The 57,671-nt window shown below is 71.3% G+C and carries 51 protein-coding genes and 1 tRNA gene (1 of these 52 running past the window's edge); 44 read left to right on the top strand and 8 right to left on the bottom strand.

All coding sequences use genetic code 11. From position 1 onward, the window contains the following. Positions 1-970, bottom strand: partial view of an anion permease gene (locus ABH931_RS06195; RefSeq protein WP_370110671.1) — the 5' portion only. The gene continues 194 nt to the left of window position 1, outside the view; the window shows 970 of its 1,164 coding nt (coding positions 1-970); the start codon lies at positions 968-970; its stop codon lies off the left edge, out of view. A 433-nt stretch (positions 971-1,403) separates the two neighbouring features. Between ABH931_RS06195 and ABH931_RS06190 the strand changes: the two genes are divergently transcribed. After that, entirely contained in the window at positions 1,404-2,813 is a 1,410-nt protein-coding gene (locus ABH931_RS06190; protein WP_370110669.1) for an NlpC/P60 family protein, read from the top strand. A 135-nt stretch (positions 2,814-2,948) separates the two neighbouring features. On the opposite strand, the gene ABH931_RS06185 is transcribed toward ABH931_RS06190, so the two are convergent. Beyond that, positions 2,949-5,237 carry an FdhF/YdeP family oxidoreductase gene (locus ABH931_RS06185; RefSeq protein WP_370110667.1) on the bottom strand — a complete coding sequence of 763 codons (2,289 nt, stop codon included), beginning with the start codon at positions 5,235-5,237 and terminating at the stop codon, positions 2,949-2,951. 225 nt (positions 5,238-5,462) lie between these two features. Here ABH931_RS06185 and ABH931_RS06180 point away from each other — a divergent pair, with 225 nt between their 5' ends. Continuing rightward, positions 5,463-6,329 (top strand): fumarylacetoacetate hydrolase family protein, encoded by an 867-nt coding sequence (locus tag ABH931_RS06180; RefSeq protein WP_370110665.1) that lies wholly within the window; start codon positions 5,463-5,465, stop codon positions 6,327-6,329. A gap of 259 nt (positions 6,330-6,588) precedes the next feature. Here ABH931_RS06180 and ABH931_RS06175 read toward each other — a convergent pair whose 3' ends face one another. Continuing rightward, complete coding sequence (locus tag ABH931_RS06175; RefSeq protein WP_370110664.1) at positions 6,589-7,350, bottom strand: TetR/AcrR family transcriptional regulator; 762 nt, start codon at positions 7,348-7,350, stop codon at positions 6,589-6,591. A 101-nt stretch (positions 7,351-7,451) separates the two neighbouring features. Beyond that, positions 7,452-8,348, bottom strand: a complete 897-nt coding sequence (locus tag ABH931_RS06170; protein WP_370110662.1) for a diiron oxygenase — start codon at positions 8,346-8,348, stop codon at positions 7,452-7,454. Positions 8,349-8,438: 90 nt separating this feature from the next. Between ABH931_RS06170 and ABH931_RS06165 the strand changes: the two genes are divergently transcribed. From ABH931_RS06165 to ABH931_RS06130, 8 genes are all read left to right on the top strand, one after another. Next, positions 8,439-9,119 (top strand): rhomboid-like protein, encoded by a 681-nt coding sequence (locus ABH931_RS06165; protein ID WP_370110661.1) that lies wholly within the window; start codon positions 8,439-8,441, stop codon positions 9,117-9,119. Positions 9,120-9,140: 21 nt separating this feature from the next. Next, positions 9,141-10,829 carry a DUF885 domain-containing protein gene (locus ABH931_RS06160; protein ID WP_370110660.1) on the top strand — a complete coding sequence of 563 codons (1,689 nt, stop codon included), beginning with the start codon at positions 9,141-9,143 and terminating at the stop codon, positions 10,827-10,829. A 442-nt stretch (positions 10,830-11,271) separates the two neighbouring features. Continuing rightward, entirely contained in the window at positions 11,272-13,434 is a 2,163-nt protein-coding gene (locus tag ABH931_RS06155; RefSeq protein ID WP_370110658.1) for a DUF4139 domain-containing protein, read from the top strand. After that, positions 13,431-15,083 carry a mucoidy inhibitor MuiA family protein gene (locus tag ABH931_RS06150; RefSeq protein WP_370110657.1) on the top strand — a complete coding sequence of 551 codons (1,653 nt, stop codon included), beginning with the start codon at positions 13,431-13,433 and terminating at the stop codon, positions 15,081-15,083. The genes ABH931_RS06155 and ABH931_RS06150 overlap by 4 nt, the downstream gene beginning before the upstream one ends. Before the next feature lie 120 nt (positions 15,084-15,203). Continuing rightward, positions 15,204-15,827, top strand: coding sequence for a prepilin peptidase (locus ABH931_RS06145; protein WP_370110655.1), 624 nt, complete (start codon positions 15,204-15,206; stop codon positions 15,825-15,827). 151 nt (positions 15,828-15,978) lie between these two features. Then, complete coding sequence (locus ABH931_RS06140; RefSeq protein ID WP_370110654.1) at positions 15,979-17,484, top strand: aromatic amino acid ammonia-lyase; 1,506 nt, start codon at positions 15,979-15,981, stop codon at positions 17,482-17,484. A 29-nt stretch (positions 17,485-17,513) separates the two neighbouring features. Then, positions 17,514-20,468 carry a hypothetical protein gene (locus tag ABH931_RS06135; protein WP_370110652.1) on the top strand — a complete coding sequence of 985 codons (2,955 nt, stop codon included), beginning with the start codon at positions 17,514-17,516 and terminating at the stop codon, positions 20,466-20,468. Further along, complete coding sequence (locus tag ABH931_RS06130) at positions 20,465-20,863, top strand: hypothetical protein (protein ID WP_370110651.1); 399 nt, start codon at positions 20,465-20,467, stop codon at positions 20,861-20,863. Before ABH931_RS06135 ends, ABH931_RS06130 begins: the two co-directional genes overlap by 4 nt. Before the next feature lie 758 nt (positions 20,864-21,621). Here ABH931_RS06130 and ABH931_RS06125 read toward each other — a convergent pair. Continuing rightward, positions 21,622-22,092, bottom strand: a complete 471-nt coding sequence (locus tag ABH931_RS06125) for a PH domain-containing protein (RefSeq protein WP_370110649.1) — start codon at positions 22,090-22,092, stop codon at positions 21,622-21,624. After that, a complete protein-coding gene (locus ABH931_RS06120; protein WP_370110647.1) occupies positions 22,089-22,580 on the bottom strand; it encodes a hypothetical protein in 492 nt (163 codons plus the stop codon). The genes ABH931_RS06125 and ABH931_RS06120 overlap by 4 nt, the downstream gene beginning before the upstream one ends. A gap of 284 nt (positions 22,581-22,864) precedes the next feature. On the opposite strand from ABH931_RS06120, the gene ABH931_RS06115 reads away from it, so the two are divergent. Together ABH931_RS06115 and ABH931_RS06110 are read left to right on the top strand one after the other, a co-directional pair. After that, positions 22,865-23,071 (top strand): hypothetical protein, encoded by a 207-nt coding sequence (locus ABH931_RS06115; protein ID WP_370110645.1) that lies wholly within the window; start codon positions 22,865-22,867, stop codon positions 23,069-23,071. A 284-nt stretch (positions 23,072-23,355) separates the two neighbouring features. Then, the gene (locus ABH931_RS06110) at positions 23,356-23,775 is read left to right on the top strand and encodes an SMI1/KNR4 family protein (protein WP_370110644.1); all 420 of its coding nucleotides are present in this window, start codon (positions 23,356-23,358) and stop codon (positions 23,773-23,775) included. Between the two features lie 503 nt (positions 23,776-24,278). On the opposite strand, the gene ABH931_RS06105 is transcribed toward ABH931_RS06110, so the two are convergent. Further along, complete coding sequence (locus ABH931_RS06105; protein ID WP_370110642.1) at positions 24,279-25,046, bottom strand: GntR family transcriptional regulator; 768 nt, start codon at positions 25,044-25,046, stop codon at positions 24,279-24,281. A gap of 254 nt (positions 25,047-25,300) precedes the next feature. On the opposite strand from ABH931_RS06105, the gene ABH931_RS06100 reads away from it, so the two are divergent. From ABH931_RS06100 to ABH931_RS06085, 4 genes are read left to right on the top strand one after another with little or no spacing between them, the layout of a single operon-like run. Then, the gene (locus tag ABH931_RS06100) at positions 25,301-25,873 is read left to right on the top strand and encodes a hypothetical protein (RefSeq protein WP_370110640.1); all 573 of its coding nucleotides are present in this window, start codon (positions 25,301-25,303) and stop codon (positions 25,871-25,873) included. Beyond that, a complete protein-coding gene (locus ABH931_RS06095; protein ID WP_370110638.1) occupies positions 25,870-27,297 on the top strand; it encodes a replication initiator in 1,428 nt (475 codons plus the stop codon). Before ABH931_RS06100 ends, ABH931_RS06095 begins: the two co-directional genes overlap by 4 nt. Continuing rightward, the gene (locus ABH931_RS06090) at positions 27,282-27,503 is read left to right on the top strand and encodes an excisionase family DNA-binding protein (protein ID WP_370110636.1); all 222 of its coding nucleotides are present in this window, start codon (positions 27,282-27,284) and stop codon (positions 27,501-27,503) included. Before ABH931_RS06095 ends, ABH931_RS06090 begins: the two co-directional genes overlap by 16 nt. Beyond that, a complete protein-coding gene (locus tag ABH931_RS06085) occupies positions 27,503-28,687 on the top strand; it encodes a tyrosine-type recombinase/integrase (RefSeq protein ID WP_370110634.1) in 1,185 nt (394 codons plus the stop codon). Before ABH931_RS06090 ends, ABH931_RS06085 begins: the two co-directional genes overlap by 1 nt. A gap of 76 nt (positions 28,688-28,763) precedes the next feature. Here ABH931_RS06085 and ABH931_RS06080 read toward each other — a convergent pair. Beyond that, positions 28,764-28,838 (bottom strand) — tRNA-Arg (locus ABH931_RS06080). Positions 28,839-28,979: 141 nt separating this feature from the next. Between ABH931_RS06080 and ABH931_RS06075 the strand changes: the two genes are divergently transcribed. From ABH931_RS06075 to ABH931_RS05940, 28 genes are all read left to right on the top strand, one after another. Continuing rightward, entirely contained in the window at positions 28,980-29,420 is a 441-nt protein-coding gene (locus ABH931_RS06075; protein ID WP_370110632.1) for a PleD family two-component system response regulator, read from the top strand. An 89-nt stretch (positions 29,421-29,509) separates the two neighbouring features. Beyond that, positions 29,510-31,171, top strand: a complete 1,662-nt coding sequence (argS, locus tag ABH931_RS06070; RefSeq protein ID WP_370110630.1) for an arginine--tRNA ligase — start codon at positions 29,510-29,512, stop codon at positions 31,169-31,171. Positions 31,172-31,252: 81 nt separating this feature from the next. Further along, complete coding sequence (gene lysA / locus ABH931_RS06065; RefSeq protein ID WP_370110629.1) at positions 31,253-32,650, top strand: diaminopimelate decarboxylase; 1,398 nt, start codon at positions 31,253-31,255, stop codon at positions 32,648-32,650. Between the two features lie 230 nt (positions 32,651-32,880). Next, positions 32,881-34,176, top strand: a complete 1,296-nt coding sequence (locus ABH931_RS06060) for a homoserine dehydrogenase (RefSeq protein WP_370110627.1) — start codon at positions 32,881-32,883, stop codon at positions 34,174-34,176. 6 nt (positions 34,177-34,182) lie between these two features. Beyond that, positions 34,183-35,259 (top strand): threonine synthase, encoded by a 1,077-nt coding sequence (gene thrC, locus ABH931_RS06055; RefSeq protein ID WP_370110625.1) that lies wholly within the window; start codon positions 34,183-34,185, stop codon positions 35,257-35,259. 242 nt (positions 35,260-35,501) lie between these two features. After that, positions 35,502-36,452 (top strand): homoserine kinase, encoded by a 951-nt coding sequence (thrB, locus tag ABH931_RS06050; RefSeq protein ID WP_370110623.1) that lies wholly within the window; start codon positions 35,502-35,504, stop codon positions 36,450-36,452. A gap of 449 nt (positions 36,453-36,901) precedes the next feature. Further along, positions 36,902-39,031 (top strand): transcription termination factor Rho, encoded by a 2,130-nt coding sequence (rho, locus tag ABH931_RS06045; RefSeq protein ID WP_370110621.1) that lies wholly within the window; start codon positions 36,902-36,904, stop codon positions 39,029-39,031. Positions 39,032-39,134: 103 nt separating this feature from the next. Next, entirely contained in the window at positions 39,135-40,175 is a 1,041-nt protein-coding gene (locus ABH931_RS06040; RefSeq protein WP_370110619.1) for an LCP family protein, read from the top strand. 430 nt (positions 40,176-40,605) lie between these two features. Further along, complete coding sequence (rpmE, locus tag ABH931_RS06035) at positions 40,606-40,830, top strand: 50S ribosomal protein L31 (RefSeq protein WP_111504702.1); 225 nt, start codon at positions 40,606-40,608, stop codon at positions 40,828-40,830. Between the two features lie 133 nt (positions 40,831-40,963). Next, entirely contained in the window at positions 40,964-42,037 is a 1,074-nt protein-coding gene (prfA, locus tag ABH931_RS06030) for a peptide chain release factor 1 (protein ID WP_370110617.1), read from the top strand. Positions 42,038-42,080: 43 nt separating this feature from the next. Beyond that, complete coding sequence (gene prmC / locus ABH931_RS06025) at positions 42,081-42,947, top strand: peptide chain release factor N(5)-glutamine methyltransferase (protein ID WP_370110615.1); 867 nt, start codon at positions 42,081-42,083, stop codon at positions 42,945-42,947. A 14-nt stretch (positions 42,948-42,961) separates the two neighbouring features. Next, the gene (locus tag ABH931_RS06020; protein ID WP_370110614.1) at positions 42,962-43,609 is read left to right on the top strand and encodes an L-threonylcarbamoyladenylate synthase; all 648 of its coding nucleotides are present in this window, start codon (positions 42,962-42,964) and stop codon (positions 43,607-43,609) included. Positions 43,610-43,635: 26 nt separating this feature from the next. Continuing rightward, positions 43,636-44,292: a protein-tyrosine-phosphatase gene (locus ABH931_RS06015; protein WP_370110961.1), complete on the top strand. Its 657-nt coding sequence runs from the start codon at positions 43,636-43,638 to the stop codon at positions 44,290-44,292. 279 nt (positions 44,293-44,571) lie between these two features. Next, entirely contained in the window at positions 44,572-45,858 is a 1,287-nt protein-coding gene (gene glyA, locus ABH931_RS06010) for a serine hydroxymethyltransferase (protein ID WP_370110612.1), read from the top strand. 119 nt (positions 45,859-45,977) lie between these two features. Next, positions 45,978-47,351 (top strand): MraY family glycosyltransferase, encoded by a 1,374-nt coding sequence (locus ABH931_RS06005; RefSeq protein WP_370110610.1) that lies wholly within the window; start codon positions 45,978-45,980, stop codon positions 47,349-47,351. Between the two features lie 134 nt (positions 47,352-47,485). Then, on the top strand, positions 47,486-47,926 hold the full coding sequence (locus ABH931_RS06000; protein WP_370110609.1) for a hypothetical protein: 441 nt from the start codon (positions 47,486-47,488) through the stop codon (positions 47,924-47,926). A 184-nt stretch (positions 47,927-48,110) separates the two neighbouring features. Continuing rightward, entirely contained in the window at positions 48,111-48,926 is an 816-nt protein-coding gene (gene atpB, locus ABH931_RS05995) for a F0F1 ATP synthase subunit A (protein ID WP_370110608.1), read from the top strand. A gap of 99 nt (positions 48,927-49,025) precedes the next feature. Continuing rightward, positions 49,026-49,274: an ATP synthase F0 subunit C gene (atpE, locus tag ABH931_RS05990; RefSeq protein WP_370110606.1), complete on the top strand. Its 249-nt coding sequence runs from the start codon at positions 49,026-49,028 to the stop codon at positions 49,272-49,274. Between the two features lie 38 nt (positions 49,275-49,312). Beyond that, positions 49,313-49,867, top strand: a complete 555-nt coding sequence (locus ABH931_RS05985; protein ID WP_370110605.1) for a F0F1 ATP synthase subunit B — start codon at positions 49,313-49,315, stop codon at positions 49,865-49,867. Further along, positions 49,864-50,679, top strand: a complete 816-nt coding sequence (locus tag ABH931_RS05980; protein WP_370110604.1) for a F0F1 ATP synthase subunit delta — start codon at positions 49,864-49,866, stop codon at positions 50,677-50,679. The genes ABH931_RS05985 and ABH931_RS05980 overlap by 4 nt, the downstream gene beginning before the upstream one ends. 137 nt (positions 50,680-50,816) lie before the next feature. After that, a complete protein-coding gene (gene atpA / locus ABH931_RS05975; RefSeq protein WP_370110603.1) occupies positions 50,817-52,391 on the top strand; it encodes a F0F1 ATP synthase subunit alpha in 1,575 nt (524 codons plus the stop codon). A gap of 25 nt (positions 52,392-52,416) precedes the next feature. Beyond that, positions 52,417-53,328: a F0F1 ATP synthase subunit gamma gene (locus tag ABH931_RS05970; RefSeq protein WP_370110602.1), complete on the top strand. Its 912-nt coding sequence runs from the start codon at positions 52,417-52,419 to the stop codon at positions 53,326-53,328. Between the two features lies 1 nt (position 53,329). Continuing rightward, complete coding sequence (atpD, locus tag ABH931_RS05965) at positions 53,330-54,775, top strand: F0F1 ATP synthase subunit beta (protein ID WP_370110601.1); 1,446 nt, start codon at positions 53,330-53,332, stop codon at positions 54,773-54,775. A 122-nt stretch (positions 54,776-54,897) separates the two neighbouring features. Next, on the top strand, positions 54,898-55,269 hold the full coding sequence (locus ABH931_RS05960; protein ID WP_370110600.1) for a F0F1 ATP synthase subunit epsilon: 372 nt from the start codon (positions 54,898-54,900) through the stop codon (positions 55,267-55,269). 145 nt (positions 55,270-55,414) lie between these two features. Continuing rightward, positions 55,415-55,894 carry a DUF2550 domain-containing protein gene (locus tag ABH931_RS05955; protein WP_370110598.1) on the top strand — a complete coding sequence of 160 codons (480 nt, stop codon included), beginning with the start codon at positions 55,415-55,417 and terminating at the stop codon, positions 55,892-55,894. Continuing rightward, positions 55,891-56,352: a MarR family winged helix-turn-helix transcriptional regulator gene (locus ABH931_RS05950; RefSeq protein ID WP_370110596.1), complete on the top strand. Its 462-nt coding sequence runs from the start codon at positions 55,891-55,893 to the stop codon at positions 56,350-56,352. Before ABH931_RS05955 ends, ABH931_RS05950 begins: the two co-directional genes overlap by 4 nt. A gap of 9 nt (positions 56,353-56,361) precedes the next feature. After that, positions 56,362-56,934 carry a cob(I)yrinic acid a,c-diamide adenosyltransferase gene (locus ABH931_RS05945; RefSeq protein ID WP_370110594.1) on the top strand — a complete coding sequence of 191 codons (573 nt, stop codon included), beginning with the start codon at positions 56,362-56,364 and terminating at the stop codon, positions 56,932-56,934. A gap of 42 nt (positions 56,935-56,976) precedes the next feature. Further along, a complete protein-coding gene (locus ABH931_RS05940) occupies positions 56,977-57,624 on the top strand; it encodes an IS5 family transposase (RefSeq protein ID WP_370110592.1) in 648 nt (215 codons plus the stop codon). The last annotated feature ends 47 nt before the right edge of the window (positions 57,625-57,671 follow it).

The raw sequence follows: 57,671 nt of genomic DNA, 5'->3' as shown, positions 1-57,671 counted from the left end.
GGCCGCCCACCAGGCCCGCGGCCGGCAGCGTCAGCAGCCAGGCGTAACCCAGCCGGCGCGCGGTGGACCAGTGCACGACACCGTCGGCGCGGCCCTTGCCGGCGCCCAGGATGCCGCCGGTGCAGACGTGCGTGGTGGAGAGACCGAAGCCCATGTGCGAGGAGGTCAGGATGACCGTCGCCGCCGCGCTCTGCGCGGTGAAGCCCTGGGCCGGCTCGATGTCGGAGATGCCCTTGCCCATGGTGCGGATGATCCGCCAGCCGCCGATGTAGGTGCCGAGCGCCATGGTGACGCCCGCGGCCAGGATGACCCAGAGCGGCGGGTTGGAGCCCGGGGCCAGGGTGCCGGCGGTGATCAGGGTCAGCGTGATGACGCCCATGGTCTTCTGGCCGTCGCTGGTGCCGTGCGCGACGGAGACCAGCATCGACGAGGCGACCTGGCCGTACTTGAAGCCGCGGCGGTTGACCTGCTCGTCGCCGTTCCGGGTCATCCGGTAGGCGAGCTTGGTCGCGGCCCAGGCGGCGAGGCCGGCGACGACCGGGGAGGCGACGGCCGGGATGATGATCTTCGTCATCACCACGTCGAAGTGGACGCCGTGGCTGCCGACCGCGAAGAGGGTGGCGCCGATCAGGCCGCCGTACAGGGCGTGCGAGGAGCTGGACGGGATGCCGCGCAGCCAGGTGACGAGGTTCCAGAGGATGGCGCCGATCAGGGCCGCGAAGACGATCTGCGGCTTGAGTCCGGCCTTCTCGTCGAGGATGCCGCCGGAGATGGTCTTGGCGACGGCGACCGAGATGAAAGCGCCTGCGAGGTTCAGCACCGCGGAGATGGCGACGGCGACCTTGGGCCGCAGCGCTCCGGTGGCGATCGAGGTGGCCATCGAGTTGGCCGTGTCGTGGAAGCCGTTGGTGAAGTCGAAGGCGAGTGCCGTGATCACTACGGCGGTCACCAGGAACGATACGTGTTCCATGCCCAAACAATCGTCTCAGCGGAGGCGTGCACGGCGGTCGCCGCGAGCGTGACCGTAGGCATGTTGAGTGAACGGAAGGTTAACTAGGCACCCCGTTGCGGTTGATGGCGTAGCTGAAGCATGACAAAACGGTCGCAGACGGCACAGTCCTCCCTCGGGCCGCCCTTGCGGCGGTTGGGCTCCGTCGTTCAGGTCGCGTTCGTCCGGCGCTCCGGTGAGGGGTGTGTCACATTCACGCCCGGATGTTCGGCTGAGCCTGGGTCCGGCCCTTGGTGTGAGTGCGCTCAGAATCCCGCTGATTCGGCGGCGCGCTCTGCCGCCTGCGCAAGCGGCGTGGGAGGATCACGGTGCACGAACAAGGGACGTGTTCGGGGTGGGCCGTCGGGAGCGGCGGAGGACGAAGGGGCTGGGGCGAGTGCTGGGCATCGGGGGCATGGAACGGCGTCCGTGGCTGCGCGGGGTACTCCGCTGCGGGCTGCTGCTCGCGGCGGCGTCGCTGGCGGTCCTTCCGGCCGCCGGGCAGGCGAGCGCGGCCCCCGTCGGCGGCCCGGGCGGTGGCACCGGCACGGGTTCCGTCACCGGACAGGCCGGACTGACCAACCTCACCGCGGCCGAGAAGGCGCTGCTGCCGATCCTGACCCGGCTGCACTCGCTCTACCAGCAGATGGAAGCCGCGACCCAGCAGTACGACTCGCTCACCGAGCAGCTGAACCAGGCGCAGACCGACGTCATGGAGCTCGACGTCTCCACGGCCGACGCGCAGGCCCAGGTCGACGCCGGCAAGCAGCTCGCCGGTGAGTTCGCCGCGCAGCAGTACCGCAGCGGCTCGCTCTCCCAGCTCGCCCAGGTGATCTTCGCCAACGACCCCGAGGCGGCGATCCACGGCAAGGAACTGCTGGACGCGGCCGCGCACTCCGAGGCCGACCTGCTGAACACCCTCGCCCAGGACCAGGCCTCGCTCGCCACCGCGCAGACCGCGGCGCATGCCGCGCAGGCGCGGGCGGCACAGCTGGTGGCCGCCCAGGCCAAGCAGAAGGACGCCGTCAACAAGGAGCTGACCGGCGTCGAGCAGTTGGTCAGCGGCCTGACCGGCGCCCAGCGGGACGTGCTGCAGCAGCTGGAGCAGCAGCAGGCGAACGCGGCGCAGTTGGCGCTGCTGGCCTCCGGCGTCCTCGGCAAGGACGGGGCCAAGCCGTCCGCCGAGGGGGCGGCGGCGGTCGCCTACGCCTTCGAGCAGCTCGGCAAGCCGTACGTCTGGGGCGCCCAGGGGCCGATGTCGTTCGACTGCTCCGGCCTCACCTCGCAGGCGTGGCTGCACGCCGGGATGCCGATACCGCGCACCAGCCAGGAGCAGTGGGCCCAGCTGCCCCAGGTCTCGCTGGACGCGCTGCGCCCCGGCGATCTGATCCTCTACTTCGAGGGCGCCACGCACGTCGCGATCTACATCGGCGGCGGCCTGGTGATCCAGGCGCCGCACCCCGGCGCGTTCGTCGACATCGCGCCGATCGCGCAGAACCCGATCCTCGGCGCGGTGCGGCCGGACCCGCAGGACCCGTCGCTCGGCAGCTACACGCCGCCGACGATCCCCTCCGGCTCCCAGAACCCGCAGCCGGTCGGCCCGACGCTCCCGCCGGCGCCCCCGTCGCCGAAGCCGACTCCGTCGCCGACGACCACCCCGTCCCCGCGGCCGACGCACTCGCCGTCCCCGAAGCCGTCGCCCTCCGGCTCCCCCTCGGGCAGCCCGTCCCCGACCCCGAGCCCCTCGCTGAGCCCTTCGGCGTCGGTGTCGCCGTCGTCGATGCTCTCCCCGACGGCCTCGGTCACGGTTACTCCGAAGAGTTAGCTGAACTATCAGGGGCACGGGGTACTGCGCGAGCAACCACCCTGTGCGGATGGCCCTGTTACTGGGGGCCCATCTGCTCGTCGGTGGCTTTCGCGCAGTTTCCCGCGCCCCTGATAGTTCAGCGGGCGCCTCTGCCTAGAGCTTCTCGATCCGGATGACCACCGACTTCGACGTCGGGGTGTTGCTGGTCTCCGCCGTGCTGTCCAGCGGGACCAGGACGTTGGTCTCCGGGTAGTACGCCGCCGCGCAGCCGCGCGTCGTGGGGTAGAGGACGACCCGGAACCGCGGCGCCCGCCGCTCCACGCCGTCCTGCCACTCGCTGACCAGGTCGACGAACTCGCCCTCGGCAACGCCGAACTCCGCCGCGTCCTCGGCGTTCAGCAGGACCACCCGGCGACCGCCGGTGATGCCGCGGTAGCGGTCGTCGAGGCCGTAGATGGTGGTGTTGTACTGGTCGTGCGAGCGCAGCGTCTGCAGCAGCAGGCGGCCGGCCGGCACCTCGGGGGCCGTCATCGTGTTGACGGTGAAGTTCGCCTTGCCCGTCGTGGTCGGGAACGACCGCGTGTCGCGCGGCGCGTGGGGCAGAGCGAAGCCACCGGGCGTGCGGATCTTGGTGTTGTAGTTCTCGAAGCCCGGGATGACGCGGGCGATCCGGTCGCGGATGTTGCTGTAGGAGGCGTTGAAGTCCTCCCACGGCACGGTGTTCTTCGGGCCGAGCGTGCGCCGCGCGAGCTTGCAGACGATGGCGACCTCGGAGAGCAGGTCCGCGGCCGGCGGCTTCAGCGCGCCGCGCGAGGCGTGGACCATGCCCATCGAGTCCTCGACGGTGACCTCCTGCGGGCCGGAGGCCTGCCGGTCCTGGTCGGTGCGACCGAGCGTCGGCAGGATCAGCGCGCGGGCGCCGGTCACCACGTGCGAGCGGTTGAGCTTGGTGGAGACATGGACGGTCAGGCGGCAGTTGCGCATGGCCGCCTCCGTCACCTCGGTGTCGGGGGAGGCGGCGACGAAGTTGCCGCCCATGGCGAAGAAGACCCGGACCTTGCCGTCGCGCATGCCGCGGATCGAGTCGACCACGTCCATGCCGTGCTCGCGCGGTGGCGCGAAGTGGAACTCCTTGCCGAGCGCGTCGAGGAACGGCGCGGCCGGTCGCTCGAAGATGCCCATCGTCCGGTCGCCCTGGACGTTGCTGTGCCCGCGCACCGGGCAGACGCCCGCGCCCTGCCTGCCCACGTTGCCGCGCAGCAGCAGGAAGTTGACCACCTCGCGGATGGTCGGCACGGAGTGCCGGTGCTGGGTGAGGCCCATCGCCCAGCAGACGATGATCTTCTCGGACTTCAGTACCAGCTCCGACAGCTCCAGGATCTGGCTGTCCGGGAGGCCCGTCGCGGCGTGGACCTCAGCCCACTCGGTCTTCTTGGCCTCGGCGGCGAACTCCTCGAAGCCGGCGCAGTGCTTCTCTATGAAGGCTCGGTCCAGCACGGTGCCGGGTGCCTTCTCCTCGGCCTCCAGCAGCAGCAGGTTGAGCGCGCGGAACAGCGCGAGGTCGCCGCCGAGGCGGATCTGCAGGAACAGGTCGGTCAGCTTGGTGCCGCCGCCGACCAGCCCGCGTGCGTTCTGCGGGTTCTTGAACCGCTCCAGCCCGGCCTCGGGCAGGGGGTTCACGCTGACGATCGTCGCGCCGGCCCGCTTGGCGCGCTCCAGCGCGGAGAGCATGCGCGGGTGGTTGGTGCCGGGGTTCTGCCCGGCGACGATGATCAGATCGGCCTGGTAGAGGTCCTTGAGGCTGACGCTGCCCTTGCCGATGCCGAGGGTCTCCACCAGCGCCGAGCCGGAGGACTCGTGGCACATGTTCGAGCAGTCCGGCAGGTTGTTGGTGCCGAGCTGCCGGGCGAAGAGCTGGTAGGCGAAGGCGGCCTCGTTGGAGGTGCGGCCCGAGGTGTAGAAGACGGCCTCGTCGGGGTTCGCGCAGGCGCCCAGCTCGTCGGCGACGAGTTGGAGCGCGTCGTCCCAGGAGAGCGGGGTGTAGTGGGTGGCGCCCTCGTCCAGCAGCATGGGGGTGGTCAGCCGGCCCTGCTGGCCGAGCCAGTAGCCGCTGCGCTCGGCGAGCTCGGCGACGGAGTGCCCGGCGAAGAACTCCGGCCCGACCCGGCGCAGCGTCGCCTCCTCGGCGACGGCCTTGGCGCCGTTCTCGCAGAACTCCGCGGTGTGGGTGTGGTCCGGCTCGGGCCAGGCGCAGCCCGGACAGTCGAAGCCGTCGGGCTGGTTCAGCTTCATCAGCGTCTTGACGGCGCGCGGCAGGCCCATCTGTGCCGCGGCGATCTGCGTCGTGTGCTTCAGCGCGGGCAGGCCCGCGGCCGCGTGCTGCGGTTCGCCGGTCGTGGGCGCGTCCTGCACCGGGTCCGTGACGGGAGCCTTGCGGGCCATGCGCCTCACCTTTCACTGCCTCTTGATGACGCCCTCATCTTTACACCTCGGGCCGGGAGCGGTGAATAGCCTCATTCAGACTTCCTGCCGATGTTCTTGTTACCGGTCCGTATGGCGGGCTGCCCATGGCCCGTCATGGCCTTGACCTGCTAGAAACGGATCTCCTTCTCTCCAGAGCGACGGTGGGCGACCGGACCGTCCCGATCGCAAGGTGGGTGACTGCAGGTGCGATTCCTGCGCATAGGACCGGCGGGCGCCGAGCGACCCGCGCTGCTGCATGCCGTGGACACGGACGTGGCGTACGACCTGTCGGCGGTGACGCCCGACATCGACGGCGCGTTCCTGGCCGGGCTCACGCCTGCCCGGCGTGCGGACCTCTCCGCGCGCGCGGAGGCCGGCGAGTTCCCGCGTCTGCCTCTCGCCGACGCGCGCGTCGGCGCGCCCGTGGCGCGCCCCGGCAAGGTGGTGTGCATCGGCCTCAACTACAGCGACCACGCCGCCGAGACCGGCCAGGCGATCCCGGCGGAGCCGGTCGTCTTCATGAAGGCGAGCGACACCGTCGTCGGCCCCTACGACGAGGTGCTGATCCCGCGCGGCAGCGCGAAGACGGACTGGGAGGTCGAACTCGCGATCGTCATCGGCGCGCGGACGCGTTACCTCGCCTCGGTGGAGGACGCGGACGCGGTGATCGCGGGCTACTCCATCACCAACGACGTCTCCGAGCGCGAGTGGCAGCTGGAGCGCGGCGGCACCTGGGACAAGGGCAAGTCCTGCGAGACCTTCAACCCGATGGGCCCCTGGCTGGTCACCTCGGACGAGGTCCCGGACCCGCAGTCCCTGGGTCTGCGCCTGCGCGTCAACGGCGAGACGCGGCAGGACGGCACGACGGCGAACATGATCTTCGACGTGCGGTACGTGGTCTGGTACCTGAGCCAGTTCATGGTTCTCGAGCCGGGCGACGTGGTGAACACGGGCACCCCGGCGGGCGTCGCCATGGGCACCCCGGGCCAGCCGTGGCTCCAGCCGGGCGACGTCATGGACGTCGAGATCGACGGCCTCGGCGCCCAGCGCCTCCCGGTCGGCAAGGCGTAAGGCTCTGCGCTCCCGCAGGTAGTTGCACTACCCGGGGGCGCGGGGCTCTGCCGACAAGGGGCTCCTCCCCCAGCCTTCGGCCGGGAGGTGCCCCCGAGGCGTCCCCTGGGTGGGCGCGACAATCCCCCAGCCTTCGGCCGGGAGGCGCCCCTCCGACGAGCGGATGGTCCGGCTGCGAGCAGGGCCATCCGCACGCCGGTGGTTGCTCGCGCCCGCAGTTGATCAAGCAGATCCCCGCGCCCCTTCAGGTCCTGCCTGGCTACGCCAGCAGGCCGCCGAGGCCCTCGATGAGCTTGGCGCCCGGGCCCGCGCCGTCGTAGTGCGCGAGCAACCGCTTCAGTACGTCCGCGCTCTGCGCGTCGTGCAGGGCCGTGACGGCGAACATCGCCACGAACTCGTCCACCAGCCAGTCCCGCAGGACCTCCGGCTCGCCGATGTCCCCCTCGTCCAGCGCCGTCAGCGCCGTCGCCTCCACCACCGCGATCCAGCTGCGGATCAGCAGACCGAGGCGCGGGCCCGCGGCGGTGACCTCCAGGTGCTGGACGATGCTGCGGAAAGCAGCCCTGCGGACCTCGTCCACCATCGCCGTGGTGCGCTGGGTCTCCACCGCCGAGCCGCCGCGCAGCAGCGCGCCGTATCCGGCGCCGTGCTCGTGGACGAAGGAGAGGTAACGGTCGAGCGCGTGCGCGAGCCGCTCCGTGGGGGTGCCCTCCGCGGGCTCGACGAAGCGGGTGATCAGCTCGCTCGCCGCGCTCTTCAGCGCGGCCTCGTACAACTGCTGCTTGCCGCCGGGGAAGTAGCGGTACACCAGCGGTCGCGAGGCCTCCGCTGCCGCGGCCACGTCGTCGAGCGAGACCTCCTCCGGCGCGTGGCGGCTGAACAGCTCCAGCGCCACCGCGATCAGCTGCTCGCGCCGCTGCTCGACCGGCAGCCGCCGGTACGGTCCGCGCTTCGCCCGGGGCGCGGGCGCCGTGCTCGCAGCCGTGCTGGCGGGACTCTCGTCGACGGTCGGTCGGGTCACCCCCTCACCTTAGAGGGTCCGGCAGGAGGGGGCGGGCGTCGCGACGCCCGGACTCGGCCCGGACGTCGCTCCTTCATCCAGCCCCTTCCTGCCGGACCTTCTTAGAGCAGCCCGGACCTCCGCCACTGGGCCAGGACCGTGCGGCCGCGCAGTACGCCGATCTCGTCGAGGAAGGACGTCAGCCGTTCCGCGGACCAGCGCAGCGTCTCGCGGCGGTGCTCGCTCGCGCGGGCCTGGCGCTGGGCCTCATCGGGGTCGAGGCCGACGGAGGCGTAGACGCGGGGGTGAACCAGGGTTCGGGAGACGACCAGTGCGGATTCGCCGGAGCTGAGCCTGGCGTACGCGCGTTCCCACGCGGGGGCGGTGGTCATCTGCCGGCGCAGCTCCTCGCGCGCGTAGCGGACGTGCCGCGCCTCCTCGACCACGTGGATCCTGGTGACCCCGCGGACCAGCGGCTGCACGGTCTCGTCCGCCATCGTGGCGCGCTGGTTGCGGTCCAGGATCTCCTCGGCCAGGAGCGTCCCCAGGAAGGCCGCGGGGGTGGGCGCGGTCGCGGCCATCAGCGCGCCGAGGCGGCGCGTGGTGCGGCCGGGCCCGTACCAGGGCGTGCCGAGGGTGGTGATCAGCCGGGCGAACATCATCGAGTGCCGGCACTCGTCGGCGACCTCGGTGAAGGCGTAGCGGACGTGGCCGGTGCGCGGGTCCTGGCCGCGGATGTGGCGGGCCAGGAGCTGCATCAGGATGATCTCGAACCAGATCCCGGCCGCGGCGACACTCGCCGTCTCGTGGCGGGAGAGCTCGATCCGCTGCTCCTCGGTCATCCGCCGCCACAGCGGGGTGTCGTAGAGCGAGACGAGGTGGGCCGGCATGAACCAGAGTCCGGGGACCAACGGGGCGTCCCAGTCCAGTTCGGTGTCGGGGTCGAACGAGTGCCGGGCGGAGGCCGCGAGGAGTCGCTCGGCGACCTCCTCCCGCTCGCGTTGCTCAGTCGTCGCCATAGGCTTATAAGACTGCCCGTCAGTAGCACTGTCAATGCCCGGACGAGTGATCGTTCCCCGGAGGCGGGACGAAGCGGGCAGACTGTGACCATGAAGCGCGTCGCGGGGGTCGTCCGCCGGGTCTGGGCCTACGTCTGCGCCGCGCCCGGCACCTACGTCTGGCTCTTCGTCCTGGGCCTCAACACCCTCGCCCTGACGCGGATGTCGCCGCGCTACAAGCACTGGTGGCTGGAGACGCACAGCACCAACCTGGTCGAGCTCAGCCACCATCCCGTCAAGGTCCTGATCAGCAGTGCGTTCTGGACGCAGACGCCGAGCTTCTTCTTCTGGTTCGTGGTGTTCAACATCTTCCTCGTGCCGGTCGAGCGGCGGATCGGCACCGGTCGCTGGCTGGCCGTCGTCGCCCTCGCCCACGTCGGCGCGACGCTGATCAGCGAGGGGACCGTGCGGCTGCTCATCGACGCCGGACTCGACTCGCGCAGCGAGGCGTTCACGCTCGACATCGGCGTCAGCTACGGCGTCTCCGGCGGGGTGGGCGTGCTGGTCTGGCTGATCGCCCGCCCCTGGCGCTGGTGGTACCTCGGTGTCGCGACGGTCTTCTACCTCCTGCTGCTCGCCGCCGGTACCGACTACACGAACCTCGGGCACCTGTGCGCGTTCCTGATCGGCGTCGCCTGCCGGCCGCTGGCGCGTGCCCGGGTGCGTGGCGGACTCGATCCGGGGAAGGTCTGGAACGACGTCAGGCAACGGGTCGGGAAAACGCAGGGTTAGCACCCCTGCGCGTGGTGCAGGATGACTCGCATGGCAGACTCCCTCACCCCGCGCGGCATCGCCGACGCCTACGTCGACGCGATGGCCCGCCAGAATCCTGTCGTGGCGGCCACCCTCGGCCTGTATCCGGACGACCGGCGCCAGCCCGACCTCACCCCGGCCGGTTTCGAGGCCGACGCGGAGCAGGCCCGCGTCGCGCTCGCCGCACTCGACGCCCTTCCGGCCGACGCCTGCGCCGACCCCGCGGAGGCGGCCTGCGCCCGCCTGTTGCGCGAACGTCTCACCGCGGAGCTCGCCGTCCACGACGCGGGCGACCACTTCCGCTCGCTCAACAACATCGCCTCGCCGATCCACATGGTCCGTGCGATCTTCTCGATGACGCCGAGTGACACCGAGGAGGACTGGCGGCGCCACGTCGACCGCATGGCCAACACCGCCGCCTCCGTGCGCGGTTACCAGGAGACGCTGGCCGAGGGCCTGGGCCGCGACCTGGTCAGCGGCCCGCGCCAGGTGGCCACCGTGATCGAGCAGCTCGGCGCGTGGTTCGAGGACGAGGGCAACTGGTACCGCGGCTTCGCCGCCGACTGCCCCGAGGCGTTGCGCCCCGCGCTCGACGCCGCCGCCGAGCCGGCCACCGCCGCCATCGCCGAGTTCCGCACCTTCCTGCGCGAGGTCTACACCCCCGTCGCGGCCGACCGTCCCGACACCGCGGGCCGCGAGCTCTACCAGCGCTCGGTCCGTTTCCACACCGGCGCCGACCTGGACCTCGACGAGGCCTACACCTGGGCCTGGACCGAGTTCCACCGTCTGGAGGGCGAGATCCGCGCCGAGGCGGACAAGGTCAAGCCGGGCGCGACGCCGGCCGAGGCCATCGAGTACCTGGACGCCGAGGGCCACACCGTCGAGGGCGTGGAGGAGATCCGCCTCTGGCTCCAGAACATCATGGACGAGGCCATCGAGGCCCTGGACGGCACCCACTTCGACATCAGCGGCCGGATCCGCAAGGTCGAGTCCCGCATCGCCCCCGCGGGCAGCGCGGCCGCGCCGTACTACACCGAGCCGAGCCTGGACTTCTCCCGTCCCGGCCGCACCTGGCTGCCGACGATGGGCCGCGAGTCCTTCCCCACCTGGCAGCTCGTCAGCACCTGGTACCACGAGGGTGTTCCCGGCCACCACCTGCAGTTGGCCTCCTGGGTCGACGCGGCGGACCGGCTGTCGACGTACCAGGTCACCCTCGGCGGCGTCAGCGCCAACCTGGAGGGCTGGGCGCTGTACGCGGAGCGCCTGATGGACGAGCTGGGCTACTTCAAGGACCCGGGCCGCCGTCTGGGCTTCCTCGACGAGCAGATGCTGCGCACCATCCGCGTCATCATCGACATCGGCATGCACCTCGGTCTCGCCATCCCCGCGGACTCCCCGTTCCGTCCGGGCGAGACGTGGACGCCGGAGCTGGCCAACGAGTTCTTCGCGGAGTTCAACGGCTGTCCCAAGGAGATGCGCGAGAGCGAGATCATCCGCTACCTCGGCTGGCCGGGCCAGGCCATCGGCTACAAGCTCGGCGAGCGCGCCTGGCGCGCCGGCCGCGAGGCGGCGCAGCGCGCCGCGGAGGCGCGGGGCGAGGAGTTCGACCTGAAGTCCTGGCACATGCGCGCTCTCGCGCAGGGCTCCTTCGGCTTGGACGACCTGGTCGCGGAGCTGGCCGCGCTGTAAGCGCCGAAGGCGCTGAAGGGGCGCAGGGCTCTGCTGATGTGCGGCCGCCGCGTGGGCGCGAGCAACCACCGGCGTGCGGATGGCCCTGCGCGCCCCGGACCATCCGTACGCCGGAGGGGCACCTCCCGGCCGAAGGCCGGTGGCTTGTCGGACCCACACAGGGGGGCACCTCCGGGGCACCTCCCGGCCGAAGGCCGGTGGCTTGCCGCGCCCACGCGGGGGGGCACCTCCGGGCCGAAGGCTGGGGGCTTGCCGCGCCCACGCAGGGGCCCCTCCCGGCCGAAGGCCGGGGGAGGAGCCGCATATCGGCAGAGCTCCGCGCCCCTGGGTGGTGCATGGCTGCTCGCCTGCGGAATCCGCGCGTCCCTGGGTCGTGCATGGTTTCCCGGCCGGCGGAGGCTTCTGCGGATACCGTGGGGGCTCGGCAACCCGAGGGGGTTTCGTGGAGCGCGAAGTCGTCGCGGAGTCGCGGTTGGACTCCGTCACCGTGTACGCCTCCGGGGCGTTGTGCCGGAGGCGGGTCGTGGTGCCAGTGCCGCCCGAGGGACCGGGGCGGATCCGGGTGGGTGGGCTGCCGCTCGCGCTTGATGCGGGCTCGCTGCGGGCCCGCACGCTGAGCCCCGGCCCGAGGGTGACCGATGTGCGGCGGGAGGTGCGGGCGCAGCCGCGGGAGCCCGCGAGCCTCGCGGCCCTGCAGCGGGACGTCGACGCCGCCGAGGAGGCTTACGACGAGGCGCGGGCCCGGCGGGACCGCCTCGCCGGGCGGGCGGACGCGACAGCGGCCCTGCGTGCGGTGCCGCCCACCCAGCGGCGCGGCGACCCGCCGCGCCCCGCGCCGGTCGAGGCGTTCCTCGCGCTCGCCGACTTCGTCGACACCCGGCTCTCCGCCCTGCACGCGCGGCTCCTCTCCGCCGAGGACGAGGTGAGCCGCGCCGAGCACGCCTGGGACGTCGCCCGGCATCGCCTCGCCGAGGCTTCCCGGGCGCTGCCCACCCGGACCACGCTGACCTCCGTCGAGGTCGTGGTGACGCTCGCCGGGAGCACCCCGGCCGAGTTGGAGTTGGAGTTGGAGCTGGAGTACGTCGTCCCCGGGACCACGTGGTTCCCCTCCTACCAGCTGACCCTCTCGCGCGGCGCGGGCACCGCCGCCGGTGGCGGCCTCGCGATGCGCGCCAACATCGCCCAGGCGACCGGCGAGGACTGGACGGGCGTGCGGCTCAGCCTGTCCACCGCGGATCTGCACCGCCGCACCAGCCTGCCCGAGCTGCGGTCGATGCGGCTGGGACGCCGCCAGGACGAGGCCGCCCCCGGGCCACTGTGGCGCGAACCGCCCACGGGGACGGGCGAGTTGTTCGGTGGCTACGACGACGCCGGCCGCGGCCCCACCGGGACTCCGGCTCCGCCGGTGGCCCGGACCCGGTCCGCCTTCGGCGCGGTCGCCGCAGGCGCAGGCGCAGGCCGAAGCGTTGCCGAGATGGCCACCGCCGGAGCGACGGCCGGGTCGGCCTCGACGGTGTCGGGGGAGGGCCACGAGGACCTGCTGATGCGGTCGCTGGACCGCAGGGCCGGTCCCCGTGCCGTGGGGCCGCGTCCGGCCGCGCCCTACGGCGGGCCGCCCGCCCCCGCGGCCCTCGGCGCCGCGCCGCGCGGCCCGGGGGCCGCCTCGCGCGGCATCCCGGCACCGCCCCCGCCCGGCGCGCCCGCGCCGCAGGCGATCGCCTTCGCCGCCGCGCCGCCGCTCCCGCCGTCCCCACCGCAGCCCGATCCCGCACTGCAGGACTACGCGGGCCTCGTCCTCGCCGGTCCCGACGCGGCCCCGGCCGCGCGCGGGCGGCTCGCTCCCGACGTCGCGGACGGGCACGGCGCCGCCGAGTCCGAGCGAGTGCGCGGCGCCCGGGCCGTCGCCGAGCAGTCGGCACCGCCGCACGCGGTGCCGGTCGGGTTCTGGCCCGGCTCCTTCGCCTACCGTTTCGACGCTGCCGCGCCCGTGGACGTCCCGGCCGACGGACGCTGGCACAGCGTGCCCGTCGACGACTTCCCCGTGGGCCTGACGGCGTGGCACCTCTGCGTCCCGGCCCTCGACCCGGCCGTCTACGCGGCGGTCGAGCTGGCCAACACCAGCCGGCACGCACTGCTCGCCGGACCGGTGGAGATCCTCGTCGACGGCGAGTACACCGCGACGGTGCCGATGCCGGTCCTCGCGCCCGGGCAGAGCCGCCGGATCGGGATCGGCGTCGAGGAGGGCGTGCGGGTTGCCCGGCGCGTGCGGACGGCCGAGTCCACCTCCACCGGACTGCGCGGCGGGAGCACCGTGGTGGCGCAGAGCGTGGAGATCGAGGTGGCCAACCGGCTCGGCCACGCCGTCTCGCTGGAGCTGCTGGAACGCGTCCCGGTCAGCGATGACAAGGACGTGCGGATCGAGGACGCGCCGGCGGACCCGCCGTGGACGGTCGTCGCGTCCGAGGACGACCCCAAGCTGCGGCGCGGCCTGCGCCGCTGGCGCGTCGTCGTCGAGGCGGGCGGCAGCCTCACGCTGACGGCCGGTCATCAGCTGCGGTTCCCGGTCGGCAAGGCCGTGGTCGGCGGAAACCGGAGGGACGCATGAGCCACGAGGACCCGCAGCCGGACCTGTCGCCCCTCCCGGTCACCGCCGTGACGCTGCTGGAGGACCGGGCGGAGCTGACCCGCGTCCACCGGCTCGGCGTGCTGCCGCCGGGCACGCACCGGCTGCTGCTCGGACCGGTGACCCCGCTCGTCGTGGACCACTCGCTGCGTGGCGAGCTGTCCGCCGCGACCCAGGGCCGGGTGCTGGACCTGCGGGTGGTGCGCCGCTGGGTCCCGCGACCGCCGAGCGCGGTGACCGGCGGCCCGGGCGAGGACGCCTCCGAGGTCGAGCGGCAGGTGCACGAGCTGTCCGAGCAACTGCGTCGTGCCGAGTTGGAGGCCGCCCGGCTGGAGAGCCGCGTCGCCGTGCTGGACCAGCTCCTGGACGACCTGCGGCGCGCGGTGAGCGAGGAGGCGGGCGCGGGTGGGGCGCGTCCGCAGCACTGGGCCGAGGAGCTGGACCGGGCCGAGACGGCCCACGAGGAGCAGGCGGAGGCGCTGCGCGCCGCCCGGTTCCACCGAACCCGCCTGCGGCAGCGACTGATCCGGGCCCAGCAGGCCTGGGAGGAGGCGGAGGAGCGGCCGATGGAGCTCCGCGCCCACGTCGAGGCGCTGGTCGAACTCCAGGCCGCGGTCGAGGAGGACGCGGAGCTGGTCATCCGCCACCTCACGCCGTGCGCCCTGTGGCGTCCCGCCTACCGGGCGACGCTCGACGGGGAGGACGGCCCCGAGCCGCCGCAGTTGCTGCTGGAACGGGACGCGTTCGTCTGGCAGCGCACCGGCGAGCCCTGGCAGGACGTCCGGGTCACCCTCTCCACGGCGCGGCCGACCCGGGCGGCCGAGCCGCCGTTCCTGACCTCCGACGTGATCACGCTGCGCGAGCGCAGCAGCGAGGAGCGCCGCACCGTGGAGGTGGACCTGCGCGAGGTCGAGATCCCCGATCTCGGCCCGGACGTGGGTGGCCTCGACGCTGCCGAGCCGTCGCTGCCGCAGGTTCTTTCCCCGGCGCTGCCCGGGGTCGACGACGGCGGCGAGGCACGGAGTCTGACGGTCCCGCAGCCGCTGTCGGTGCCGAGCGACGGACGGCCGCACCGGGTCGCGCTCGGCGGCGAGACCGCGTCCGCGTCGGTGGAGCTGTGCTGTGCTCCGGAGCTCGCTCCCGTCGTCGTGCGCAGCGTGCGCTTCCGCAACGGGTTGGGCGAGCCGCTGCTGTCGGGTCCGGTGGACCTGGTGCGTGGGGGCGGCTTCGTCGGACGCACCGAGCTGCGGTTCACCGCGCCGGGAGCGGTGGCCGAGATCGGCTTCGGCAGCGAGGACACCTACCGCGCGGTCCGGACAGTCCGCGAGACGCGGGAGACAGGTGCGCTCACCGGCCGTTCGGTGCGCGGCCGGGAGGTCACGGTCGCGCTGTCCCGCTTCGCCCCGGCGGACGCGGGGCCGGCGCGGGTCGTGGTGCGTGAACGTATTCCGGTCTCCGAGCTCTCGGCGGTCGAGATCCGCGTCGACAAGGAGGGCACCACCCCCGCGCCGGACGCGGTGGACGCCGACGGAGTGGTCCGCTGGGAGGTGACCCTCGCCCCGGACGAGCGCCGCACGCTGGTGCTCCGCTACGACGTCGTGGCCGGTCGGGGTGTGGCGCTGCCCGACTGACGCCGGCCGGCACCGCTCGTGTGAACCGATCGCCAATCCACGAAATCGAGCACATCGGTTCACACGGTGCGCGAGGATGACTCCATCCGACCGTCCCAGCTCGGTCACCGGAGGGCAGTCATGCCGGAGACGTCGTCCGAAGCAGCCGGCACCGCCGAGGCGTCCACCGGCGCCGCGTCCCGGACGCGCGTGCTCCAGGTGTTCCCGAAGGCCGACGCCGAGACGCGCGCGGTGCTGCGCCGCGACGCGGTGCCGATCGCGGTCGGCGCGCTGCTCGCGGTCGCCGCGCTGGCCGCGCGGGACGGCTTCTCGGCGTTGCTGCCCGCGCACGTGGTCTTCGCCGTCCTCGCCGCCGCCCTCACCGCGCTCGACCTGCGCCTGCGCCGTCTCCCCGACGCGTTGACCCTGCCCGCCTACCCGGTGCTGTTCGCGCTGCTCGCCCTGCCCGGTGACGGCGGCGCCCTGGTCCGTGCGCTGCTCGCCGCCCTCGTCCTGACGGCCTGCTACTACGCGCTCGCCTTCTTCGGCGGTGCGGGCCTCGGCGACGTGAAGGCCGCGGGTGTGGTCGGTCTGGTTCTCGGCTACGCGGGCTGGCACACGCTCCTCGCGGGGACGCTCTACGCCTCCCTCCTCGCCGCCGTGCTGGCGGTCGCGCTGCTGGTCTCCCGCAGGGCGTCCCGGCGCACCCAGATCCCCTTCGGCCCGTTCATGGCGGTCGGCGCCCTGCTCGCGCTGCTGCTGTGACGGCGCCCCGGGGCCTTGTGGTGGCATCGACTGCGCTGCGGCCCCGACTGTGCTGCGGCCCCGGTTGTGACGTGGACGCCGGCACGGCCGTGACCTGCGGGACTTACCATCGAGCCGTCCCGCCCTCCCGCGCGTCCTGGAACGGCCCGCCATGTCGTCGACCGAGCTCTCTCCAGCCCTGCCGCCCGCCTCGTTCGTGCCGGTCCCCACGCGTGACCGTCTCGTCCTCACCGGCGGCGATCTCACCGCCGCCGACGTAGCCGCGCTGGCCCGGCGGCGTGTGAACGCGGTGCTCGACCCGGGCGCGTGTGAACGGGTCCGTGCGGCGCGGGTCGCCGCGCTGCGGGTCACAGCGCGCAAGCGTGTGTACGGGCACACCACCGGCGTGGGTGTGAACCGGACGACCGACGTCCCGGCCGAGGCGGCCGACGCGTTCGGGATGAACCTGCTGCGCAGCCACAGCGGCGGCATCGGGCCCGTCGTCCCCGACGAGCACGCCCGCGCGATGCTCGCGGTCCGGCTCAACCAACTGCTCGGCGCGGGTTCCGCGCTCGGCCTGGACGTCGTGGACCGGATGGGGCAGGCGCTCGCCTCGGGACACGTCCCCGCCGTGCACGCCTACGGCGCCGTCGGCACCGCCGACCTCTCGGCGCTCGGCGAGCTCGGCCTCACGCTGGCCGGAGAGCTCCCGTGGCACGGCGGCGCGCCCGGCGCCCAGGCGCCCGCGCCGGTGGCGCTGACCCACTGGGACGCACTGCCGCTGATGTCCAGCAGCGCGCTGACGATCGGGCAGACCGCGCTCGCCGCGACCGACCTGCGGACCCTGCTCGACCGGATCCCGCTCGTCGCCGCGCTCACCCTCACCGCCGTGCGGGGCTCCGCCGAGCCCTACGCCGACGCCGTCCACGCCCGCCGCCCCCACCCCGGTGCGACCCGCCTCGCCGCCCGGATGCGCGGCCTGCTCGCCGCCGCGGACTGGCAGCCGCCGCTGGTCCAGGACCCCTTCGGCCTGCGCTGCCTGCCGCAGGTCCACGGCGCGGCGCTGGAGGCCGCCGACGCGCTCGACCGCATCCTGGGTGTCGAGCTCAACGCCGCCGCCGAGAACCCCCTGCTTGACGCCGAGGGGTTCGACTACCACCACCACGGCGGCTTCCACCAGGCCGGACTCGCCCTCGCCGGCGACCAGTACCGCCTCGCCCTGCTCGGCACCGCCCAGCTCTCCACCGCGCGCCTGGGCACCCTGGCCGACCCGGCCTTCACCGGACTCGCCCCCTACCTCGCCGCCGACGTCGAGGGCAGCAGCGGCATCATGATCACCGAATACGCCGCGCAGTCCGCCCTGGCCGAACTCCGGTCCTTCGCCCAGCCGGTCACCCTGGGCCACGCGGTGCTCTCCCGTGGCGTGGAGGAGCACTCCAGCTTCGCCTCCACCGGCGCCCGCCGCCTCCTCGACTCCGTCGAGCCCTTCCGCCTCGTCCTGGCCTGCGAACTCCTCGCCGCCGTGCGGGCCCTGCGTCTGCGCGACACCGTCCCCGCGGGCGACGGCGAACTGCGCGCCTTCTACGACCGGGCCCGATCGGTCGTCGAGTCCGGCACGGCGGACCAGCAGCTCACCACGGCGGTCCAGGCGGCGGCGGATCTGCTGATCAACCCTTAAGCGGCCTTCACAGCCGTAGAGTTGGTCCCGTGGCGGACGAGACGACGCACTACTCCGTGGGCGGCGACGCCCGGGTCGAGACGGTCGTCCAGAGCGGGCGTATCGACAACATCCACGTCCACCTGGCCGAGCGTGAGTCGTCCGTTCCTTTCCAACTGCCGCCGGATAACCGGCCTTTCGTCGACCGGGAGACGCAGCGGGCGGCCGTCGACGCGGCGGCCTCGAAGGAGCGGCAGGGACCGTTGGTCGTGGCGCTGAGCGGGCTCGGCGGGATCGGGAAGACCGCCCTCAGCCACAGGCTCGCGCGGACGCTCGCCGCACGCTGTCCGGACGGCGTCCTCTACGTCGACCTCGACGACCACCGCGGTAGCGGCGCCGGCATCGCCGGTCACGGCCACCAGCCCGTGGACCCGGCCGATCCCGCCGAGGCGCTCGGGGAACTGCTGGAAGGGCTCGGCGTGCCGCCGACGTGGTTGCGGCGGTCGGCGACCGCGCGGCGCGGCCAGTACTGGTCGCTGACCGCCGAGCGACGCGTCGTCGTGCTGCTCGACAACGTCCGCCACGGCGCCGAGGCGCTGCCGCTGCTGCCCAGCGGCCCCGGCTGCGTCGCGATCCTGGCCAGCCACGGCCCGCTGCGCGACCTCGACGGCGCGATCCCGCTCAGCCTGCCGCTCGAGCAGCTCGCCGAGCCGGACGCGGTCGAGCTGCTCCGGCGTCTCGTCGACGACGAACGCCCGGCGGAAGAGCCGGAGGCGCTGGCCGAACTCGCCCGCCGCTGCGGCGGCCTGCCGGCCGCCCTGCACGTCGCCGGGCAGTGGGTGCGCCGCCACCCGCGCCGCCCGCTGGCCCGGCTGGCCGCCCAGCTCCGGACCCGGTTCCAGGACGAGGGGATGCCCGTGACCGAGCCCGTCTGGGACGCCGCCTACGCCGCGCTCGGCCCGACCGCCGCCCGGCTCTACCGCCTTCTCCCGCTCCACCCCGCGCCCCAGCTCTCCGCCCTCCCGGCCGCCGCGCTGCTCGGCACCGACCCGGACGAGGCCGACGACGCGCTGGACGAACTCATCGACGCAGGCCTGCTCCAGTACGCCCCCAAGTCCGCCGTGGCACCGGCCGAGCCAGGCCTGGCCCACCCTGACCTGGCGCGCCCCGATCTCGCGGGGGCCCGTCCCGCCCCGGACAGCCCAACTCCGGACCGCCTCGCTCCGGTCAGCCCAGCTCCGGACCGCCCCACCCCGGACAGCCCAGCTCCGGACCGCTCCGCAGGGCGCGGCCACGACACGCTCCGGCTCCACGATCTCCTCCGCGGCCACGCCGAACGCTGCCGCGCCCGCGACGCCGGGCCCGAGGAAGCGGCCGAGGCGCGGACGCGGCTGATTCGCTGGTACCGCCGCCAGGCGGCCCGCGCGGACGCGCTCGCCGCCGGGCCGCGCCTGACCCTCGCGCCCGCCCTGCCGGAGCCGTCGCACTCCGCCGACGTCGAACTCGCCGGAAAGGCCGACGCACTGCGCTGGTTGGAGGCCGAGCGTGCCGCCCTGTTCGGCTGCGTCGCGCTCGCCTACGAGGAGGAGCGCGACGAGGACGCCTGGGCCCTGTGCGAGCCGCTGTGGACGCACTACCTGGATCATCCGCACGACACCGCCGTCGTGGAGACTTTCCGTCACGGCGTCGCCGCCGCCCAGCGGGCGGGCGAGCTGCGGGCGCTGGTCCGACTGCGGTGCCAACTGGCGCGCCCGCTCTGGGAACAGGGCCGGTTCGAGGAAGCGGGGGAGCAACTGCGCCACGCGCTCGCCGGCGCGGAACTGCTCGGCGAGGGGGACGGGGACCGCAAGCTGGTCGCCTCCACGGTCGAGTTCCGCGGCAACCTGTCCGCCGCACAGGGAGCCTGGACCGACGCGGAACGCGACTTCGAGGCCTCGCGGCAGATCCACGCCGCGATCGGCAACGCCTACGGCGTGCTGCTGCAGACCTACCAGCTCGGCAAGGCGGCCGCCGCCCAGGGCCACCTCGACCGCGCTGTGCCGCTGCTGCGCGAGGCCCACACCGCCGCGCACGAGCAGGGCCGCGAGCGCATCACCGCCCGGACCGGCTTCGAACTCGGCCGCGCGCTCGCCCGCACGGGGCGCCCGGAGGACGCCGACGAGGCCCGCGCGCGCTACGCCGCGGCGCTGAGCGGCGCCCGCGCCCGTGGCTCGACGGCGGAGGAGGCGCGCGTCCTCGGCGCGCTCGCCGAGCTCGTGCCGGGCGCCGAGGGGGGGGCGGTACCGGGCCGAGGCGCTGGCGATCCGCAGCCGCTTCGGCCTCCCGGTGGAGTGAGGTGGCGTCAGACCTCCTGCTCCAGCTCCCGCTGCGTCGGCGCGTCGAGCCGCAGCGCGTGCGTGCGACCGCCGACCAGGCAGCGCAGAGAGCCCACGCCCACCAGCGGTTCGGTCCACGCGTGCAGGACGGAGGCCGCCACGGCCGGGTCCGTGCGCACCACTCGCCCGTCCGCTGTCGCCCCCGGTGCGATCCGGACGACGAGCGCGCCGTGGCGGGCGCTGCGGACGAGCACACGGTCCGCGTCCAGCACGACGGCCGCCGTCCGGCAGGACGGGTGCTCGCGCAAGGCCCAGCGGCACCATCCGTCCGCCGTCCAGCCGGCGCTGTGCGGGGCGTCGTCCGGCTGCGGCCGGACGACGCGGCGGACCAGCACGCCCGCGCCGCGCACCTGCCGGTCGCTCGCGACGCCGAACTCGATGGCGAGGTGGTGGGTGCCACGCGAACTGTCCACGGGGAACCGCTCGACGGCGACGGTCCGCCCCGACACCCTCTCCACCGCGACGGCGAAAGCGCCGGGCTGCCGTGGCCGGTTCCTTGGCCCCGGGAGGGGCAGCGTCTCGGCGACCCGCTCCGGAGCGGCCCGCCCGAGCAGCCCGTACAACTCCCGGCCCAGCAGCTCCAGACTCCGCCCCCGCTCGGCGAACGCAGCCTCCACGCAATCCCGTTGATCCAGCACGCGGGCCTGTGCGAATGCCTCCTCGAACCCGTCCGCGCCCTTCAGCCACGGAGCACGACGCAGCAGCTCCGCCATCGGCGTCCCGTCCAGCAGCTCCGGCCCGCCGTCACCGGCCGCGACGACGGGCAGGCCCAGCGCGGCGCCGTAGAGCGCGGCGGAGCCGTGGTCGCCGACCACCACGTCGGCGGCGACCAGCAGTGCGGCCCACTCCTCGTACGGGTCCGCGACGATCAGGCCGGCGTCCAGGGCGGGGCGCAACTTCCGCTCGATCTCCCGCCATCCCTCGTGGCTGTGCACGTTGGGGTGGGCGACGAGGGCCACCTGATAGCCGTCATGGGGGAGCGCCTGCGCCAACTCCGTTACCAAGTCCGGGCGTCGGCGCAGTAGCGAGTGCCGGCCCCAGGTCGAGCTCACGACGACGAGCCGGCGCCCGCCGGTGCCGAGTGCCGCCCGGTACTCCTCGCGCCGGGCACGGGAGGCCACCATCCGGTCGAGCGTCGGATCACCGACGACCACGGCGTGCCGCTCGGCGCCGGGGCAGTGGCGGGCGAGCCGCTCTATCTGACTCGGATGCGCCACCGCGTGCAGCGCGGCCCAGGGCCGCCCGTCCCCGCGCAGCAGGTTCCCGCCGTCCATGCCGGACGGCACCCCGTCCGTTCCCTCGCCCGGGATCGCCTTGTTGTACCCGGCGCCGTGCGGCAGCAGCACGTGCGCCCCATCGAGCGCGTCCAACGGTCCTTTGGGGCTGGCGGCCAGCACCAGGTCGTACGGCGTCCGCACCGCCTCCGCCCACGGCACGACCCGCGCCCCACCCCTCCCGCGCTCGAGCGCGGCCAGCGCCTCCACCCCGAACCGCGACCCGGGCACGAGCGTGAACCGCACCGTGACCTCGGGATCCCCGTCGAACACGGGCAGCACGTCCAACAACCGGTGCAGCGCGGCCGCGGACCTCACCGCACACAGCACCTGCTGGCTGCTGGCTGCTGGCTGCTGGCTGCTGGCTGCTGGCTGCTGGCTGCTGGCTGCTGGCTGCGCCAGCATCCCCATTCTAGTCGCCCCCTGCTCGCCGTCGCAGGCGTTTTCGCAGGTCAGAGCCGATATTCCGGCCTCGTCGGCAGCCATGCGCAGGATCGTACCGCGTGCTGCTAGCGGCGAGCTCCGACCTCACCTGCCTCGCGCCGTGCCACCCTGATGCCCTCGACGGCGGCGACGAACTCCGGCTCGTCCTCACGCATCGCCAGGACGCCGAGGAGGAACACCTCCCGCTGCCGGCCCAGCCCGGCGTAGAGCGCGCAGCCGCCGCCCCTCCCCATGGAGTGCACCTCCAGCGAGACCAGGTCCTCCCAGCGCACGTGCCGCCGCATGACGAAGCCGCGCGTGCGGATGCCCGTCGCGTCGACGGTGGTGGACCCCAGGTAGCGGGCGCCGACGCCCAGCATGACCGGCGTGCAGAGCACGACGCAGGCCGCGTAGGCGAACAGGAAGTGGTCCCAGCGGAAGCCGCCCTTCAGGCTGAGAACCGCCGCGACCACGGTGTAGAGCCCTGGTGTCAGGGCCAGGACCAGCCTCCCGGCGCGCCGTAGCTGCGGTGAGGCCCGGTACCGCGTCGCGGTCATGCGCCGAGAGCCTTGCCGGAGTTCGCGTAGGCCCTCGCCGCGGCCCGCCGCCGCCTCAGCGGCAGCAGCGGAACCTGCCACGTCCAGACCCCGAGCACGGCGACAGCGGCCAGCAGGACGAGCGACACGGTCATCCAGTCCGATCCGCCGTCCGCCGGGAAGACGTCCACCCGGTCGCCGGTGTCCAGCGCGGGTACGGAGCCACCCACGTGCGAGGGCGCACCGCTGTCCATGCCGACGCCGTGGCGGGTCACCGAGCCGTCGGTCGACACGAAGTCACCGGTGTAGAAGCAGGACTTGTCGCAGCTCACCGAGGTCGCGGTGAAGGTGCCGCGCGTTCCGTGACCCAGATGCGCGGCCCAGGCGGGACCGATGTCGAGAGCCGAGAAGGCGATCAGGACCAGTGCGAAGAACGGCACCGCGTAGCGCCAGATCCACCGCTTGAGCCGATCGGCTCCCCGCTGTCCGAACGCCTGCTTCGCGCGCATGCTCGCCCTGTCCGTTCCTTTGGTGCAGTCGCCGGTGAGCGGTAGTCCTGAGCACTCCCACCGGGCGGACCGACAGAGTATGCCTCCGGCGCCGCGACTCCACCAGAGGGTCGACCGTCCCCCTCGGCGCACTGCGACGAGCAGCAGACTCCCGCCCTCCAAGGCCACACCGGCCGGCCAGTTCCGGCGCCGCTGCTCATCTGTCGGTGGGCGGTGCCATCATCCGGTCATGCCGCTGATCGACTACTTCGCCGCGCGCGAACGACCACGAAGCGCTGAGTGTGATGGACCAGCCGGGAGGACCCGACGCCTCCCGCTTCGAGGTGGTCCACCTCAAGGGCTTCGACCCGGTGGTGGTCATGGCGCAGCTCGAGGCCGTCCTGACCGGCAGCACCTACGACGAGGTCACGTCGCGCGCCGACTACGCACGACAGCCCGGCCAGAAGGGCACCCCGCCCGACGAGTTGGGCACGCAAGGGGTACGGGCCTGATCGGGCCTCAGAAACGACGATGGCCCAGGCAGACCGGGTATCCCGGTTGACCTGGGCCTTTGTGGTGCGTACTGCGAAGTGCCCCCGGTAGGATTCGAACCTTCGCACCCGCCTCCGGAGGGTGCGAAGGAGATCATCCTACCGACCTGCGCAAATGCGCCCTTGGCGGCTCCCTCGTCGCGGGACCCCTGCTGTCCGGGATTCCCCGTGAGGTACCGGTCGTTCTGGCGCGGTTCTGGCGCGGGCCCCCTTCAGTGCATGGGAGTCCAATGTCCTGGAGATCGTTGGCACAGGACTTGTGCCATGACGTGGTGCTTGGCTCGCCGCTGGGCGCGGACGCTCTCAGGGCTGCCGAGACGGCTCTCGGGAGGGACCTGCCTCTGGTCCTGGCCCTCTTGCTCAGCGATTGCGATGGGATTCAGCACGAGTACGGCACGGATGTCATCTGGAGCACCAAGCGACTCCAGGAAGAAAACCTGAGGCTCCGTTCGGACCAGAGCCTCGGTGATCTCTACGCAGGGCACGGAGAGGTCCTGTTCATCGGTGACAACGGTTGGGACGACCGCTTTGCACTCGTGGCAGATGGATCGGTATTCGCGTGGGTAGCCGAGACAGGGGAGTGGGTGTTCGCTGCCCCAGATCTTGAGGCGTACGTCCGGATCGCCATGCGAGACGAAGGAGACTGGTATCGGACCGGAGGGTAGCTCCGCAGGAACCACAGCGGTGCCCGCTGCCATCCCGTCTGCCGTCGACCCACACGCCCGTGGAGCGGGCCTGCCCTCTGGGGGCCAGATGGAGCGCGCCACTGTACGAACGATCTGGACCCCAGAGGGCAGGTCTGCTCGGCTTTGCCTGGGTTGATGGCCGGCGGGAAGGCAACCCCTCGCCAGCCACGACAGACCGACACTCGCAGGCTGACCTTGGCCATCCCGGAGCCGGAGCGCCCCCGCCGGAGGCAACCTGGCGACCCACTGGGCTGGCGGATGGATCGCGTCAGCGACTGCCCCGTGGGGGTTCGTACTGGGGTGGCTCGTTGTGGTGCGGCGGGCCGCCCGCCGCCGGGCCCGGCCGAGCCTAAAAGCGGAGGCGGGCCCGAGCGGCGGGGCGGGCCGCGCCGCGCATGGCGCGGCGTGGTCGTCTTGATTCAGTAGCGAAACTCGTCACCACGCCTTGGGCGTGGATCAATGATGTGGCGTCATGGAACTGATCAGTCAGCCTCGGCCGGTGGAATCGGCACGTTGTACGTGAGCGTGTACCGATCCGAAGCGACCACGATGTCGCACGTCTCAACGGGCCTGTCGGCGACGAAGTACGTCCGGATGATGGCCATGATCGGCACGCCTGGGGCGATGTCCAGGGCCTCCGCCTCGTAGGGGCGCGGAGCGCGGGCGTTCACGTCCTCGGTGACGTGCGTGATGTTCAGGCCGATGGAGTCGAAGCGGGGAACCACTCCGGTGACTGCTCCGCCTTCTGGCTGCTCGATCGGCGTTCCCTCGGTGAGCGCCAAGGGCTCGTAGGACGTGGAGAGCATGACGGCTTCCTCGCCCGCGAAGAACCGGTAGTTGGTCCGCATCACCGGGTCGCTGGCCGCGATGTTCAGTCGTTCGGCGATGGCCTTCGTGGCAGTGGTCCGCCTGCTCTGGTACTCCCACTCGGAGCGTCGCCCCTGGGCCTCCGCAGCGCGCTTCATCGGGGAGCTGGTCGGCCGCTTCCCATAGAGATCGCCCATGATGCGCTGGCGTACTGGGCGCTGCTCGCGAACAAAGGTGCCTCGCCCCTGCTGCTTGAGGACCAGGCCTTCGTTCTGGAGTACCTCGACGGCCATGCGAACCACGATCCGGGACACGCCGTAGTCGGCCATCAGCTCCTGCTCGGACGGGAGCTTGTCGCCCGCGCTGAGTGCCCCGTCCGTGATCTGACGGCGGATGTCGTCGGCGATCTGAACGTATGCGGGGCGCTCCTGGAATGTGGCCACGGGCCGACTCTCTCCGTCGTCTGTCCAACCAAGTGGACGCCTTGTCTACTCGATAGGACAAGTAGAGCACGCAGGCACTAGCTGGAGATAGAGGCGCAGGTCGCGGCCTATTGGCAAGACGTCATACTCGTTATAACCTTTACGGGTAACCAAGGCTCGACCCTGAGTGATCCACAGGTCTGTTCGCAGCCAGGGGCGGCGCTCCACCGCCAAGCAGATACGCCGCCCCTCTGTCCCATACGGGAGGTTCCATCATGCCTGCAACGCTGCCCGCTTCGCTTGCCTCCGTCCCCGAGTTCTTCCCGGAGCTCGCGGACCTGACCGAGACCGAGCTGATCGCGGCGATCCACGCGTCGGACTACGAGGCGACGGTGAACCCGGACCCGTCCGCGCTGGCGGCGTTCGCCTTGCAGGGCCTGCGCTTCCGGGGCCGCCTCGGCGTGGCCCAGGACGCGATCCAGCTCCTGACCTACTGGCTCGTCTCCGCCGAGGGCGAGCACCACAGCGCGGCCAAGCTGGCCAAGGCCCGCGCCGCGCACGGGGACCGCTTCGACACCCGGCTGATCATCAACATCTCGCACGTGGTGCAGAGCAAGCGCCGGGAGATCCGCTCGGTCCGCACCGGCCACGACTGCCCGGTCTGCGGCGACTCCCACAGCCAGATCAACCCCGAGTGCGCCGCCGAGTTCGCCGCCCGCCAGTGGACGGCCTGCATCGAGTGCGAGGGCACCGGCTGGGACACCACGGGCATGGAGATCTACTGCCGGATCTGCTGCGGCTCCAAGCTGGTCGAGGCCGGGCCGATCGCCGGGGCGGTGGCTGCGTGACCTTCCCCCTGCCCGCCGACGAGTCAGAGCGCGCCGCGATCCTGGACCTGGCGCGCCTGGCCCGTCAGGGTGCCGTGCCCCGTCAGGTGGAGCTGATCCGCCGCACCGGGGGCTGCTCGCACCCGATCCACCTGCAAGGCTTCCGCACCCTGCTCCACGGCCCGACCGGCCAGGTCTTACACACCTACGCCACGTCGTCGGAGCCGGACGGCCGGATCAAGGTCGCCTGCGGCAACCGCCGGGCCTCGCGCTGCCCCGCCTGCTCGCGCACCTACGCCGCTGACACCTACCACCTGATCCGCGCCGGGCTCATCGGCGACGAGAGCAAGGGCGTCCCCGCGACGGTCCGGAATCACCCTCGCGTCTTCGCCACGCTGACCGCCCCGTCCTTCGGCCCGGTCCACAACCGTCCCGACGCCGGGGCCTGCCGCTGCGGCACCGCCCACCTGACCGGAGACCCGAACCTCGGCACCCCGCTCGACCCGGACCGGTACGACTACGCGCACGCGGTGCTGTGGAACAACAACGCCCCCGCCCTGTGGCGACGGTTCACGACCTACCTGGGCCGCAAGCTGGCCAAGGCCGCCGGGCTCAAGCGCTGGGAGTTCGACAACGTGGCCCGTGTCAGCTTCGGCAAGGTCGCCGAGTACCAGCGCCGGGGCGCGGTCCACTTCCACGCGGTGATCCGCCTCGACGGCCCGGACGGTCCGGCCAGCCCTCCTCCCGCCTGGGCCACGGTCGCCCTGCTTGACCGTGCGATCCACGAGGCTGCCCGTGATGCTTCGGTGCCACTGGGCCCGTCCGGTGATCAGCCGGGCCGCGTGCTGCGCTGGGGGGAACAGATCGACGTGCGTCCCATCCGGGCCTTCGGCGACGGCTCGGAGATCACCGAACAGGCCGTGGCCTCCTACGTGGCCAAGTACGCCACCAAGGCGGCCGAGAGCACCGACAGCGTGGACCGCCGCCTGATCGACCGCAGCGAGGTGGAGCGCTATGACGTGCCCGCGCACACTCGGCGCCTGATCGAGACCTGCTGGGACCTGGACGACGCCTACCCGGAACTCCTGCTCGCGCACTGGTCGCACATGCTCGGCTTCCGGGGCCACTTCTCGTCCAAGTCCCCGACCTACTCGACCACCCTCGGCGCGCTGCGGCAGACCCGGACCGACTTCCGCGCCGCCCAGGCCCGCGAGGAACTGCGCGAACGGCTGCTCGCCGAAGGGCTGCCCGACCTGGACGACCTGCCCGACGAAGAAACCCTCGTGCTCGCGCACTGGACCTTTGCCGGGTCCGGGCTGACGCCGGGCGAATCTTGGCTTGCCGCCGGGGTTGCTCGGGAGATCTACGAGAACCGCATCACTGCCAGAGAGGAGCTCGCATCGCTCCTGGACCGAGAGGAGGAACAGGCGTGGACCGCCTGCTGACCGTACGTGAGGTGGCCGAGAGGCTCGGCACCTGGGAGAGCAGCAAGGAGCGCTTCGTGCGCCGGCTGATCGAGGAACGCCGGATCGAGTTCGTCCACGTGGGGCGCCTTGTCCGCATCCGGGAGAGCGTCGTGGCGGCCTACATCGAGGCCAACACGGTCCGGCCGGTCGTCCGCGGGCGTCGGCTGAGGGCGGTGGCTGCCTGATGACGAACACCAAGGGCACTCGCCGGCGCTTCGGAGCGGTCCGCCAATTCCGTTCGGGCCGTTGGCAGATCCGCTACCGCGACCCGGAGACTAACCTCTACCGCAACGGTGAGGAGACGTACCGGACCAAGCGGGATGCCGAGATCGCGCTGACGCAGATCGAAGCAGACATGTCGCGGGGTCAGTGGACTGATCCGGACGCCGGGAAGGTTCTCCTGGGGGAGTTCGCGGATCACTGGCTTAGGGATCGAGACCTGTCGGCGCGCACCCGCGAGCGGTACGAGGGCGTCATCCGCCTGCACGTCAGGCCGCAACTCGGGGCCCGGATGCTGGCGGAGCTGACCCCGGCGAAGGTCCGGGCCTGGCGCACCGAGCTGATCGATGCGGGCGTCGGGGAAGCGACTGTGGCCAAGGCGTACCGCGTGCTCCGGGCGATCCTGAACACGGCCCTGGACGACGGGCTGATCCAGCGGAACCCCTGCCGGATTAAGGGTGGAGGAGACGAGAATTCGCCGGAACGGCCCGTGCTGACGATCGCTGAGGTCTATGCCGTGGCGGGCGCGATCCAGCCTCGCTACCGGGTGCTCGTCCTGCTGGCGGCCTTCGCCAGTCTCCGGTTCGGTGAGCTCGCCGCGCTCCGTCGCTCGGACATCGACCTGGAGCACCGGGTCATCCGGATCAGGCAGTCTCAGGCGGAACTCGCGACCGGCGCTCTGGAGATCAAGCTCCCCAAGAGCGCGGCTGGTGTCCGCCCGGTGGCCTTCCCCGAAGCGCTCGCGTCCGAAGTGGAGACGCACCTGCGCTGGTTCTCGGAGAACGGTCCGGACGGGCGGGTCTTCGCGGGGCCTCGCGGCGGGCTGCTGCGGCGGAGCAACTTCCACCACCTGTGGAAAACGGCCCTGGCCGACTCGGAGATCCGCCGGGTCCGCTTCCACGACCTGCGGCACTTTGGCAACGCCATGGCGGCCGATGCCGGCGCGAGCACGCGGGAGCTCATGCACCGGATGGGCCACTCGACCATGGATGCGGCCCTGCGCTACCAGCACATGCGGGCCGAACGCGACCGCGTGATCGCGGACGGGATCGACCGGGAGATCCGGAAGGCGCTCGCTCCGAAGCGGCGGAAGCCAGGCCACAAGGGCACCCCACCCGAGGAATCTGGCGCGGAAGTGGCGCGGGGCTGATCCAGCCTCAGAAACACTCAAGGCCCGGGCTGGCGAGTCAACCTCGCTGGCCTGGGCCTTTGGCATTCAGTGGTACTGGTGCCCCCGGTAGGATTCGAACCTACGCACCCGCCTCCGGAGGGCGGTGCTCTATCCCCTGAGCTACGGGGGCGCACTGTCTTGCGACGTGGAGAACACTACCAGCCCAGACCCCCTGCTCGTGTACAGGCTTTTCGGAAGGTCTCCTCACCAGTTCCGGTGGAAGTGGCCAAAACGAGGACGGAGGGTGGTTCCTCCGCATACCCTCAGTGATGTGTCAGGCGAGTCGGGGCGGGTGCTCGTTGTCGATGACAGCGCGGTGATCCGTCAACTGATCAGGGTGAACCTGGAGCTCGAGGGCTTTGAGGTGGTGACCGCCGCCGACGGGGCCGAGTGTCTGGATGTCGTGAACGTCGTGCGGCCGGACGTGATCACGTTGGACGTGGTGATGCCGCGGTTGGACGGGTTGCGGACGGCGGCGCAGTTGCGCGCCGATCCGCGGACGAGCCATCTGCCGATAGCGATCGTGAGCGCCTGCACCCAGCTGGATCTGGAGCGCGGGGAGTCCGTCGGGGTGGACGGGTATCTGGCGAAGCCGTTCGAGCCGATGGATCTGGTGGCGTTGGTCGGCCGCCTGGTCACGGGGCGTGAGGGGCGACCGGGGCGGTCGGTGCACGAGGAGGCGATGGGCGTTCGCCCACGGCGAACGCCGTGAGGGGGTGTGGGGGGCGGGTCGTGGGGTGGCGCGTCTCGGACGGCAGAACGGATGCCAGGGTTGCGGCCGGTCTCGCCTAGGCTTGCCCCGTGACACCCGCAGAGCTCTCCCAGGCAGTCCAGGCCGCCGTCAGCGCCGCCGTCGAGGCGGGCGAGCTGACCGTCGCCGTCCCCGAGACGGTGAACGTCGAGCGTCCCAAGAACCGCGACCACGGCGACTACGCCGTCAACGTCGCGCTCCAGCTGGCCAAGGCCGCCGGCAAGCCGCCGCGACAGGTGGCCGAGCTGGTCGCCGCGCGGCTGCGAGAGCTGCCCGGGATCGCGAAGATCGACATCGCGGGGCCGGGCTTCCTGAACATCACCCTCGACGCCGCGACGCAGGGTGAGCTGGCCCGGACCATCGTCACCGCCGGTGAGCAGTACGGCCACGGCGAGGCCTTTGCCGGGCAGAAGATCAACCTGGAGTTCGTCTCCGCCAATCCGACCGGTCCGATCCACATCGGCGGCGTCCGCTGGGCCGCCGTCGGCGACTCCCTCGCGCGCATCCTGCGCGCCTGCGGCGCCGACGTGACGACCGAGTACTACATCAACGACGCCGGCGTGCAGATCTCCAAGTTCGGCACCTCGCTCCAGGCCGCGGCGAACAACCGCCCGGTTCCGGAGGACGGCTACGTCGGCGAGTACATCAACGACATCGCCGCCGAGATCGTCAAGCAGAACCCCGGCATCCTGGACGAGGCCGAGGACGCCCAGGTGGAGCAGTTCCGCTCCGAGGGCCTGCGCCTCATGGTCGCCGAGATCCAGCGCTCCATGGAGGAGTTCGGCGTCCACTTCGACGTCTGGTTCTCCGAGAAGTCGCTGCACGACTCCGGCGCCGTCGAGAAGGCCGTCGAGCGGCTGCGCGAGCAGGGTCACGTCTACGACCAGGACGGCGCCGTCTGGCTGCGCACCACCGACTTCGGTGACGACAAGGACCGCGTCCTGATCAAGGCGGACGGCGACACCACCTACTTCGCCTCCGACGCCGCGTACTACCTGAACAAGCGCGACCGCGGCAACGACGTCAACGTCTACATGCTCGGCGCCGACCACCACGGCTACGTGGGCCGCCTCAAGGCGATCGTGGCGTGCGCAGGTGACGACCCGTCGCGCAACATCGAGGTGCTGATCGGGCAGTTCGTGAAGATGCTCAAGGACGGCGAAGAGGTTCGCATGTCCAAGCGCGCCGGCAACATCATCACCATCGACGACGTCGTCGACTGGGTCGGCGTCGACGCGGCCCGCTACTCGCTGGCCCGCGTCCCCACCGACTCCACCCTCACGCTCGACATCGACGTGCTGACCAGCCAGTCCAAGGACAACCCGGTCTACTACGTCCAGTACGCGCACGCCCGGATGTCCTCCATCGCCCGCAATGCGGCCGAGCTGGGCGTCGACAAGGGTGCGGCCGAGGACTTCAAGCCGGAGCTGCTCAGCACGCAGTGGGAGAACCAGTTGCTGGGCCGCCTCGGCGAGTTCCCGGGTGAGCTGGCCGAGGCCGGTGAGTTCCGTGCTCCGCACCGCGTGGCCCGCTACCTGGAGGAGCTGGCCGGCGACTACCACCGGTTCTACGACAACTGCTGGGTACTGCCGCGCGGTGACGAGGAGGCCACCGACCTGAACCGCGCCCGGCTGTGGTTGGTCGAGGCGACGCGGACGGTGGTCGCCAACGGCCTCGGACTGCTGGGCGTCTCCGCGCCCGAACGGATGTAGCAGTGAGCAGGGGCCCGAAGCCGGAAGGCTTCGGGCCCCTCGTGCAAGCACGCGAAGAGCGCGAAGAGATAAGGCGATGAGATGAGCCGCTCCGCCCACCCCGCCGGGCCCCGCCACGGGGACGTGCTGCCCGAGGGCCACTACACGGCCCCGCCGGCCGACCTCAACGCGCTCGATCCCAAGGTCTGGTCCGCGACGGTCGAGCGCGGCGCGGCGGACGGCGTCGTGAGCGTCGGCGGCCTCGACGTGCTGACGCTCGCGGAGCGGTTCGGCACGCCGGCCTACATCCTCGACGAGACGGACTTCCGCGAGCGCTGCCGCGCCTGGCAGGACGCCTTCTCACACCTGGACGCGGACGTCTACTACGCCGGCAAGGCCTTCCTCTCCCGCGCCGTCGTGCGCTGGCTGCACGAGGAGGGGCTGAACGTCGACGTGTGCAGCGGCGGCGAGTTGACCGTCGCGCTCTCCGCCGGGATGCCTGCCGGGCGGATCGCGCTGCACGGCAACAACAAGACCCGCGCCGAGCTGGAGTACGCGGTGAAGTCCGGCGTCGGGCACGTGGTCGTGGACTCCTTCGAGGAGTTGGCCCGCCTCGCCTGGATCGCGACCGAGCAGGGCGTCCGGCAGACGATCCTGTTGCGCGTCACCGTCGGCGTCGAGGCGCACACCCACGAGTTCATCGCCACCGCTCACGAGGACCAGAAGTTCGGCTTCTCCCTCACCGGCGGCGACGCCGCCGAGGCGGTGCGGCGGGCGCTGATGCTGGACGGTGTGGAGCTGGCCGGCATCCACTCGCACATCGGCTCGCAGATCTTCGACATGGCGGGCTTCGAGGTGGCGGCCCGCCGCGTCGTCGGGCTGCTGGCGCAGATCAAGGCCGAGCACGGCGTCGAGCTGCCCGAGATCGACCTCGGCGGCGGCCTCGGCATCGCCTACACCAGCGAGGACGACCCGCGCGAGCCGCACGAGATCGCGGCCGCGCTGACACAGATCGTGAAGCGCGAGTGCGCGGCGGAGGGTCTGGCCGTGCCGCGGCTCTCGGTCGAGCCGGGCCGGGCGATCGTCGGCCCGACGGCGTTCACGCTCTACGAGGTCGGCACGGTCAAGCCGCTGGGAGGGCTGCGCACCTACGTCAGCGTCGACGGCGGCATGTCGGACAACATCCGCACCGCGCTCTACGACGCCGAGTACAGCGTCGCGCTGGTCTCGCGCGCCTCGACGGCGGAGCCGATGCTGAGCCGGGTCGTGGGCAAGCACTGCGAGTCTGGCGACATCGTCGTCCGCGACGCCTTCCTCCCGGCCGACCTGGTCCCGGGGGACCTGCTCGCCGTCCCCGCCACGGGCGCCTACTGCCGCTCGATGGCCAGCAACTACAACCACGCGCTGCGCCCGCCGGTGGTCGCGGTCCGCGACGGCGAGGCGCGGGTCATCGTCCGTCGTGAGACGGAGGAGGACCTGCTCCGCCTCGACGTGGGGTGAGGCGCGGGGTGAGGCGCGGAGTGAGGCGCGGAGTGAGGCGCGGGGCGAGGGAGCGGCGCGCCGCAGGATTTCCGGCGGTTCGGTATCGAGCAGCGGAATTCGTGTCTCAATCCGTGGAACGACCGCAGATTCGACGGGTGAGTCGCGGAGACTTGTAGTCACAGGCCAACATCAGCCGCTGTCGCTCGGTGAACTGCGCGGCGACAGCAACCCAGGCAGGACGGAGTCGGATGATGCGTACGCTCAAGGTGGCGCTCCTCGGTTGTGGAGTAGTGGGCTCCGAGGTGGCACGCATCATGACGACGCACGCAGCCGACCTGGAGGCCCGGATCGGCGCCCCCGTCGAGCTCGCGGGCGTGGCCGTCCGCCGGGCCGGGCGTCCGCGTCCGGGCGTGCCGGAGCACCTGATCACCACCGACGCCGAGGGCCTGGTCAAGCGGGACGACATCGACGTGGTCATCGAGGTCGTCGGCGGCATCGAGCCCGCCCGCTCGCTGATCCTGTCGGCGTTCGAGGGCGGCAAGTCCGTCGTCTCGGCCAACAAGGCCCTGCTCGCCGTCGACGGCGCCGCCCTGCACGCGGCGGCCGCGAAATCCGGCGCGGACCTGTACTACGAGGCCGCAGTGGCCGGCGCGATCCCGCTGATCCGCCCGCTGCGCGAGTCCCTGGCGGGCGACAAGGTCAACCGGGTGCTCGGCATCGTCAACGGCACGACCAACTTCATCCTCGACAAGATGGACACCACCGGCGCGGGCTACTCCGAGGCGCTGGAGGAGGCCACCGCGCTCGGCTACGCCGAGGCGGACCCGACCGCCGACGTCGAGGGCTTCGACGCCGCCGCCAAGGCCGCGATCCTGGCCGGTATCGCCTTCCACACCCGCGTGGTCGCCTCCGACGTCTTCCGCGAGGGCATCACCGAGGTCACCGCCGCCGACATCGCCTCCGCGAAGGCCATGGGCTGTGTGGTCAAGCTGCTCGCCATCTGCGAGCGCGCCAAGGACGAGAACGGCGAGGAGTCGGTGACCGCCCGCGTCCACCCGGCGATGATCCCGCTCAGCCACCCGCTGGCCTCCGTGCGCGGCGCCTACAACGCCGTCTTCGTCGAGGCCGACGCGGCCGGTCAGCTGATGTTCTACGGCCCGGGCGCCGGCGGCGCGCCGACGGCCTCCGCCGTGCTGGGCGACCTGGTCGCGGTGTGTCGCAACAAGGTGGCCGGTGCGACGGGACCTGGCGAGAGCGCGTACGCTCAGCTCACCGTCAACCCCATGGACGACGTGGTCACCCGCTACCACGTCAGTCTGGACGTCGCCGACAAGGCGGGTGTCCTCGCCCAGGTCGCCACGGTCTTCGCCGAGCACGGGGTGTCCATCGACACCGTCCGCCAGCAGGGCCGGGACGGCGACGCCTCGCTTGTCGTCGTGACGCACCGCGCCACCGACGCCGCGCTGTCCGCCACTGTCGCCGAACTGCGCACCCACGACCACGTCCGCGGCGTGGCCAGCATCATGCGTGTCGAAGGGGAGTAACCCACTATGAGCACCACCCTCCAGCACACCCACCAGTGGCGCGGCCTCATCGAGGAGTACCGCGACCGGCTCCCGGTCACCGCCTCCACGCCCGTGGTGACCCTGCTCGAGGGCGGCACGCCCCTCGTACCGGCGCAGCTGCTCTCCGAGCGCACGGGCTGCGACGTCTACCTGAAGGTCGAGGGAGCCAACCCGACCGGGTCCTTCAAGGACCGCGGCATGACGATGGCCATCTCCAAGGCCAAGGAGGCGGGCGCGCAGGCGGTCATCTGCGCGTCCACCGGCAACACCTCCGCCTCGGCGGCGGCGTACGCGGTCCGAGCCGGGATGGTCTGCGCGGTGCTGGTGCCGCAGGGCAAGATCGCGCTCGGCAAGATGGGGCAGGCCCTCATCCACGGCGCCAAGATCCTCCAGGTGGACGGCAACTTCGACGACTGCCTCACGCTCGCGCGGGACCTGTCCGACAAGTACCCCGTGGCGCTGGTGAACTCGGTCAACCCGGTCCGGATCGAGGGCCAGAAGACGGCCGCGTTCGAGATCGTGGACGCGCTCGGGGACGCCCCCGACATCCACGTGCTGCCGGTGGGCAACGCGGGCAACATCACCGCCTACTGGAAGGGCTACAAGGAGTACGCGGCGGACAAGCTGGCGTCGCGCACTCCGCGGATGTTCGGCTTCCAGGCGGCGGGCTCGGCCCCGATCGTGGACGGCGCCCCCGTGCTGAAGCCGCAGACGATCGCCACGGCGATCCGGATCGGCAACCCCGCCTCGTGGGACTACGCGATCGCGGCCCGGGAGGAATCGGGCGGCCTCATCGACAAGGTGACGGACCGGCAGATTCTTTCGGCGTACCGCCTGCTGGCGGCGAGCGAGGGCGTGTTCGTCGAGCCCGCGTCGGCGGCGTCCGTCGCGGGCCTGCTCCAGGCCCACGAGCAGGGCCTGATCGACCCGGGCCAGCGCATCGTCTGCACGGTCACCGGCAACGGCCTCAAGGACCCGGACTGGGCGGTGGCGGGTGCCCCGCAGCCCACCGTCGTCCCGATCGACGCCACGGCCGCGGCGGAGCGCCTCGGGCTCGCGTAGCGAGCCCGCCAGGGGCGCGAGGAACTGCGCGACAAGCCACCCACGAAGGTAGAACCCCGAACGTGCAGGGCCATCCGCACGGGGTGGTTCCTCGCGCAGTTCCTCGCGCCCCTGGGGGTTGCAACTGATCCACGGCGACACCCCACTGTCCGGGGTGTACCGCTGAGCAGCCCCTTTTCGATACGCTGGCGTCATACCCCAAGCACACCTTCCCAGATGCATGTTGCAGGAGAGTCCACGCAATGGCAGGTCCCGCCTTCCGCGCCGCCGCCGTACGGGTGCGGGTGCCCGCGACCAGTGCCAATCTCGGGCCGGGGTTCGACACCTTCGGTCTCGCGCTCGGCCTCTACGACGACCTCGTGGTCCGCGTCGCCGACGCGGGCCTGCACGTCGACATCGCCGGGGAGGGCGCCGACACCCTGGCCAGGGACGAGCGGCACCTCGTCGTCCGCTCCATGCGCGCCGCCTTCGACCGCCTGGGCGGCCAGCCCCGCGGGCTGGAGGTCGTCTGCGCCAACCGGATCCCGCACGGGCGGGGCCTCGGCTCCTCCTCCGCCGCGATCGTCGCGGGCGTGATGGCCGCGCGCGCGGTGACCGTCGGCGGGACAGAGGCGCTGGACCAGGCCGCGACGCTCGCGCTCGCCTCCGAGCTGGAGGGGCACCCGGACAACGTCGCCGCCTGCCTGCTCGGTGGCTTCACCGTCGCCTGGACCGACGCGTTCGAGGGGGACGCGGCCGTGCACGCGGCCGGCAGCGGCGCCCACGCCGTCACCCTCACGCCGAATTCCGACGTCGTTCCGGTGGTCTTCATTCCGTCGAACCCCGTGCTCACCGAGGTCGCGCGAGGCCTGCTGCCCGCGACCGTGCCGCACGCGGACGCCGCCGCCAACGTCGCGCGGGCCGCGCTGCTCGTGGAGGCGGTCACCCGCCGTCCGGAGCTGCTGCTGCCGGCGACCGAGGACCGCCTGCACCAGGACTACCGCACTCCGGCGATGCCGCAGAGTGCCGCGCTGGTCGCGGGCCTGCGCGCGGAGGGCGTCGCCGCCGTGATCTCCGGTGCCGGACCGACGGTGCTGGCCTTGACCGACGAGAGCGGCGCGGACAAGGTGCTCTCCTTCGCCGGGGAGGGCTGGGCCGCGCACCGGCTGGCGCTGGACACCGAGGGGGCCGCGATCCTGCCGCTCGCGCAATAGCGGGGCAGCCGGGCGGGTGGGGCGAGCAGTTAGCGGAGGATTCTCGGCGAAAGTGGGAACACGATTGACACTCGCAGAGTGGGGGAATGTTTGTTGGGTCCAGTAGTGTTAATCTCATGTCTGCACCAGGCGCCCAGTGCCGCCCGGTGCGCAGCGTCCCCTCCTTCGGGACAGCAATTCTCCGGGAGCCCGCCACATCGCGTACGCAGCCTGCCTGCGCCATTGTGACCGCATCCCGATGCCGTGTCGGCGAACCCCGCTTCGAGCCGTAGCCGCCACGCGCAGGGGGCCCGGACGCGATCGTGCGCAGCGCCATTGACACATCGCACGGCCGCACGGGTTTCCAACGTTTCACCACGCAGCCACGTCCTGCCGAAGAGCGCAGGGCGGACAGCACGACCGGTCGCCGAGCCAGAAAGGCCGACGTCCGCTCCAGGGAAGGACCCTTCGTGAGCGACACCACCGATCTGATGGGCGCGCGTCCGGACGCCGAGGCGTCGGACGCCACGGCTCCCGCGCCGAAGCGCCGTCGGACCACGGGCACCGGGCTGAACAGCATGGTGCTCGCCGAGCTGCAGCAGCTCGCCTCCGGCCTCGGCATCAGCGGCACGGGCCGTATGCGCAAGAGCCAGCTGATTGACGCCATCAAGGAGAAGAGCGGCGGCGACCCGCTGCTCGCCGCCTCCACGCCGCCGGCCGCCCGCCGCTCCACGCGCTCCGCCGCCTCCGCCGAGGCCGCCGCTCCGGCCGCCGACGCCGCTCCGGCCGCTCCCGCAGAGGCTGCGGCTCCCGCCGCCCGCCGGACGTCGCGTTCCCGCGCCGCGGTCGCCGCGCCCGCCGAGCAGCAGATCGACATCCCCTTGCAGACCAGCCCGGTGCAGACCAGCACCGAGCCCGCGCCCGCCGCCGCCGAGCGTCCGGCGCGTCGCAGCCGTCGCGCCACCGCCCCGGCCGGTTCGCCGGAGGGCGGGACCGCCACCGCGACCGTCGCCGCCGACGCCGCGCAGGCGTCCGCCACGGCCGCTCCGGCGCAGTCGCAGCAGGTCGAGAAGGCCGAGAAGGCCGACAAGCCCTCCGTCTCCGCCGAGGCGCAGGCCGGCACCGACACCCGCGAGCGCGGCGAGCGCACCGACCGTGGGGACCGCGGCGACGGTCGCGAGAGCCGTCGCGACCGCCGCAACCGCCGTGAGCGCCGCGACGGCGGTCAGGACGGCGGCCAGGGCCAGCAGCAGAGCCAGGGTGGCGGCCGTCAGCAGGACGGCGGTCAGGGCGGCGGCCGTCCGGGCCGTCAGCAGCAGAGCCAGAGCCAGAACCAGGGCCCGCAGGGCGGCGACTTCGAGGACGACGAGTTCGGCGGGCGCCGCCGGGGCCGTTACCGCGACCGCAACCGCCGTGGCCGTGGCGAGCGCTTCGACGGTGTGCCCGAGCCGCAGGTCGGCGAGGACGACATCCTGATCCCCGTCGCGGGCATCCTGGACATCCTGGACAACTACGCGTTCGTGCGGACCTCCGGCTATCTGGCCGGCCCGAACGACGTCTACGTCTCCCTCGCCCAGGTCCGCAAGAACGGTCTGCGCAAGGGTGACGCCATCACCGGCGCCGTCAAGCAGCCGAAGGACGGCGAGCGCCGCGAGAAGTTCAACGCGCTGGTCCGCCTCGACTCCGTCAACGGCACCGACGCCGAGGCGTCCCGCAACCGCCCCGAGTTCAACAAGCTCACGCCGCTGTACCCGCAGGACCGGCTCCGCCTGGAGACCGACCCGGGCGTGCTGACCACCCGCATCATCGACCTGGTGTCGCCGATCGGTAAGGGTCAGCGTGGTCTGATCGTCGCCCCGCCGAAGACCGGCAAGACGATGATCATGCAGGCGATCGCCAACGCGATCACCCACAACAACCCCGAGACCCACCTGATGGTCGTCCTCGTCGACGAGCGTCCGGAGGAGGTCACGGACATGCAGCGCTCGGTCAAGGGCGAGGTCATCTCCTCGACCTTCGACCGTCCCGCCGAGGACCACACCACCGTCGCCGAGCTCGCCATCGAGCGTGCCAAGCGCCTGGTGGAGCTGGGCCACGACGTGGTCGTGCTGCTGGACTCGATCACGCGTCTGGGCCGTGCCTACAACCTGGCGGCGCCGGCCTCCGGCCGTATCCTGTCCGGTGGTGTCGACTCGACCGCGCTCTACCCGCCGAAGAAGTTCTTCGGCGCCGCGCGCAACATCGAGAACGGCGGCTCCCTGACGATCCTCGCCACCGCGCTGGTCGAGACCGGCTCGCGCATGGACGAGGTGATCTTCGAGGAGTTCAAGGGCACCGGCAACATGGAGCTCAAGCTCGACCGGAAGCTCGCGGACAAGCGCATCTTCCCCGCGGTGGACGTCGACCCGTCCGGCACCCGCAAGGAAGAGATCCTCATGTCCCCGGACGAGCTGCGGATCGTCTGGAAGCTGCGCCGGGTGCTGCACGCGCTCGACTCGCAGCAGGCGATCGAGCTGCTGCTGGACAAGATGAAGCAGACGAAGTCCAACGCCGAGTTCCTGATGCAGATCGCCAAGACCACTCCCGGTCAGGATGACTGATCTCACATTGCTTGGTGAATGACCGTGAAACCCCGGGCTTTCTGCCCGGGGTTTCACGCTTTTCTGAGAAGGCCTTTAAGTCGCATCACGTACGTTCGACGACATGTCCGACAAGCAGCCGAAACACCGCAGAAGCCGCCCACGCCGGGCGATACGCATCGTCGCCCTGTGCACGGGCGCGGTGCTGGTGCTCTGCGGCGCGGGCGCCGGGTGGGCGTACTGGAAGCTCAACCACAACCTGAAGACGGTCGATCTCGGCAGCGAGCTGACCGCGCCCACGAAGGACGCGACCGGCGCCATGAACATCCTGGTGCTGGGCTCGGACTCGCGCTCCGGCGCCAACGGCAGCCTCGCGGGCGGCAACACCGACGGCACGGCCCGCTCGGACACGGCGATGGTCGTCCACGTCAACGAGGCGCACACGGCGGCGACGGTGGTCTCCATACCCCGGGACACCCTGGTGGACCGGCCCGCGTGCGGGACGAACGCGGCGGCCTCGGGGGTCATGTTCAACACCGCGTTCGAGGTCGGCGGGGCGAGCTGCGCGGTCAAGACGGTCGAGTCGATGACCGGCCTGGACATGAACCACTACGTCGAGATCGACTTCGCCGGCTTCGCGAAGCTGATCGACGCCCTGGGCGGCGTCGACATCACGACCACGGTCGCCATCAACGACGACCAGAGCGGCCTGCACCTGGCCGCGGGCACGCACCACCTCGGCGGGGACGAGGCGTTGGCCTTCGTGCGCACGCGGCACGGGGTGGGGGACGGCAGCGACCTCGGCCGCATCGAGCTCCAGCAGGAGATGATGAAGTCGGTGCTGAAGCAGGTGGAGAACCTCAACCTGTTCAGCAGCCCCACGAAGCTGTACTCGATCGCGGACGCGGCGACGAGCTCGGTCACGACGGACTCCACGCTGGGGTCGGTGAACTCGCTGCTGGGCTTCGCGGAGGGGCTCAAGCACATCAAGTCCACGGACATGACGACGGTCACGATGCCCAACACGACGGCGCCGAGCGACCCGAACCGCGTGGTCGCGCTCCAGCCCCAGGCGAACGAGCTCTGGGCGGCGCTGAAGGCCGACAAGCCCGTCCCGGCATCCGTCCTCCAGCTCCAGCAGAAGAACCCCGCGGACAGCCAGTAGCGCCCACCTCACGGGCGTGAGGCTCTGCTCGATCAACTGCCTGCGCGACAATCCCCCAGCCTTCGGCCGGGAGTGCGCCATGCGTCGGCGCGACAATGCCCCAGCCTTCGCCCCAGCCTTCGGCCGGGAGGTGCCCCCGAGGTGCCCCTCCCACGCAGCCGGCAGGCCGAACGCGGAGGGGCATCCGCACGCCGGTGGTCGCTCGCGCCGACGCCGGGGGCACCTCCGGGCACCTCCCGGCCGAAGGCTGGGGGAGGAGCCGCACGTCGGTAGAGCCTCGCGTCCCTGGGGGTTCCCCAGGAATATCGCTGACCGTCCTGCCGTTTTGGTGGACGGCGTCAGTCCTGGCAGACTGGTACGTCGGTCCCGGTTCACGGACGGCAGTCCGCCCTTCCGACCCGGAACCCTCCCGCAAACCTAGGAGCATCCCTTGAAGCGCGACATCCACCCGACCTACGTGGTCACCCAGGTCACCTGCACCTGTGGCAACGAGTTCACCACCCGCAGCACCGAGGCGTCCGGCGTCATCCGCGCCGAGGTCTGCTCGGCCTGCCACCCCTTCTACACCGGCAAGCAGAAGATCATGGACACCGGTGGCCGCGTGGCCCGCTTCGAGGCCCGCTTCGGCAAGAAGCACGCCAAGGCGGAGGCCTAACCGCCTTGCGGCGCCGGCCGGGCGCACTCGTGGTCTCCACGGGTGCGTCCCGGTCGGCGCCGTTCGCGTTGTCCCCCCTGCCCATCCGGCTTGCCCATCCGGTCCACTCGGTTCGAAAGAAGGCCCAGCTCCCATGTTCGAGGCAGTCGAGGAGCTCCTGAACGAGCACGCGACCCTGGAGGAGCGTCTCGCCGACCCGGCGGTGCACGCCGACCCGGCGCTCGCCCGGCAGCTGTCCAAGCGCTACGCCGAGCTGACGCCGATCACCAAGGTCTACCGCGAGTGGCGCCAGGCCGGTGAGGACATCGAGACCGCCCGCGAGCTCGCGAGCGACGACCCGGACTTCTACGCCGAGATCAAGTCGCTGGACGCCCAGCGCGAGCAACTGACCGAGCGGCTGCGCGTGCTGCTGGTCCCGCGCGACCCGAGCGACGACAAGGACGTGCTGCTGGAGGTCAAGGCGGGTGAGGGCGGCGAGGAGTCCGCGCTCTTCGCCGGCGACCTGCTGCGCATGTACCTGCGCTACGCCGAGAAGATGGGCTGGAAGACCGAGATCATCGACTCCAACGAGTCCGACCTCGGCGGCTACAAGGACGTGCAGGTCGCGGTGAAGTACCGCGGCGGCAACCCCGAGCCCGGCCAGGGCGTCTGGGCGCGGCTGAAGTACGAGGGCGGCGTGCACCGCGTGCAGCGCGTGCCGGCCACCGAGTCGCAGGGCCGCATCCACACCTCCGCCGCGGGCGTGCTGGTCACGCCGGAGGCCGAGGAGGTCGAGGTCGAGATCCACGCGAACGACCTGCGCATCGACGTCTACCGCTCCTCCGGGCCTGGCGGGCAGTCGGTCAACACCACCGACTCCGCCGTCCGCATCACGCACCTGCCGACCGGCATCGTCGCGTCCTGCCAGAACGAGAAGAGCCAGCTCCAGAACAAGGAGCAGGCCATGCGCATCCTCCGCTCCCGCATCCTCGCGGCCGCGCAGGAGGAGGCCGACGCCGCGGCCAGCGACGCGCGCCGCAGCCAGGTGCGCAGTGTGGACCGCTCCGAGCGGATCCGCACCTACAACTTCCCGGAGAACCGGATCTCCGACCACCGCACCGGCTACAAGTCCTACAACCTGGACCAGGTGCTCGGCGGCGAGCTGGACGCCGTGATCCAGTCCGCGGTCGACCAGGACGCGGCCGCGCGGCTCGCGGACGCCACCTGACCATCCCCCGCAGGCCCTACTGGTCCGCTCAGAGAGGCGCGACGTGAACCTCCTCCTCGCCGAGGTGGCCCGAGCCACCCAGCGGTTGGCCGATGCCGGTGTGCCCTCGCCGCGGTTCGACGCGGAGGAGCTCGCGGCGTACGTCCACGACGTCAAGCGCGGCGAGCTGCACGGCGTCAGGGACGCCGACTTCGACGCCCGCTACTGGGAGGTCATCTCCCGGCGTGAGGCGCGCGAGCCGTTGCAGCACATCACCGGGCGGGCCTTCTTCCGCTACCTGGAGCTCCAGGTCGGCCCCGGGGTCTTCGTGCCGCGGCCCGAGACGGAGTCGGTGGTCGGGTGGGCGATAGACGCCCTGCGCGACATGGACGTGGCCGAGCCGCTCGTCGTCGACCTCTGCACCGGCTCCGGCGCGATCGCGCTGGCCCTGGCGCAGGAGGTGCCGCGTAGCCGCGTGCACGCCGTGGAGCTCTCCGACGACGCCTACGCCTGGGCGCGCCGCAACGTCGACGCGAGCCCGGACGCCGCCCGGATCGAGCTGGTCCAGGGCGACGCCACCCGCGCCTTCGAGGACCGACCGGAGCTGAGCGGCCAGTTCGACCTGGTCATCAGCAACCCGCCGTACATCCCGCTGACCGAGTGGGAGTACGTCGCGCCCGAGGCTCGCGACCACGACCCGGAGATGGCACTCTTCTCCGGCGAGGACGGCCTCGACACCATCCGCGGGATCGAGCGCGTGGCCGCGCGCCTGCTGCGGCCCGGGGGCGTGGTCGTCGTCGAGCACGCGGACACCCAGGGCGGGCTCGTGCCGTGGGTCTTCCGGGAGCAGAACGGCTGGACCGACGCCGCCGACCACCGCGACCTGAACAACCGCCCCCGCTTCGCCACCGCGCGCCGCGCCGTCCTGTAGGAAGGGATCCACCGATGAGTCGTCGCTTCGACTGCTCCGACGCGACCGAGCGTGCTGCCGGTCTGCGTGAGTCCGCCTCGGCGATCCGCCGGGGCGAGCTGGTGGTCATCCCCACCGACACCGTCTACGGCCTGGCCGCCGACGCGTTCTCCGGGGACGCGGTGGCCGGCCTGCTGGCGGCCAAGGGCCGCGGGCGCAGCATGCCCACCCCCGTCCTGGTCGGCTCCCCGACGACACTGCACGGGCTCGTCACGGACTTCTCCGAGTCCGCGTGGGAGCTCGTCGACGCGTTCTGGCCGGGCGGCCTGACGCTGGTCACCCGCCACCAGCCGTCGCTGCGCTGGGACCTGGGCGACACCCGCGGCACCGTCGCCGTGCGCATGCCGCTGCACCCCGTCGCGATCGAGCTGCTGAACGCCACCGGCCCGCTCGCCGTCTCCAGCGCGAACCTCACCGGCGGCCCGTCCCCGGCCACCTGCGACGAGGCCGAGGAGCAGCTGGGCCAGTCCGTCTCGGTCTACCTCGACGGCGGCCGCGCGGACCACGCCGTCCCGTCCACGATCGTCGACGTCACCGGCAAGATCCCTGTCCTGCGCCGCGCGGGTGCGGTCTCCCTGGAGCAGCTGCGAGAGGTTGTACCCGACGTGGAGGCCGGCAGTTGACCGGCCGCCATCGCCTCCGGCCCCCGATACGTCCCGTCCCGCGGCTCCACCACGACCTCGCGGAGCGGCGCTTCGGCGCGTTCCGCATCCTCTACGTGTGCACGGGCGGCGTGTGCCGCTCGCCCATGGCGGAGCGGTTGACCCGGCACGAGCTGACGCTCCGTCTGGGCGGGGACGCGGAGACGGAGATATCCGTCGAGAGCGCCGGCACGTGGGGGCACGAGGGTGCCCCGATGGAGACCCACGCGGCGGAGATCCTCGCCGAGTTCGGCGCGGACTCCACCGGCTTCGTGGGCCGCGAGCTCCTGGACGACCACGTCATCGAGGCGGACCTGGTGCTGACCGCTACGCGGGACCACCGGGCCCAGGTGATCTCCATGGGCCACGACGCGGGCCTGCGGACGTTCACGCTGAAGGAGTTCACCCGGCTGGTCCGCGCGATCGATCCGGCGACGCTGCCGGACTGCGTCGGGCCGGGTGCCCTGGCCGAGCGCGCGCGGGTTCTCGTGCGGGCCGCGGCGGCGCTGCGTGGCTGGCTGCTCGCGGCTTCCCCGGAGGCGGACGAGGTCGATGACCCGTACGGAGCACCGATCGGGATGTTCCGTAACTGCGGCGAGGAGATCTTCGACGCCCTGGACCCGATCGTGACGGCCCTGACCGGAGTCAGCCGAGTCCGGGTGTAAGCCCTGCACTGTCCAGGGGCGCGCGGCCCTGCCGATATGCGGCTCCTCTCCCGGCCTTCGGCCGGGAGGTGCCCCTGAGGTGCCCCCTGCGTGGGCGCGAGCAACCACTGGTGTGCGGACGGCCCTCCTCGTTCGGGGACTCAGCTCCCCGGGTGGTTGCCCGCGCAGTCCCCGCGGCCCTGAGGTGCTGCAACCGGCTCACCGCGCGCACGTCCTCGCGTCCCTGGATGCTGCGACGTCCCTCCCGGCGTAGCGTGACCTCCGGAGGTGCATGCGGCCATGGCGACGCTCACGGAAGAGTCCCGAACTGCCGGTCTGGCCGACGTGCCGGATCCCGATCTCGATGTCCTCGTGGCCGCCGAGGACGACCGTCGCGCCCATCAGGTGAACCTCCTCGCCGGGGAGAACGACGCCTCGCCGCGGGTGCTCGCGCTGCTGGGGAGCACGTTCGCGGACAAGTACGCCGAGGGGTACCCCGAGCGCCGGCATCACACCGGCTGCGGGCCCTCCGACGGGGTCGAGGCGCTCGCCGTGGCCCGCGCCAAAGCGCTCTTCGGCGCCCAGCACGCGAACGTGCAGCCGTACTCCGGCTCCGTCGCCGTCCTCGCCGCCGCCGCGGCCCTGCTGCGGCCGGGCGACGCCGTCCTGGCCATGTCGCTGGCCCACGGCGGGCACCTGACCCACGGCTCCTCCGCGAACTTCTCCGGCAAGTGGTTCTCCGTCTCCGGCTACGGCGTGCGCGAGCGCGACGGGCTGATCGACCTCGACCAGGTGCGCGACCAGGCCCGCGCCCTGCGGCCCAAGGTGATCGTCGCCGGGGCGATCTCCTACCCGCGCGCGATCGACTGGGAGGGGTTCCGCCGGATCGCGGACGAGGTGGGTGCCTACCTCGTCGCGGACGCCGCGCAGACGCTGGGCCTGTCCGCCGCCGGGGTGATCACCTCGCCCGTGCCGTACGCGGACATCGTCTGCGGTGTCACCCACAAGGTGCTGGGCGGGCCGCGCGGCGGGCTGCTCCTGTCGAGCAGGGAGCTGGCCGAGCGGGTGGACCGGGCCGTCTTCCCGTTCATCCAGGGCGGGCCCATGGTCAACCAGATGGCCGCCAAGGCCTACACCCTCGGCCGGGCGGCGACGCCCGCCTTCGCCGACTACGCCCACCGCACCGTGCGCAACGCGCAGCGGCTCGCCGACGCCCTCGACGGGTACGGCCTGCGGCCGCTCACCGGCGGGACCGACACCCACCTGGTCACCGTGGACGCGCGGGCCCTGGGCCTGACCGGCCGCGAGGTCGAGCGGCGGTGCGAGGGCGCGGGCCTGCTGCTCGGGCACTGCGCGGTGCCCTACGAGGAGGCGGCGCCGACGGCCGCTTCGGGGCTGCGGACCGGGACGCTCAGCGTCACCACCCGCGGCATGGGACAGCCGGAGATGTCGGAGATCGCCGAGCTGATCCACACGGCAGCCACCGGCGTGGCACCGGAGGCGCTGACCCTGCGCGTCCGCGCCCTCGCGGTGCGTTTTCCTGGTCTGTCGACAAAACCGCAATGCGGGGAGTCTGCGTCCAGGTGAATAGGGTGTGCACGTGACGCACCTCCATTCCCGAGCGCATTGCCTCTTCGCGCCAAAGGCAGGGCGGCTATGCTCTGCCGATACCACGGGGGTGTCCAGCGCAGCACAGGAGGACTCTGGTGCGTGAGTTCCTGCTGACGCTCTGCGTGACCGCAGCGGTGACCTACCTGCTGACCGGTCCGGCACGGAAGTTCGCCATCATCGCGGGCGCCATGCCGGCCGTCCGCGACCGCGACGTGCACAAGGAGCCGACGCCACGACTCGGCGGGATCGCCATGTTCGGCGGTCTCTGCGCCGGCCTGCTCACGGCCGACCACCTGTCGGCGCTGCACTACGTCTTCCAGAACTCCAGTGACGTGCCCGCTCTGCTGTCCGGCGCCACGATCATGTGGGTGCTGGGCGTGCTCGACGACAAGTGGGGCGTGGACGCCCTGGTGAAGCTCGGCGGGCAGATGGTCGCCGCCGGCGTCATGGTCTACCAGGGCCTCACCGTGCTCTGGCTGCCGATCCCCGGTGTGGGCACCGTCGCCGTCACCGACCAGTGGGGCTCCTTCATCACCGTCGCGCTCGTCGTGATCAGCGTGAACGCGGTGAACTTCATCGACGGCCTGGACGGCCTCGCGGCCGGCATGGTCTGCATCGCGGCCGGGGCGTTCTTCGTCTACGCCTACCGGCTCTGGTACGGCTTCTCGGTGCCCGACGCGGCACCGGCCGCGCTGTTCAGCGTGATCCTGGTCGGCATGGTGCTGGGCTTCCTGCCGCACAACTTCCATCCCGCGCGGATCTTCATGGGGGACTCGGGCGCGCTGCTGCTCGGCCTCGTGCTGTCCGTCTGCATGATCTCGATCACCGGCCGGGTCGACCCCGACGTGATCACCGCGCAGACCCAGAGCCAGACTTCGGCCGTGCACGCGATGGTGCCGATCTACATCGTGCTGCTGCTGCCGCTCACGGTGATCGCGATTCCGCTCGCGGATCTCATTCTTGCGGTGGTTCGCCGGACCTGGGCCGGAAAGTCCCCATTCGCCGCGGACAAGCAGCATCTGCACCACCGACTGATGCAACTCGGGCATTCCCACAGCCGCGCAGTATTGATCATGTATTTCTGGTCCGCGCTGCTGGCCTTCGGCACGGTCGCGTTCTCGGTCAACCGCACCGAGCGCCTCGCGCTCAACTTCCTGCTGGGCCTCTGTGCGCTCGGCATCCTGATGCTGCTCTTCCCGCGGTTCCGGCCGCACGCGCCGCGCATGGTGGAGCGCTTCGTTCCGCCCCGGTACCGACGGAGCGTAAAGGTAAGGGATGTTCTTACCGAAGAGACGGTAAAGGAGATCGCCGGGGAGCCCATTTCCTCTGGTGCGAGCCTCTCCATCGCAGATGAGGACCTGTTGGACAAGATCGGAACAGGCTCCCACGCGCTGCGTCACCATTCGGGCACATCGGGACGATCCGCCGGTGGGGCGGCCCCTGTGTCAAGGAGCACACCAAGAAAGTAAAGACTGCACCAAATAGCTTGTGATACCGTTCACGACATCAGGAGAGCTGCCGAAGGACCTTATGGGAGAAGGTCGTTCGACCCCTGCCTCCTGATGATCCCCTCCGCTCGACCCCACCCCCCGGAGCTTTGACGATGCTGTCCAGCGACGCCCGGATCCTGCGCGGCTGCGCCCTCGTGGCGACGCCCGTCGGCATCCTCGCCCTGGTGCTCAGCACCGTGCTGGCGGGTTCCAAGGGACTGATCGGTGCCCTGGTGGCACTGGCCGTGGTCGTGGTGGTCTTCGCGGGCGGGTTCGCGGCTCTGATGCGGCTCACCAAGGACAAGCCCCAGCTGGTCCTGACCGGCGGTCTTCTGGTCTACGCGGTGCAGATGCTGCTCGCAGGCGTCTTCATCGTGGTGTTCAAGCACGCCTCGTTCTTCAACGGCAAGGCCTTCGGCTTCTCGCTCCTGGCCACCCTGCTGGCCTGGGTGGGCGGACAGGTCTGGTTCACGCTCAAGAGCAAGACCCTCTACGTGGACCCCACGGCCGGCCCCAAGCCTGGGGACAAGCCCGGGGGCAAGGCCGGAACGTAAGGCCCGCGTAAAGGTAGTACCAAGACATCTGCTATCGTCCGGATTCCGGAGCCCCCCGCGCGACCACGAGCGTCAAGCGGCCTGTGCGGCCCCGGACAACCCGATCACGGTGCCAACGCGGCGGCTTCCGTCGTGCCGACACACAAGGTTGCAGTTCTGATGCTTCACGACGAAGGAGTCAAGGGTGAGTAACCCCTCCACCACCGCCATCATTGCGAGCGGGTGTCACATCACCCCCTCTGGTTGTGGTTTCCCGGCCCCGGGGCTCAACTCCTTCAACTTCAAGCCGATCTTCAGCATCGGGAGCTTCGACTTCACGAAGCCGATGCTGCTGGCCCTGATCTGCATGCTGCTGGTCGTCGGCTTCTTCTGGGCCGCGTTCCGCAAGCCGAAGCTGGTCCCGGGCAAGCTGCAGCTGGTCGGCGAGATCGGCTACAACTTCATCGCGCGGAACATCGCGCGTGAGGTGATCGGTAAGAAGGGTGACAAGTTCGTCCCCTTCCTGACGTCGATCTTCTTCTTCGTCTGGCTGATGAACATCATGTCCATCATCCCGCTCGCCCAGTTCCCGGTGGCCTCGCGCTTCGCGTACCCGGTGGCCCTGGCGCTGCTGGTGTGGATCACCTACATGTACCTCACCTTCAAGACGCACGGTTTCGCCGGCGGCTGGAAGCACCTGACGTACATGGAGGGTCTGCCCAAGCCCCTGGTGCCGCTCATCGTCTTCCTGGAGTTCCTCCAGAACGTCATCACGCGTCCGTTCACCCTTGCGGTGCGACTGTGGGCCAACATGTTCGCCGGCCACATGCTGATCGTGATGTTCTCCGTCGCGACCTGGTACCTGCTGACGCCGTCGATCATGGCCGCGTTCTCCGGCGCGTCGTTCGTCCTCGCGATCGGCATGACCGCCTTCGAGGTTCTGATCCAGTTCCTGCAGGCGTACATCTTCACGCTGCTCGCCTCGCTCTACATCAGCGGAGCGCTGGAGGAGAGCCACTGATCCTCGCGGATCGCTGAGCTCACACCGCATTACCAACCCATAAGACTTCCGGTGGGAAGCCCCCCGCCGGATCGCATCACAAGAAGGACAAGGGTCACCATGTCTGCTGCTTTCGAGATCGCCGCTGCCGCCACCGGCGTCAAGGGCAACCTGGGTGCCGTCGCCTACGGCCTCGCCGCCATCGGCCCGGGTGTCGGTATCGGTCTGGTCTTCGGTCACTCGATCGAGGCCATGGCCCGTCAGCCCGAGGCCATGCCGATCATCCGCCAGAACATGTTCCTCGGCTTCGCCCTCTGTGAGGTCCTGGCGCTCCTCGGCCTGGTCGTTCCCTTCATCTTCTCGGCCTGAGTCGAACCCAGTAGCCACGCTCGACGAAAGGTTCAGACATGCTGCTGAGCAACATGCTGGCGGATGAGGCGCCTCAGAACCCCCTCATCCCCGCCATGCCGGAACTCATCATCGGCCTGATCGCCTTCTTCATCGTCTTCGGCGTCCTCGGCAAGAAGCTCCTGCCCAACATCCAGAAGACTCTGGAGGAGCGGCGCGACGCGATCGAGGGTGGCCTGGAGCGGGCGGCTGAGGCGCAGGCCGAGGCCACCCGGACGCTGGAGGAGTACAAGGCCCAGCTCGCGGAGGCTCGTCACGAGGCCGCTCGGATCACCGAGCACGCCCGTGAGCAGGGTTCCATGATCATCGCCGAGGCCCGCGAGGAGGCGCAGCGTCAGGCTGCCGTCACCGTCGCCCACGCCCAGGCGGAGATCGAGCGCACCCGTGGTCAGGTGACCACCGCGCTGCGGCACGACATCGGCCGCATCTCGCTCGACCTGGCCGGCAAGGTCGTCGGCGAGTCCCTCGAGGACTCCGCCCGCCAGAGCCGCACCATCGACCGCTTCCTTGACGAGCTTGAGGCCAAGGCTGCGGAGTCGGCGGGTGCCAAGTGAGCGGCGCCACCCGGCAGTCCACCGCGGCCGCCCGTGAGCAGCTCGACGCGCTGACGGACAACACGTCCGTCGACGTCGCGGCGCTCTCGAGCGACCTGCAGGACGTGACCCGGGTGCTGGACCGCGAGGTCACGCTGCGGCGCATCCTGACGGACCCGGCCGCCCCCGGTCAGGCCAAGGCCGACCTGGTCGCCCACCTGCTCCAGGGCAAGGTCGGCGCCGAGACGGTCGACCTGCTCTCGGGCATGGTCCGCTCCCGCTGGAGCGCCGGACGCGACCTGTCGGACGCGACCGAGCAGCTCTCGGCGCTGGCGCTGATCATCGGCGCCGACAAGGCCGGCGAGCTGGACGACGTCGAGGACGAGCTGTTCCGCTTCGGCCGCGTGGTCGCGGGCAACCTGGAGCTCCGCTCCGCGCTCACCGACAACGCCGCCTCCACCTCCGCCAAGGCGGAGCTGGTCGCGAACCTGCTCGGCGGCAAGGCCAAGGCCGCGACGGTCGCGCTGGTCACCTCGCTGGTGACGCAGCCGCGTGGTCGTAGCCTGGAGAGTGGCCTGGAGGAGTACTCCCGCCTGGCCGCCGGCCGTCGCGGTCGCGTGGTCGCGCTGGTGACCACCGCCGTGCCGATGTCCGACGCACAGAAGCAGCGCCTCGCCGCCTCCCTGGAGACCCTCGCGGGTCACCCGGTGCACCTGAACCTCGACGTGGACCCGCAGGTCCTCGGCGGAGTCCGGGTCCAGATCGGCGACGAGATCATCGAGGGCACCATCGCGGGTCGTCTCGACTCCGCGAACCGGAGCCTGGCCGGCTGAGAAAGCCGCATCCCGACCCTCGGTCGGTACACAACAGAGGACGGTCAGAGCCTCATTGAGGGACCTGACCGAGAGTCGAATACTTGCGGCCCTCCACGGGCGGGCCGAGGACGCAACTAGGAGAGCAGGGAACCCAGATGGCGGAGCTCACGATCCGGCCGGAGGAGATCCGGAACGCGCTGGACAACTTCGTCCAGTCGTACCAGCCGGATGCCGCCTCGCGTGAAGAGGTCGGCACCGTCACCTTCACGGCTGACGGCATCGCCAAGGTCGAGGGTCTTCCCTCGGTCATGGCCAACGAGCTGCTGAAGTTCGAGGACGGAACCCTCGGCCTCGCGCTCAACCTCGACACCCGCGAGATCGGTGTCGTCGTCCTCGGCGAGTTCAGTGGGATCGAGGAGGGCCAGACGGTCCGCCGCACCGGCGAGGTGCTGTCCGTCCCGGTCGGCGAGGGCTACCTCGGCCGCGTGGTGGACCCCCTCGGCAACCCGATCGACGGACTCGGCGAGATCGAGGCCCACGGCCGCCGCGCGCTGGAGCTGCAGGCTCCGGGCGTCATGGTCCGCAAGTCGGTGCACGAGCCGATGCAGACCGGCATCAAGGCCATCGACGCGATGACCCCGATCGGCCGTGGCCAGCGTCAGCTGATCATCGGCGACCGCCAGACCGGCAAGACCGCGGTGGCGATCGACACGATCATCAACCAGCGCGACAACTGGCGCTCGGGCGACCCGAAGAAGCAGGTCCGCTGCATCTACGTCGCCGTCGGCCAGAAGGGCTCCACCATCGCCTCCGTTCGCGGAGCGCTGGAGGAGGCCGGTGCGCTCGAGTACACCACCATCGTCGCCGCCCCGGCGTCGGACCCGGCGGGCTTCAAGTACCTGGCCCCCTACACCGGCTCCGCCATCGGCCAGGAGTGGATGTACGACGGCAAGCACGTCCTGATCATCTTCGACGACCTGTCGAAGCAGGCCGAGGCCTACCGCGCCGTGTCGCTGCTGCTGCGTCGTCCGCCGGGCCGCGAGGCCTACCCGGGTGACGTCTTCTACCTGCACTCCCGCCTGCTGGAGCGCTGCGCGAAGCTCTCCGACGAGCTGGGCGCCGGCTCGATGACCGGTCTGCCGATCATCGAGACCAAGGCCAACGACGTCTCGGCGTACATCCCGACCAACGTCATCTCGATCACCGACGGCCAGTGCTTCCTGGAGTCCGACCTGTTCAACGCCGGCGTTCGCCCGGCCGTGAACGTCGGTATCTCGGTCTCCCGCGTCGGTGGCTCCGCCCAGATCAAGGCGATGAAGTCGGTCGCCGGCCGTCTGCGCCTGGACCTGGCCCAGTACCGCGAGCTGGAGGCGTTCGCCGCCTTCTCCTCCGACCTGGACTCGGCCTCCAAGGCCCAGCTGGAGCGTGGCGCCCGCCTGGTCGAGCTGCTGAAGCAGGGCCAGTACCAGCCGTTCCCGGTCGAGGAGCAGGTCGTCTCGATCTGGGCCGGCACCACGGGCCGTCTGGACGAGGTCCCGGTCGCGGACGTGCGCAAGTTCGAGCGTGAGTTCCTGGACTACCTGCGCCGCGAGCACAAGGGCGTCCTGACCACCATCGTCGAGACGCAGAAGCTCGAGGACGGCACGATCGAGTCGCTGGTCGAGGCCATCACGGCGTTCAAGCGCGAGTTCACCACGCACACCGGTGCGCTCCTCGGCGAAGACGCCTGACGAGTCGGAAAGGACGTAACGACCCATGGGAGCACAGCTTCGGGTCTACAAGCGCCGGATCCGCTCTGTCACCGCGACGAAGAAGATCACCAAGGCGATGGAGATGATCTCCGCGTCGCGCATCATGAAGGCGCAGCGCGCGGTGGCCGCCTCCTCCCCGTACGCGAACGAGCTCACCCGTGCGGTGACCGCGGTCGCGACGAGGTCGAACGCCAAGCACCCGCTGACCACCGAGCCGGTCGACGCCACGCGCGCCGCCGTCCTCGTGGTCACCGCGGACCGCGGTCTGGCCGGTGGTTACTCCAGCAACGCCATCAAGGCGGCGCTGGACCTGACCAAGCGGCTCAAGGCCGAGGGCAAGGCTGTCGACACCTACGTGATCGGCCGCAAGGGCGTCAGCTACTACGGGTTCCGCAACCTCGCGGTCGCGGGCTCGTGGGTCGGGTTCTCCGACAAGCCGACGTACCAGGACGCCAAGGAGGCGTCCGCGGCCCTGATCGACGCGTTCGTGACGGAGACCTCGGCGGGCGGTGTGGACGAGCTCCACATCGTCTCGACGGAGTTCGTCTCGATGCTCACCCAGAACCCGGTGGAGGCCCGCCTCCTGCCGCTGTCGCTGGCTGAGACCGAGGCCAACGCGGAGGAGCAGGGACCGTTCCCGCTCTACGACTTCGAGCCGTCGGCCGAGGGCGTCCTGGACGCCCTGCTGCCGCGGTACGTGGAGAGCAGGATCTACAACGCGCTGCTGCAGTCGGCTGCTTCCGAGCACGCCGCCCGCCGCCGCGCGATGAAGAGCGCGACGGACAACGCCGGCGAGCTCATCAAGTCGCTCACGCGACTCGCCAACACGGCCCGCCAGGCCGAAATCACCCAGGAAATCAGCGAGATCGTCGGTGGCGCGAGCGCCCTGGCCGATGCGAACGCGGGGAGTGACTGAAATGACTGCCACTGTAGAGACGGCCACGGCGACGGGCCGCGTCGCGCGGGTCATCGGCCCGGTCGTCGACGTGGAGTTCCCCGTCGACGCCATGCCGGACATGTTCAACGCCATGCACGTCGAGATCGACGCGCCCGACGGCACCGGCAAGAAGACCCTGACCCTCGAGGTCGCGCAGCACCTGGGCGACGGGATGGTCAAGGCCATCTCGATGCAGCCCACCGACGGTCTGACCCGTGGTGCCACGGTCACCGACACCGGCTCCGCGATCTCGGTGCCGGTCGGCGACATCACCAAGGGCAAGGTCTTCAACGCCCTGGGCGAGGTGCTCAACGTCGACCGTGAGGCGTTCAACGCCGAGGTCACCGAGCGCTGGCCGATCCACCGCAAGGCGCCGAACTTCGACCAGCTCGAGTCCAAGACCGAGATGTTCGAGACGGGTATCAAGGTCATCGACCTGCTCACCCCGTACGTCCAGGGTGGAAAGATCGGTCTGTTCGGTGGTGCCGGTGTCGGCAAGACCGTGCTGATCCAGGAGATGATCTACCGCGTCGCCGAGAACTTCGGTGGTGTGTCCGTGTTCGCCGGCGTCGGCGAGCGCACCCGTGAGGGCAACGACCTCATCCACGAGATGGTCGACTCGGGCGTTCTGGACAAGACCGCGCTGGTCTTCGGCCAGATGGACGAGCCGCCGGGCACGCGTCTGCGCGTCGCGCTCTCCGCGCTGACCATGGCGGAGTACTTCCGCGATGTGCAGGGCCAGGACGTGCTGCTCTTCATCGACAACATCTTCCGGTTCACCCAGGCCGGTTCCGAGGTGTCGACCCTGCTCGGCCGTATGCCCTCCGCGGTGGGTTACCAGCCGAACCTGGCCGACGAGATGGGTCAGCTCCAGGAGCGCATCACCTCGACCCGCGGTCACTCGATCACCTCGATGCAGGCGATCTACGTCCCCGCGGACGACCTGACCGACCCGGCCCCGGCCACCACCTTCGCCCACCTCGACGCGACGACGGTTCTCTCCCGTCCGATCTCGGAGAAGGGCATCTACCCGGCCGTGGACCCGCTGGACTCCTCGTCCCGCATCCTCGACCCGCGGTACATCTCGGCCAACCACTACGAGACCGCTGTGCGTGTCAAGGGGATCCTCCAGAAGTACAAGGACCTCCAGGACATCATCGCGATCCTCGGTATGGACGAGCTGTCCGAAGAGGACAAGGTCACCGTCAACCGGGCGCGCCGCATCGAGCGCTTCCTGTCGCAGAACACCTACGTCGCCAAGCAGTTCACCGGCGTCGACGGCTCCACCGTGCCGCTGTCCGAGACGATCGACGCGTTCAACGCGATCGCCGACGGCAAGTACGACGGTGTCCCGGAGCAGGCGTTCTTCATGTGCGGTGGCATCGAGGACCTCGAGCGCAACGCCGCCGAGCTCGCCAAGAAGTAATCGCCTTCGGGCAGTGAGGGACAGGGGCGGCCCGACCGCTGGTTGGGTCCGCCCCTGTCCCACCCGTTATTCTTTTTCCCACCCCCGCTTCACGGCGGGGGGTCGAGACCGAGGAGCCCACGGTGGCTGAGCTGCACGTCGAGCTGGTCGCGGCCGACCGAAAGGTCTGGTCGGGCGAGGCCACGATCGTCCTTGCCCGTACCAAGTCCGGTGACATCGGCATCCAGCCGAACCACACGCCGGTCCTTGGTGCCATGGACCCCCAGCCGGTGACCATCCGCCAGGCGGACGGCACCACGGTGGTCGCGGCGGTGCACGGCGGCCTGCTGTCCTTCGCGGACAACCGGCTGTCGATCCTGGCCGAGGTCGCGGAGCTGGCCGACGAGATCGACGTCGACCGCGCCGAGCGGGCCCTGGCGGGCGCCAAGGCCGAGTCCGAGGCGGCGGCCCAGCGCCGCGCCGAGGTCCGGCTTCTCGCGGCGACCGGCCGCTGAGACACGCCGCTTGCGCGGAGCGTCTGAGCGACACGAGCTTCACCGGCAGTCCCGGGGCACCTGTGGTGACCCCGGGACTGCTGTATCAGTTGTGCACGTGTGAAGGTCGTCGACTCGGGGCGGGTCGACGAGGAGGGAGCCGGGCATGGTGCTCGCGGTGGTGACCGTCATCGCGGTGCTGCTGGTCTGCCTGCTCGCGCTGGGGGCCTTCGCGGTACGGCGGCGTCTGATCCAGAGACCCGGCGGCACCTTCGACTGTTCGGCGCGCCTGGACGTGCCGACGGCCCCGGCCGAGGGGCAGGACTCCGCCGAGGCGGAGGACGAGGCAGGTGGCAAGGGCTGGATCTTCGGGATCGCCCGCTACAACAACGACGCGGTGGAGTGGTTCCGCGTCTTCAGCTGGGCCCCGCGCCCGCGCCGGGTGCTGCAGCGTTCGCTGATCGAGGTCGTCGAGCGGCGCACCCCGCAGGGACAGGAGGAGCTGGCGCTCCTCTCCGGGGCCGTCGTGCTCTGCTGCACGCATGCCGGAGAGCCGCTGGAGCTCGCCATGAGCGAGGACGCGCTCACCGGCTTCCTGGCCTGGCTGGAGGCCGCACCCCCCGGCCAGCGGGTCAACGTCGCGTGACGGACGGCCTCGACGATCTCGTCGAGCACGAGGGCGTGGTCCTGTGGGGCCTGATGGGCAACGTCTACCGGCTGATCAACGACCGGCTGCGCCACGACATCGCCGACGCCACGGGCCTGGACGGCTCCGAGTTCGAGTTCCTGCTGCGGCTGGCCCGCTTCCCCGACGCCTGCGGCATGGCCACCCGTGTCGGCGAGACCATGGGCTTCACCTCCGCCGGCACCACCAAGCTCGTCGCCCGGCTGGAGCGCAAGAGCCTGATCGAGCGCTCGCGCGACCCCGAGGACGGGCGCGCCTATCTGGTCCGGATGACCGGGGCCGGCGTGGAGGCGCTGCGGCTGGGCCTGGAGGCCCACGTCCCGCGCCTGGACCGGGAGGTCCTCGGCCATCTCACCGCCGCGCAGCGGCGCTCCCTGCAGGGCCTGCTGACCGATCTGGACCCGACCCTGCGGGACTAGGCTGCCGCCATGGTCAACCTCACGCGCATCTACACCCGGACCGGCGACGACGGCAGCACCGCGCTCGGCGACATGAGCCGCACCCGCAAGACGGACACCCGCCTCGCCGCCTACGCCGACAGCAACGAGGCCAACGCCGCCATCGGCGTCGCCCTCGCCTGCGGCTCGCTCGACGAGGAGATCGCGGCCGTGCTGACGCGCGTCCAGAACGACCTCTTCGACGTCGGCGCGGACCTCGCGACGCCGGTGGCTCCGGACCCCGAGTACCCGCCGCTGCGCGTGCTCCAGTCCTACGTCGACCGCCTGGAGGCGGACTGCGACCGCTTCAACGCCGAGCTGGAGAAGCTGCGCAGCTTCATCCTCCCCGGCGGCACCCCCGGCGCCGCCTACCTGCACGTCGCCTGCACCGTGGTGCGGCGAGCGGAGCGCAGCACCTGGGCCGCGATCGAGGAGTACGGCGACGGCATCAACCCGCTCACGGCGAAGTACCTCAACCGCCTCTCCGACCTGCTGTTCATCCTGGCGCGCTCGGCGAACAAGTCGGTGGGCGACGTGCTGTGGGTGCCGGGGGAGAACCGCTAGGCAGTGTTTTAGAACCAGTGATTCCTGCGCCCTGCTGCCGCGATGATCTTCGCTGTGGGGCGTGGGGATCTTCGTGATGAGCAATGGGCCGTGCTGGAGCCGCTGTTGCCGGTGTCCGAGGTGGGGCGGCGGGCGGTGTCTCAGCGGAAGTTGATCGACGGGATCCGCTGGCGGGTGCGGACCGGGGCGCCGTGGCGGGATCTCCCTGCGGAGTACGGCCCCTGGCAGACCGTCTACGGACTCTTCCGGCGATGGCAACGTCGTGGCGTGTGGGCGGCTGTGTTCACGGCCCTGCAGGCTCGTGCCGATGCGGCCGGAGGGATCGTCTGGGAGGTCAACGTCGACTCCACGATCTGCCGGGCCCACCAGCACGCTGCCGGTGCCCGCAGGGCCGGGCACGAGCAGAACGAACCACCCGGGGGCGTCGCCACCGAGCCTGACGACCACGGGCTCGGACGCTCACGCGGAGGCTGGACCACGAAGATCCACCTGGCTTGCGAACAGGGCCAGAAACCGCTGTCGATCCTGGTCACAGCTGGTCAGCGCGGCGACAGCCCACAGTTCGTCCCGGTCCTGGAAGCCATCCGCGTCCCCCGGCCCGGGGCCGGCCGACCACGCACCCGCCCGGATCGAGTTCGAGCTGACAAGACATCCCACGCGGATAAGCGTCAAGCCACTGCGGCAGGTTGATCTTCCGATAGCGGAGTTGCGAAGGCCTTCGTCTCGTCGTAGGGCTG

The sequence above is a fragment of the Streptacidiphilus sp. MAP12-33 genome (assembly GCF_041261265.1).
Taxonomy (GTDB): Bacteria; Actinomycetota; Actinomycetes; order Streptomycetales; family Streptomycetaceae; genus Streptacidiphilus.
Note: the sequence above shows the minus strand (reverse complement) of the source record. Positions and strands in the feature narration are given on the sequence as shown.

What these genes read in the sequence shown, in the direction of transcription:
- atpE (WP_370110606.1), top strand. Translation starts at nt 49,026, where the DNA reads ATGTCTGCTGCTTTCGAGATCGCCGCTGCCGCCACCGGCGTCAAGGGC.
- ABH931_RS06125 (WP_370110649.1), bottom strand. Translation starts at nt 22,092, where the DNA reads ATGACCGCGACGCGGTACCGGGCCTCACCGCAGCTACGGCGCGCCGGG.
- ABH931_RS05955 (WP_370110598.1), top strand. Translation starts at nt 55,415, where the DNA reads ATGGTGCTCGCGGTGGTGACCGTCATCGCGGTGCTGCTGGTCTGCCTG.
- ABH931_RS06120 (WP_370110647.1), bottom strand. Translation starts at nt 22,580, where the DNA reads ATGCGCGCGAAGCAGGCGTTCGGACAGCGGGGAGCCGATCGGCTCAAG.
- glyA (WP_370110612.1), top strand. Translation starts at nt 44,572, where the DNA reads ATGGCGACGCTCACGGAAGAGTCCCGAACTGCCGGTCTGGCCGACGTG.
- atpD (WP_370110601.1), top strand. Translation starts at nt 53,330, where the DNA reads ATGACTGCCACTGTAGAGACGGCCACGGCGACGGGCCGCGTCGCGCGG.
- ABH931_RS05985 (WP_370110605.1), top strand. Translation starts at nt 49,313, where the DNA reads ATGCTGCTGAGCAACATGCTGGCGGATGAGGCGCCTCAGAACCCCCTC.
- ABH931_RS06040 (WP_370110619.1), top strand. Translation starts at nt 39,135, where the DNA reads ATGTCCGACAAGCAGCCGAAACACCGCAGAAGCCGCCCACGCCGGGCG.
- ABH931_RS05945 (WP_370110594.1), top strand. Translation starts at nt 56,362, where the DNA reads ATGGTCAACCTCACGCGCATCTACACCCGGACCGGCGACGACGGCAGC.
- ABH931_RS06190 (WP_370110669.1), top strand. Translation starts at nt 1,404, where the DNA reads ATGGAACGGCGTCCGTGGCTGCGCGGGGTACTCCGCTGCGGGCTGCTG.
- ABH931_RS06165 (WP_370110661.1), top strand. Translation starts at nt 8,439, where the DNA reads ATGAAGCGCGTCGCGGGGGTCGTCCGCCGGGTCTGGGCCTACGTCTGC.
- ABH931_RS06085 (WP_370110634.1), top strand. Translation starts at nt 27,503, where the DNA reads ATGACGAACACCAAGGGCACTCGCCGGCGCTTCGGAGCGGTCCGCCAA.
- thrC (WP_370110625.1), top strand. Translation starts at nt 34,183, where the DNA reads ATGAGCACCACCCTCCAGCACACCCACCAGTGGCGCGGCCTCATCGAG.
- ABH931_RS06140 (WP_370110654.1), top strand. Translation starts at nt 15,979, where the DNA reads ATGTCGTCGACCGAGCTCTCTCCAGCCCTGCCGCCCGCCTCGTTCGTG.
- atpA (WP_370110603.1), top strand. Translation starts at nt 50,817, where the DNA reads ATGGCGGAGCTCACGATCCGGCCGGAGGAGATCCGGAACGCGCTGGAC.
- ABH931_RS06100 (WP_370110640.1), top strand. Translation starts at nt 25,301, where the DNA reads ATGCCTGCAACGCTGCCCGCTTCGCTTGCCTCCGTCCCCGAGTTCTTC.
- ABH931_RS06145 (WP_370110655.1), top strand. Translation starts at nt 15,204, where the DNA reads ATGCCGGAGACGTCGTCCGAAGCAGCCGGCACCGCCGAGGCGTCCACC.
- ABH931_RS06000 (WP_370110609.1), top strand. Translation starts at nt 47,486, where the DNA reads ATGCTGTCCAGCGACGCCCGGATCCTGCGCGGCTGCGCCCTCGTGGCG.
- thrB (WP_370110623.1), top strand. Translation starts at nt 35,502, where the DNA reads ATGGCAGGTCCCGCCTTCCGCGCCGCCGCCGTACGGGTGCGGGTGCCC.
- ABH931_RS05940 (WP_370110592.1), top strand. Translation starts at nt 56,977, where the DNA reads ATGATCTTCGCTGTGGGGCGTGGGGATCTTCGTGATGAGCAATGGGCC.
- ABH931_RS06020 (WP_370110614.1), top strand. Translation starts at nt 42,962, where the DNA reads ATGAGTCGTCGCTTCGACTGCTCCGACGCGACCGAGCGTGCTGCCGGT.
- ABH931_RS06160 (WP_370110660.1), top strand. Translation starts at nt 9,141, where the DNA reads ATGACTCGCATGGCAGACTCCCTCACCCCGCGCGGCATCGCCGACGCC.
- prfA (WP_370110617.1), top strand. Translation starts at nt 40,964, where the DNA reads ATGTTCGAGGCAGTCGAGGAGCTCCTGAACGAGCACGCGACCCTGGAG.
- ABH931_RS06115 (WP_370110645.1), top strand. Translation starts at nt 22,865, where the DNA reads ATGGACCAGCCGGGAGGACCCGACGCCTCCCGCTTCGAGGTGGTCCAC.
- ABH931_RS06170 (WP_370110662.1), bottom strand. Translation starts at nt 8,348, where the DNA reads ATGGCGACGACTGAGCAACGCGAGCGGGAGGAGGTCGCCGAGCGACTC.
- ABH931_RS06185 (WP_370110667.1), bottom strand. Translation starts at nt 5,237, where the DNA reads ATGGCCCGCAAGGCTCCCGTCACGGACCCGGTGCAGGACGCGCCCACG.
- lysA (WP_370110629.1), top strand. Translation starts at nt 31,253, where the DNA reads ATGAGCCGCTCCGCCCACCCCGCCGGGCCCCGCCACGGGGACGTGCTG.
- ABH931_RS06150 (WP_370110657.1), top strand. Translation starts at nt 13,431, where the DNA reads ATGAGCCACGAGGACCCGCAGCCGGACCTGTCGCCCCTCCCGGTCACC.
- ABH931_RS05970 (WP_370110602.1), top strand. Translation starts at nt 52,417, where the DNA reads ATGGGAGCACAGCTTCGGGTCTACAAGCGCCGGATCCGCTCTGTCACC.
- ABH931_RS06060 (WP_370110627.1), top strand. Translation starts at nt 32,881, where the DNA reads ATGATGCGTACGCTCAAGGTGGCGCTCCTCGGTTGTGGAGTAGTGGGC.